52 protein-coding genes and 1 other RNA gene (2 of these 53 only partly in view) are annotated in these 57,671 nt (G+C 36.8%); 25 read left to right on the top strand and 28 right to left on the bottom strand.

Annotated features, from left to right (window positions below; all coding sequences use genetic code 11):
• From EZ449_RS13280 to EZ449_RS13265, 4 genes are all read right to left on the bottom strand, one after another.
• Positions 1 to 314: the 5' portion of an RNA polymerase sigma factor gene (locus tag EZ449_RS13280; protein WP_131559536.1), read on the bottom strand. It extends 190 nt beyond the left edge of the window; 314 of the gene's 504 nt are visible here — the first part of the coding sequence; the start codon lies at positions 312 to 314; its stop codon lies beyond the left edge, outside the window.
• A 166-nt stretch (positions 315 to 480) separates the two neighbouring features.
• Positions 481 to 951 carry a pantetheine-phosphate adenylyltransferase gene (coaD, locus tag EZ449_RS13275; RefSeq protein WP_131559534.1) on the bottom strand — a complete coding sequence of 157 codons (471 nt, stop codon included), beginning with the start codon at positions 949 to 951 and terminating at the stop codon, positions 481 to 483.
• Positions 952 to 1,142: 191 nt separating this feature from the next.
• Positions 1,143 to 1,679: an RsmD family RNA methyltransferase gene (locus tag EZ449_RS13270; RefSeq protein ID WP_131559532.1), complete on the bottom strand. Its 537-nt coding sequence runs from the start codon at positions 1,677 to 1,679 to the stop codon at positions 1,143 to 1,145.
• Positions 1,670 to 2,476 carry a DUF3822 family protein gene (locus EZ449_RS13265; RefSeq protein WP_131559530.1) on the bottom strand — a complete coding sequence of 269 codons (807 nt, stop codon included), beginning with the start codon at positions 2,474 to 2,476 and terminating at the stop codon, positions 1,670 to 1,672. The genes EZ449_RS13270 and EZ449_RS13265 overlap by 10 nt, the downstream gene beginning before the upstream one ends.
• Positions 2,477 to 2,733: 257 nt before the next feature.
• Between EZ449_RS13265 and EZ449_RS13260 the strand changes: the two genes are divergently transcribed.
• The 3 genes from EZ449_RS13260 to EZ449_RS13250 all read left to right on the top strand — a co-directional run bounded on the left by EZ449_RS13260 (position 2,734) and on the right by EZ449_RS13250 (position 6,536).
• On the top strand, positions 2,734 to 3,873 hold the full coding sequence (locus tag EZ449_RS13260) for a putative sensor domain DACNV-containing protein (RefSeq protein WP_131559528.1): 1,140 nt from the start codon (positions 2,734 to 2,736) through the stop codon (positions 3,871 to 3,873).
• A 362-nt stretch (positions 3,874 to 4,235) separates the two neighbouring features.
• Entirely contained in the window at positions 4,236 to 5,669 is a 1,434-nt protein-coding gene (locus tag EZ449_RS13255; RefSeq protein ID WP_131559526.1) for an ATP-dependent DNA helicase, read from the top strand.
• Positions 5,670 to 5,870: 201 nt separating this feature from the next.
• Positions 5,871 to 6,536 (top strand): MCP four helix bundle domain-containing protein, encoded by a 666-nt coding sequence (locus EZ449_RS13250; RefSeq protein WP_131559524.1) that lies wholly within the window; start codon positions 5,871 to 5,873, stop codon positions 6,534 to 6,536.
• 128 nt (positions 6,537 to 6,664) lie between these two features.
• On the opposite strand, the gene EZ449_RS13245 is transcribed toward EZ449_RS13250, so the two are convergent.
• Complete coding sequence (locus tag EZ449_RS13245) at positions 6,665 to 7,510, bottom strand: CvfB family protein (protein WP_131559522.1); 846 nt, start codon at positions 7,508 to 7,510, stop codon at positions 6,665 to 6,667.
• A gap of 530 nt (positions 7,511 to 8,040) precedes the next feature.
• Here EZ449_RS13245 and EZ449_RS13240 point away from each other — a divergent pair.
• The 3 genes from EZ449_RS13240 (at position 8,041) to EZ449_RS13230 (ending at position 12,632) form a co-directional block, all read left to right on the top strand.
• The gene (locus tag EZ449_RS13240; RefSeq protein ID WP_131559520.1) at positions 8,041 to 9,777 is read left to right on the top strand and encodes an ABC transporter ATP-binding protein; all 1,737 of its coding nucleotides are present in this window, start codon (positions 8,041 to 8,043) and stop codon (positions 9,775 to 9,777) included.
• Positions 9,761 to 11,521, top strand: a complete 1,761-nt coding sequence (locus tag EZ449_RS13235; protein WP_131559518.1) for an ABC transporter ATP-binding protein — start codon at positions 9,761 to 9,763, stop codon at positions 11,519 to 11,521. Before EZ449_RS13240 ends, EZ449_RS13235 begins: the two co-directional genes overlap by 17 nt.
• A 223-nt stretch (positions 11,522 to 11,744) precedes the next feature.
• On the top strand, positions 11,745 to 12,632 hold the full coding sequence (locus EZ449_RS13230; RefSeq protein ID WP_131559516.1) for an SMP-30/gluconolactonase/LRE family protein: 888 nt from the start codon (positions 11,745 to 11,747) through the stop codon (positions 12,630 to 12,632).
• Between the two features lies 1 nt (position 12,633).
• Here EZ449_RS13230 and EZ449_RS13225 read toward each other — a convergent pair whose 3' ends face one another.
• Complete coding sequence (locus EZ449_RS13225; RefSeq protein ID WP_131559514.1) at positions 12,634 to 14,685, bottom strand: tetratricopeptide repeat-containing sensor histidine kinase; 2,052 nt, start codon at positions 14,683 to 14,685, stop codon at positions 12,634 to 12,636.
• 167 nt (positions 14,686 to 14,852) lie between these two features.
• Between EZ449_RS13225 and EZ449_RS13220 the strand changes: the two genes are divergently transcribed.
• From EZ449_RS13220 to EZ449_RS13200, 5 genes are all read left to right on the top strand, one after another.
• Positions 14,853 to 15,758: an SRPBCC family protein gene (locus EZ449_RS13220; RefSeq protein WP_131559512.1), complete on the top strand. Its 906-nt coding sequence runs from the start codon at positions 14,853 to 14,855 to the stop codon at positions 15,756 to 15,758.
• Positions 15,758 to 16,210, top strand: a complete 453-nt coding sequence (locus tag EZ449_RS13215; protein WP_225872312.1) for a luciferase domain-containing protein — start codon at positions 15,758 to 15,760, stop codon at positions 16,208 to 16,210. The genes EZ449_RS13220 and EZ449_RS13215 overlap by 1 nt, the downstream gene beginning before the upstream one ends.
• An 8-nt stretch (positions 16,211 to 16,218) precedes the next feature.
• Positions 16,219 to 16,998 (top strand): NIPSNAP family protein, encoded by a 780-nt coding sequence (locus EZ449_RS13210; protein ID WP_131559508.1) that lies wholly within the window; start codon positions 16,219 to 16,221, stop codon positions 16,996 to 16,998.
• Positions 16,999 to 17,195: 197 nt separating this feature from the next.
• Complete coding sequence (locus EZ449_RS13205; RefSeq protein WP_131559506.1) at positions 17,196 to 17,384, top strand: hypothetical protein; 189 nt, start codon at positions 17,196 to 17,198, stop codon at positions 17,382 to 17,384.
• 107 nt (positions 17,385 to 17,491) lie between these two features.
• Entirely contained in the window at positions 17,492 to 18,340 is an 849-nt protein-coding gene (locus EZ449_RS13200) for a sialidase family protein (protein ID WP_131559504.1), read from the top strand.
• A gap of 35 nt (positions 18,341 to 18,375) precedes the next feature.
• Here the strand turns inward: EZ449_RS13200 and EZ449_RS13195 are convergent, their stop codons facing one another.
• A complete protein-coding gene (locus tag EZ449_RS13195) occupies positions 18,376 to 18,777 on the bottom strand; it encodes a GlcG/HbpS family heme-binding protein (protein WP_131559502.1) in 402 nt (133 codons plus the stop codon).
• Positions 18,778 to 19,013: 236 nt separating this feature from the next.
• Here EZ449_RS13195 and EZ449_RS13190 point away from each other — a divergent pair, with 236 nt between their 5' ends.
• From EZ449_RS13190 to egtD, 5 genes are read left to right on the top strand one after another with little or no spacing between them, the layout of a single operon-like run.
• Positions 19,014 to 20,399: a mercuric reductase gene (locus EZ449_RS13190; RefSeq protein WP_131559500.1), complete on the top strand. Its 1,386-nt coding sequence runs from the start codon at positions 19,014 to 19,016 to the stop codon at positions 20,397 to 20,399.
• A 6-nt stretch (positions 20,400 to 20,405) separates the two neighbouring features.
• Positions 20,406 to 21,368 (top strand): ABC transporter ATP-binding protein, encoded by a 963-nt coding sequence (locus EZ449_RS13185; RefSeq protein WP_131559498.1) that lies wholly within the window; start codon positions 20,406 to 20,408, stop codon positions 21,366 to 21,368.
• Complete coding sequence (locus EZ449_RS13180; RefSeq protein ID WP_131559496.1) at positions 21,361 to 22,932, top strand: ABC transporter permease/substrate-binding protein; 1,572 nt, start codon at positions 21,361 to 21,363, stop codon at positions 22,930 to 22,932. The genes EZ449_RS13185 and EZ449_RS13180 overlap by 8 nt, the downstream gene beginning before the upstream one ends.
• Positions 22,932 to 24,080, top strand: coding sequence for an ergothioneine biosynthesis protein EgtB (gene egtB, locus EZ449_RS13175; protein ID WP_131559494.1), 1,149 nt, complete (start codon positions 22,932 to 22,934; stop codon positions 24,078 to 24,080). The genes EZ449_RS13180 and egtB overlap by 1 nt, the downstream gene beginning before the upstream one ends.
• A gap of 6 nt (positions 24,081 to 24,086) precedes the next feature.
• Positions 24,087 to 25,061 carry an L-histidine N(alpha)-methyltransferase gene (egtD, locus tag EZ449_RS13170; RefSeq protein ID WP_131559492.1) on the top strand — a complete coding sequence of 325 codons (975 nt, stop codon included), beginning with the start codon at positions 24,087 to 24,089 and terminating at the stop codon, positions 25,059 to 25,061.
• A gap of 1 nt (position 25,062) precedes the next feature.
• On the opposite strand, the gene EZ449_RS13165 is transcribed toward egtD, so the two are convergent.
• On the bottom strand, positions 25,063 to 26,139 hold the full coding sequence (locus tag EZ449_RS13165) for an aminotransferase class V-fold PLP-dependent enzyme (RefSeq protein WP_131559490.1): 1,077 nt from the start codon (positions 26,137 to 26,139) through the stop codon (positions 25,063 to 25,065).
• A 105-nt stretch (positions 26,140 to 26,244) separates the two neighbouring features.
• Here EZ449_RS13165 and EZ449_RS13160 point away from each other — a divergent pair, with 105 nt between their 5' ends.
• From EZ449_RS13160 to EZ449_RS13150, 3 genes are all read left to right on the top strand, one after another.
• A complete protein-coding gene (locus EZ449_RS13160; protein ID WP_131559488.1) occupies positions 26,245 to 26,715 on the top strand; it encodes a DinB family protein in 471 nt (156 codons plus the stop codon).
• 110 nt (positions 26,716 to 26,825) lie between these two features.
• Complete coding sequence (locus tag EZ449_RS13155; protein WP_131559486.1) at positions 26,826 to 27,203, top strand: VOC family protein; 378 nt, start codon at positions 26,826 to 26,828, stop codon at positions 27,201 to 27,203.
• A 137-nt stretch (positions 27,204 to 27,340) separates the two neighbouring features.
• Positions 27,341 to 27,625, top strand: coding sequence for a hypothetical protein (locus EZ449_RS13150; RefSeq protein ID WP_131559484.1), 285 nt, complete (start codon positions 27,341 to 27,343; stop codon positions 27,623 to 27,625).
• Positions 27,626 to 27,737: 112 nt separating this feature from the next.
• On the opposite strand, the gene EZ449_RS13145 is transcribed toward EZ449_RS13150, so the two are convergent.
• From EZ449_RS13145 to EZ449_RS13130, 4 genes are all read right to left on the bottom strand, one after another.
• The gene (locus EZ449_RS13145; protein ID WP_225872311.1) at positions 27,738 to 28,880 is read right to left on the bottom strand and encodes a glycoside hydrolase family 1 protein; all 1,143 of its coding nucleotides are present in this window, start codon (positions 28,878 to 28,880) and stop codon (positions 27,738 to 27,740) included.
• A gap of 32 nt (positions 28,881 to 28,912) precedes the next feature.
• Entirely contained in the window at positions 28,913 to 30,058 is a 1,146-nt protein-coding gene (locus EZ449_RS13140; RefSeq protein ID WP_131559480.1) for a glycosyltransferase family 1 protein, read from the bottom strand.
• 19 nt (positions 30,059 to 30,077) lie between these two features.
• A complete protein-coding gene (gene glf, locus EZ449_RS13135; protein ID WP_131559478.1) occupies positions 30,078 to 31,202 on the bottom strand; it encodes a UDP-galactopyranose mutase in 1,125 nt (374 codons plus the stop codon).
• Positions 31,203 to 31,320: 118 nt separating this feature from the next.
• Positions 31,321 to 31,914: a YciE/YciF ferroxidase family protein gene (locus EZ449_RS13130; RefSeq protein WP_131559476.1), complete on the bottom strand. Its 594-nt coding sequence runs from the start codon at positions 31,912 to 31,914 to the stop codon at positions 31,321 to 31,323.
• Between the two features lie 206 nt (positions 31,915 to 32,120).
• Here EZ449_RS13130 and EZ449_RS13125 point away from each other — a divergent pair, with 206 nt between their 5' ends.
• The 3 genes from EZ449_RS13125 (at position 32,121) to EZ449_RS13115 (ending at position 34,647) form a co-directional block, all read left to right on the top strand.
• Entirely contained in the window at positions 32,121 to 32,723 is a 603-nt protein-coding gene (locus EZ449_RS13125; protein ID WP_131559474.1) for a hypothetical protein, read from the top strand.
• Between the two features lie 167 nt (positions 32,724 to 32,890).
• Entirely contained in the window at positions 32,891 to 33,832 is a 942-nt protein-coding gene (locus EZ449_RS13120; protein WP_131559472.1) for a manganese catalase family protein, read from the top strand.
• Between the two features lie 167 nt (positions 33,833 to 33,999).
• On the top strand, positions 34,000 to 34,647 hold the full coding sequence (locus EZ449_RS13115; protein WP_131559470.1) for a response regulator transcription factor: 648 nt from the start codon (positions 34,000 to 34,002) through the stop codon (positions 34,645 to 34,647).
• A 109-nt stretch (positions 34,648 to 34,756) separates the two neighbouring features.
• Here the strand turns inward: EZ449_RS13115 and ssrA are convergent.
• The 3 genes from ssrA to EZ449_RS13100 all read right to left on the bottom strand — a co-directional run bounded on the left by ssrA (position 34,757) and on the right by EZ449_RS13100 (position 36,950).
• Positions 34,757 to 35,122: a transfer-messenger RNA gene (gene ssrA / locus EZ449_RS13110) on the bottom strand.
• A 174-nt stretch (positions 35,123 to 35,296) separates the two neighbouring features.
• Positions 35,297 to 36,490, bottom strand: a complete 1,194-nt coding sequence (locus EZ449_RS13105) for a pyridoxal phosphate-dependent aminotransferase (protein ID WP_131559468.1) — start codon at positions 36,488 to 36,490, stop codon at positions 35,297 to 35,299.
• Positions 36,491 to 36,551: 61 nt separating this feature from the next.
• On the bottom strand, positions 36,552 to 36,950 hold the full coding sequence (locus EZ449_RS13100; protein ID WP_131559466.1) for a DUF1573 domain-containing protein: 399 nt from the start codon (positions 36,948 to 36,950) through the stop codon (positions 36,552 to 36,554).
• 168 nt (positions 36,951 to 37,118) lie between these two features.
• Between EZ449_RS13100 and EZ449_RS13095 the strand changes: the two genes are divergently transcribed.
• Entirely contained in the window at positions 37,119 to 39,542 is a 2,424-nt protein-coding gene (locus EZ449_RS13095; RefSeq protein WP_131559464.1) for an alpha-ketoacid dehydrogenase subunit alpha/beta, read from the top strand.
• Positions 39,543 to 39,771: 229 nt separating this feature from the next.
• Positions 39,772 to 42,090 (top strand): tetratricopeptide repeat-containing sensor histidine kinase, encoded by a 2,319-nt coding sequence (locus tag EZ449_RS13090; RefSeq protein WP_131559462.1) that lies wholly within the window; start codon positions 39,772 to 39,774, stop codon positions 42,088 to 42,090.
• Here EZ449_RS13090 and EZ449_RS13085 read toward each other — a convergent pair whose 3' ends face one another.
• From EZ449_RS13085 to EZ449_RS13045, 9 genes are all read right to left on the bottom strand, one after another.
• Positions 42,091 to 42,846, bottom strand: a complete 756-nt coding sequence (locus EZ449_RS13085) for a LytR/AlgR family response regulator transcription factor (RefSeq protein WP_131559460.1) — start codon at positions 42,844 to 42,846, stop codon at positions 42,091 to 42,093.
• 127 nt (positions 42,847 to 42,973) lie between these two features.
• Positions 42,974 to 43,582, bottom strand: a complete 609-nt coding sequence (locus EZ449_RS13080) for a DUF1684 domain-containing protein (RefSeq protein WP_131559458.1) — start codon at positions 43,580 to 43,582, stop codon at positions 42,974 to 42,976.
• A 171-nt stretch (positions 43,583 to 43,753) separates the two neighbouring features.
• Complete coding sequence (aroC, locus tag EZ449_RS13075) at positions 43,754 to 44,851, bottom strand: chorismate synthase (protein WP_131559456.1); 1,098 nt, start codon at positions 44,849 to 44,851, stop codon at positions 43,754 to 43,756.
• A 74-nt stretch (positions 44,852 to 44,925) separates the two neighbouring features.
• The gene (gene aroA, locus EZ449_RS13070) at positions 44,926 to 46,194 is read right to left on the bottom strand and encodes a 3-phosphoshikimate 1-carboxyvinyltransferase (protein ID WP_131559454.1); all 1,269 of its coding nucleotides are present in this window, start codon (positions 46,192 to 46,194) and stop codon (positions 44,926 to 44,928) included.
• Positions 46,195 to 46,357: 163 nt separating this feature from the next.
• Entirely contained in the window at positions 46,358 to 47,497 is a 1,140-nt protein-coding gene (locus EZ449_RS13065; RefSeq protein WP_131559451.1) for a chorismate mutase, read from the bottom strand.
• Between the two features lie 105 nt (positions 47,498 to 47,602).
• The gene (locus EZ449_RS13060; protein ID WP_131559449.1) at positions 47,603 to 48,436 is read right to left on the bottom strand and encodes a prephenate dehydratase; all 834 of its coding nucleotides are present in this window, start codon (positions 48,434 to 48,436) and stop codon (positions 47,603 to 47,605) included.
• A 1,154-nt stretch (positions 48,437 to 49,590) separates the two neighbouring features.
• Positions 49,591 to 50,556 (bottom strand): sterol desaturase family protein, encoded by a 966-nt coding sequence (locus EZ449_RS13055; protein ID WP_131559447.1) that lies wholly within the window; start codon positions 50,554 to 50,556, stop codon positions 49,591 to 49,593.
• A gap of 1 nt (position 50,557) precedes the next feature.
• Complete coding sequence (gene aroB / locus EZ449_RS13050; RefSeq protein ID WP_131559445.1) at positions 50,558 to 51,616, bottom strand: 3-dehydroquinate synthase; 1,059 nt, start codon at positions 51,614 to 51,616, stop codon at positions 50,558 to 50,560.
• Positions 51,616 to 51,822: an RNA-binding S4 domain-containing protein gene (locus EZ449_RS13045; RefSeq protein ID WP_131559443.1), complete on the bottom strand. Its 207-nt coding sequence runs from the start codon at positions 51,820 to 51,822 to the stop codon at positions 51,616 to 51,618. The genes aroB and EZ449_RS13045 overlap by 1 nt, the downstream gene beginning before the upstream one ends.
• 92 nt (positions 51,823 to 51,914) lie before the next feature.
• Between EZ449_RS13045 and EZ449_RS13040 the strand changes: the two genes are divergently transcribed.
• Positions 51,915 to 53,102 carry a proline dehydrogenase family protein gene (locus EZ449_RS13040; protein WP_131559441.1) on the top strand — a complete coding sequence of 396 codons (1,188 nt, stop codon included), beginning with the start codon at positions 51,915 to 51,917 and terminating at the stop codon, positions 53,100 to 53,102.
• Between the two features lie 188 nt (positions 53,103 to 53,290).
• Here the strand turns inward: EZ449_RS13040 and EZ449_RS13035 are convergent, their stop codons facing one another.
• The 4 genes from EZ449_RS13035 to EZ449_RS13020 all read right to left on the bottom strand — a co-directional run.
• Entirely contained in the window at positions 53,291 to 53,620 is a 330-nt protein-coding gene (locus tag EZ449_RS13035) for a DUF962 domain-containing protein (RefSeq protein ID WP_131559439.1), read from the bottom strand.
• 8 nt (positions 53,621 to 53,628) lie between these two features.
• The gene (locus tag EZ449_RS13030) at positions 53,629 to 54,264 is read right to left on the bottom strand and encodes an HAD family hydrolase (protein WP_131559437.1); all 636 of its coding nucleotides are present in this window, start codon (positions 54,262 to 54,264) and stop codon (positions 53,629 to 53,631) included.
• A 110-nt stretch (positions 54,265 to 54,374) separates the two neighbouring features.
• On the bottom strand, positions 54,375 to 57,083 hold the full coding sequence (locus tag EZ449_RS13025; protein ID WP_131559435.1) for a PQQ-dependent sugar dehydrogenase: 2,709 nt from the start codon (positions 57,081 to 57,083) through the stop codon (positions 54,375 to 54,377).
• An 87-nt stretch (positions 57,084 to 57,170) separates the two neighbouring features.
• A protein-coding gene (locus EZ449_RS13020; protein ID WP_165499757.1) for a PQQ-dependent sugar dehydrogenase crosses the window boundary here: on the bottom strand, positions 57,171 to 57,671 show its 3' portion. The gene runs 918 nt beyond the window's last position; the window shows 501 of its 1,419 coding nt (coding positions 919-1,419); the start codon falls outside the window, past its right edge — the gene reads right to left on this strand; the stop codon is at positions 57,171 to 57,173.

Genomic DNA, 57,671 nt, shown 5'->3' with positions numbered 1-57,671 from the left:
GCGAGTTTTTCTTCTTTTGATTCATTTTCGTTAACATCAATCACATCGATGTTTTCATCAAGCGGTGTTTTGTCAATTTTTCGATTATCCTTTTTGAAGTAAACCAAAGCAGTATTTAGGGCTACCCGATACATCCAGGTAGAGAATTTGCTGTTACCCTTAAAAGTTGGGTAGGCTTTCCAAAGCTGCATCACGATTTCCTGAAACAAATCCCGCTGTTGCTCAGCATCATCCATATACATCTTCGAAACTTTATGTATAATCGCTTTGTGCTGATTTATCAGGGAGAGAAATATGGCTTCAGTTTCTTTCATTTAAGGCTTTTGGATTGGCTAAATGAATAGAATTAGTTGAAAATGTAACAGGGTTTTCTAAAAATCTTACATGTTTGAGTTTTCATAATTTAATTTATTTACTCAATTGGTATTCGATTTTTAAAAACGTTACATCATTTCAGAAAAGATTTTTTTGAGTTGAATTTTATGGTTTGTACAAAAAACCCAAAGCTTCTTTAGGTACAAACGGACTCACATCACCATGATTTCTTAAAATATCGCGAACGATGGTTGAACTGATGGCCGAATACTCGGGTTTGCTTAAAAGTAGAATGGTTTCTACTTCGGGCATCATGGTTTGGTTAATTTGAGCGATGGCTCTTTCGTACTCAAAATCTGATGCAGAGCGAATACCACGAACCATGTAAGTAGCATTTATTTTACGACAAAAATCGACAGTTAAACCCTCGTAGGTTTGGATTTCGATATTTTGATAGCCCGCAAAAACTGTTTCTAATATTTGAAGTCGCTGTTCTGCTGTAAGAAAATTTTGCTTGGAACTATTTAACCCGATGCCAATAACAATCTTATCGAAAAGTGGCGTAGCACGCTGTAGGATGTTTACGTGAGCAATTGTTATCGGGTCGAATGAACCTGGAAATAGCGCTATCTTCATAATTCAAATATAGATTTTTAAGCGGAAAGGAGAAAGGTTAAAGTGCTATGCTTCGCACCTCGTCATTGCGAGGTACGAAGCAATCTTAATGCATTCGCTTTAAAACTAAAGTTGTAGGATTGCTTCGTGCCTCGCAATGACGACCGTTTATGTAAAGAGTTAAGGATTTGCGCAGTTAGCGCTCTTTGGGGTTAACCAAACTCAAAAAAGCTAAAAGAAGAATTGCCGTATTTTCTGGTTTCGGTGTAGCCAGGTTGGCTATTCAGTTTCATGTTGCTTTGGTGCTCCACAACCAATAATCCATCAGGTTTAAGTAATTGGTGCTCCTTTACCATTAATGGAATCAATGGAATATTTGGCATGTTGTATGGCGGGTCGGCAAAAATTAAATCGTAAGAACCTGTCATCTGTTTTAACAATTTAAAAACATCGCCCTTGCGAACTTCAATCTGGTTAAATTCGTGATTTTTAGCCGTTGTTTTAACCCAGTTCACACAACCATAATCTAAATCTACAGCTAAAATACTTTCAGCACCACGAGAGGCAAATTCGAAAGTCAGGTTTCCAGTTCCGCAGAACAAATCTAAAACGGAGCAGGTTTCAAAATCGAATTTGTTGTTTAATATGTTGAAAAGCGCCTCTTTGGCCATATCCGTAGTGGGTCGCACAGGTAAATTTGCAGGCGGCTGCAAGCGAATTCCTTTTAATCTGCCTCCTATTATTCGCATAAATCTAAAGCAAGCAATCCGCTGAAATAATGTTTAGGCATATCGGCCAATAATTCACTGTTTTGTTTTCCTGCGGGAAGAAAAAAATAAAGGTTATTGAAATATTTTAAAAGTGTGTTGTAGTAATCGTCATCCTCGTTAATAATACCTTGCAAGTAAACTGCCATTGATTCTGTTAAATCCAACTGCTCAATAATCAACAATAAAAAGTAATTGAATTCTTCAGCTGTTTCTGCCTCATAATGGTTTTGAAAATTGATTTTATCATCCTTAACAAACAGCACATTAAATGAGGATGCCGTAAAATCAATTAGCAAAGCATCGCCAGATAAATGACTAAACAAAGCCAATAATGGCGAAGATTGAGGGTAAAGAACTGTGTCTGCAGGAAGTATTTCTTCTGCCTTTTCATTTAATGAGAAAAGCGTATTGAAGCCCAATTCATCATGATGTTTGGTGTAAACTTTACCATCTGAACTTAAAAATTTGGAATAAACCGAAAGGTTATCTGCATCAAACCATTCATCAGGAATGAAAATGAAATTTGAAGTATGAACAGCTGCTTTTATTGCACCATATTTTTGAGATAAGTAAGCATCAGTTTCGAAAGCAGATTTCAAATCTTGCTCTACATCGCTACAGCCTTGCTTATCGAAAATCACATTAATCTCGTCTGAATCTTTATTAATTACCGCATAAGAAAAGCTATCATTGGTTATTTTTAATAATAAATGGCAGTTTACTGATGCATCAGCTTTAAAATTCGGGTCGACTAATAAAAGGCTGTTTTTACTCATTGAAACAAAAATAGAGTTTTTTAGAGATTAACCGCAAAGGGTGCAAAGTTTTTTCGCAAAGGACGCAATTTGGGCGCTTCAAATTTCCTCATATGTATTAAATGGTGAAAAAATCTGCAATTAACTTCGTGTTCTTTGCGCCTTAGTGGTTAAGTAAATGCTCTGCGTTCTTTGCGGTTAAATCAAACTAAATCTTTTTACCAAAATCAAACCTTTCCCTTATCTAATATTCGAAATATTCAGCTTAAATTCGAAACATGAGTTACAAGCCTACTTATAAAGCTGCAAACACCATTTCAGCTAAAATTGAGCAACATTTTATAAAGCTACATGAAAATGCAGTGGCGCAGGGTGAGGTAGATTTGGCAACACAGCCGGATAAGAAAATCATTGAAGCTTTAATTGATGTAGCTTTTTGGAGTAGCTTGCGGAAAGAAGAGGGCCATTCGCCTCGTATTTCGATTGCTTTTTTACCGCCGTCGCAAACCTCAAAACCGTTGAAATTCGCCAAGCCTTTGCCTCTAAATGCCAACACGCTTACTAAAATTGCGCCCGGAATTGAGCGTTCGGGCATACATTTGGGCGTTTGGGAAGAAGATGGCGAGCTTTTTATTTGGGGTACGACTTTAAACATTCCCAACTTTTGTTTTGTGGTCGATGTTTCTGAACCTGGACTTATCGTGATTAAACACCGCCGAATTTATGGCATCGGGAAATTTACGAATGTTGCTGTTTTAAAAGGCGAGCAGATTAGAATTGTAGATGATACCTCATGCACAAACCGCGATTGTCCGCCGATTTTAAAAGCTTTGCTTGATTTAACTGTACTCGCCAGTTGGAACGACCCGATAAATATTTTAATTCAGTTTTCTGTTTCTATGCGTAGTCATGGGAGAGGTGGAGCATTGCTTATCGTTCCGAAAGGGGATACAAAATGGGAAGAATCCATCATTCATCCTATACAGTATTTAGTGGAGCCGCCTTTCTGCGGATTGTCGAATCTGGCTAAACAAAGTGGCAACCAGAGTGAGATTTTTTCTCAAGGTGCTTTACGTCGCGAGGTGGAACATTTGGCTGGTTTAACGGCTGTTGATGGTGCTACAATTATTAATGAGCAATTCGATTTGATTGCTTTTGGTACTAAAATCGGTCGGGCAAAAGGTAAACCAACCGTAGAACAAATTGCTTTTTCGGAACCAATTGTTGGCGGCGAAGATAAAATCTTATATCCTGGACAGTTGGGTGGAACAAGGCATTTTTCTGTAGCGCAATTTGTTAATGACCAGCCGCAGGCTATTGGTTTGGTTGCTTCGCAAGATGGGCATTTTACCATTTTTAGTTGGAGCAAACAGCAGAATATGGTAATGGCGCATCGGATTGAAACATTGTTGTTGTAACGCAAATTGTTTTATTGTTGAATTGCTTTATTGTTGGAATGCGTTGCTGCAAATTTGTGGCGTTTATGCATTTCGCAGGAACTAACATTAAAAGAAGCTTCTATATTTGCCGCCTAAACCGTATTGTAGCGGCATCTTTTTAAATTTGCAGCTCCTTTGAACATGCTGTCATGCTGAGGTACGAAGCATCTGCAAACGATGAAACAGATGCTTCGTGCCTCAGCATGACAGAGGTTTTAAAAAATACAGCGGAAAGACGGACTATCGCAACTAATCAGCATTGCAATTGATTTCCATAAACTAAAATTGTGGCTATTAAAAACAATTTAACAATAGAGCCATTTAACAATTAAACATCATCCATGTACATCGATAAAAGTCAACTCATTGCACAAGCTTATCCACACACGCCAACGAAAGAGCAACTGCTTTTTTGCGAGCGCATGTCCAAGTTTTTGCAGGAGAATGATGAGTACAAGTGTTTTGTGCTGAAAGGTTATGCAGGCACGGGTAAAACGACTTCGGTGGCCGCGTTGGTAAAAGTATTGGCACAGTTCAATTTGAGGAGCGAATTATTAGCGCCAACCGGGCGGGCGGCCAAAGTGATGAGCCAATATTCTTATCGGAAAGCCTTAACCATTCATAAAAGAATTTACAGGAAACGCTCGGCGACATCGCCCGAAATGCAGTTCCAGCTGGCGCCAAATTTATCAGAAAATACACTTTTTATTATTGATGAGGCCTCGATGATTGCCGATGAATTTAATGAAACAGGTTCATCTATTTTGAGGGATTTGCTGGAGTTTGTGTACAACACGAAAAACTGTTTTCTGCTTTTTGTGGGCGATACAGCACAATTGCCGCCAGTTGGAAGTTTGGACAGTCCTGCTTTGAATGAGCAGTATTTGAAAGATAAGTTCGCTTTAACGATAACTTCTGTCGAATTGAAAGAAGTTGTTCGGCAGGAAAAGAAATCGGGTATTTTGGCTAATGCAACGATGCTTAGAAATCAGATTTCTAAAAATCCTGAGAATCCATTACCTAAATTCCTCACTAAAAATTACAAAGATATTTACAATATGGCCGGCGCTCGTTTGGTTGAGGGTTTAGAGTACGCTTACCGAAAATTCGGCATGGAAAATACGTTGGTGGTTTGTCGCTCAAATAAATCGGCGAATATTTACAACCAGCAAATCAGGGCGAGGTTGCTGTATCGCGAAGAAGAATTAACTGGTGGCGACCAGATTATGGTGGTTCGGAATAACTATTTTTGGCTCCCCGAAAATGATGAAACGGCGTTTATTGCCAATGGTGATATGGCCAAAGTGATTCGCGTTCGTGGCGAGGAAGAACGTTATGGTTTTCGCTTTGCGGATGCTACATTGGAATTTATGGATTTCCCGGCTGCAGGACAAATCAGCTGTAAAGTGATGTTGGATACCTTGAACTTGGAATCGGCTAACTTGCCTTATGAACAAAATAAAAAGCTTTTTGACGGCTTGAACGAAGATTACGAACACATCGCAAATAAGCGCCAAAGAATGCTTGCCATAAAACAAGACCCTTTTTATAATGCTTTGCAAATCAAATTCGCATACGCAGTTACTTGCCACAAAGCACAAGGCGGACAGTGGGATGCTGTTTTTGCCGACCAAGGCTACTTGACCGAAGAAATGATTGATTTGGATTTCTTGAGGTGGTTGTACACGGCTGTTACCCGAGCCAAAAAGGAGTTGTATTTGGTTAATTTTGCGCCACAGCTTTTCGCTAAGACGGCGCAAGAGGACTATTTTTAGAAGATGATTACACAGATTAGGATGATAATTTCACAGATTGAGAGATTATACTGATTTTAGATGGCAAGCAGATTCCAAATACATAATGGCTCAAATGTTCTTAAATGTCTTATATAGTTCAAAATTCTTTGAATATTAATCTGCGAATCTGCGGCTAACCACACATAAATTCTTAACTTGAATTGCTAACCAATTCGTATTATGAAATTCGCCTTTAGTCTTAAAAACAAGTTGAAAATTGCTTTCTTGCTGTTCTGCATTATGTGTTGCACCTTGCTAATTCGTTTCTTGGAAGATAAAAGTGTAACCAAAATAAATGAATCATTCATTTCGATGTATAACGACAGACTAGTTCCTGCAACGGATTTATTTTTCATTGCCGAGAACCTCTATCATAAAAATGCGATTCTGCAGGATGCTTTTTCGAGTGAAATTCATCCATCGAGCAGCATTTCGAAAATTAATAGACACAACCGAAAAATCGATTCGGTTATCAATAAATACGAATTAACTTTACTTGTAAAACAAGAAAAAACCTTTCTTAACGATTTTAAAAATGCCCTGAATGTTCAACAACAATTGGAAAATAAGATGTTGGGTTTAGCAAGTAATGAGGGAAAAGAAATCTACGAATCAATTGGAAGAAGTGCTTCAGCGAGAACCCTTGAGAAACTTTCTGCGCTGATTAAAATTCAATCAAAAGTTGGAGATGAGCTGATTAAGGATTCTAAAATCTTTGTTTCAGGAACGAAAATCTACTCTACTTTTCAAGGTATTTTAGCCGTTATTATAGGAATTATGATTGTGTCGATTATCTCGGCATCAAACATGGTGAAAATTCAGAACGATAAGTTTAATTTGAATTAGTTATGTAGCGGTTAATAATTAACCATATAAGACATATAAGAACATATTAGCTTAAATGTTCTTATATGTCTTATATGGTTCAAAATTCTTCGAGTAATAATCTGCGAATCAGAGGCAAAATAGGTTAATTATTCTGCGTCATCATCAGTCAATAACCGAATCGAATCATCAGAAAGCACAATTAATCGCTCTTTATAAAGTGAGCCAATCGTCTTCTTAAAAGCACTTTTGCTAATTTGGAAGCGATGATAAATTTCATCAGGAGAACTTTTATCGCCCAATTCAATTACACCGCCGCTCTTTTTCAATTCAGCCAGAATCATCTCTTTCGAGTCTAAAATATGGCCATAACCACTTGGCTGCAAAGTCAAATCAATCTTGCCCTCTACACGGATTTTTTTAATCCATCCTTTACGCTGTTCGCCGACTTGGATATTATCAAAAACCTCGTTGTGGTACAGCAAACCGATATAAGTGTTATTGATAATCGCGTTGAAACCTAAATCGGTTTCTTCTGTAATTAACAAACTAACCTCATCGCCCTCTTCAAAATCGAAGTCTTCCTCTTCAACAAAATCGTACAATTTCGATGATGCCAAAAGGCGTTCGCTATTTTCATCCAGGTACAAATAAACCACGTATTTGTAACCTTTTTGCATCGGTCTTTTTTGTTCTTTGGTCGGCACATAAACATCTTTATCGATGCCTAAATCTATATAAGTACCGTCATCACCATCTGCAACCACTTTTAAGAAAGCAAAATCCCCGACTTCGGCATAAGCTTTTTGGGTAGTTCCAGTTAGACGTCCATCTTTTTGGATGTAAACAAAAACGCTTAAATTATCGCCAATTTCCAAACCTTTTGGTACATATTGGTAAGGCAAAATGACTAATTTATCGCCATCTGTTAAGTTTAAACCAGCCTCAGTTTTGCTTAGAACTCTTAATTCGTTGTATTTTCCTATTTCAATCATAATATGGGAACCATTTTCTTCAATGGTTGCTGCAAAGGTAGCAATGTTTGAGTGGATTATGTTTTTTAATTATTTGGAAAGGTGCTGTTGTGTTTCTTCGGATTGGTCCAGTCGGGCTGTTCGCTAAATCCCCGATGAAAAATCGGGGTATATCGCTGCCATCCCGTTTAGGAATAAAGGATTTCGCAAAAGCAAGAAACACCCCGCCTTTCAGGCACCCTCCGAATATATCGGAGCAGGCACTCTGAAAGAGGGGAATTACCCCTCAAAGGTTTTATGCAATTAGTTTAAGCGTTTTGCATTCCCCTCTTTTAGAGTGGTGTCCGCAGGACGGGGTGTTTATTTAAAATTCCGTTGGTTGAAACCAACGGCAATGAAATCGAGCGCAAGCCTAATTTCATGACATGAGAATCAATCTGTGTTTATCTGTGGTTAATAACAGTAAACAACATCATCAAAAATTAAAATAACATACCATCTATTCAGATAATTGGGTTAAATTTGATGTTTACAAAAGTTCATCTCACAACATGGCAAAACCCAAAGAAGCTAGAAAACCAAGCGTTTTTAGTTTACTTGCATCATATAAAGGCTTAATTTTCCTGCTGATTTTATTCGCTTTATTAAGTAATGGAATCAATTTATTGCTGCCGAAAATCATAGCCCACGGAATCGATTCGTATACCAATAAAACCTTTGATAAAAATTCCATTTTATTCCAGTTTGCGCTGGCGATTATATTGGTTTTTATCTTTACCTACCTGCAAAGCATCGTGCAGACTTATGCGTCAGAACGTGTGGCCAGAGATTTGCGCACCAAACTGTCAGACCAGATTTCGCGGCAGAGCCATGCTTATATTATCCAGGCGAACCCCTCAAAACTTTTAACAAACCTCACTTCCGATGCCGATTCGATAAAAATGTTCGTTTCGCAAGCCATAGTTTCATTGGCATCGTCTATATTTTTAATTGTTGGGGCCAGTATTTTGCTGCTGATGATAAACTGGAAACTGGCGCTTTGTGTAATCGCCATTGTACCCATTATTGGAGGGGCATTTTTCTTCGTTTTGAAAAAAGTAAGGGTGCTGTTTATTAAAAGTCGTGAAGTTATCGATTGGTTAAATAAAGTAATCAGCGAAAGCATTTTAGGTTCTGCGCTTATTCGTGTAATCAATTCGCAACAACTCGAATACAACAAATTTCTCGATGCCAACTCGAAAGCCAGAGATTTAGGATTGTCAATTCTCCGCCTTTTTGCGGGCTTGATTCCAATTATCGTTTTCGTTGCTAACCTTTCTGGATTAACCATTTTAGTACTCGGTGGTCATTTTGTGATTAACAACAGCATGAGTTTGGGAGAATTTGCCGCTTTCAACAGTTATTTGGCACTTATTATTTTTCCGATTTTGGTTATCGGTTTCATGAGTAATGTGATTGCACAGGCAACCGCCTCTTACCAAAGGATAGAAAGTGTTTTAAATGCACCCGAAATCAAACACCCTGGAACTTTGACAGATAAATTAGTCGGCGATGTTGAAGCAAAAAACGTAACGCTAACCATCGGACAGAAACCAATTTTAAAAGACATCTCATTCGCTGCCAAAGCTGGTTCAAAAACCGCAATTATTGGTCCTACAGCTGCGGGAAAAACGCAATTATTGTACATTCTTACGGGTTTAATCAATCCAAATGCTGGCGAAATTCTTTTCGATGAAAAAGAAATTAACCAATATAATCAGGAGAATTTCCACAAGCAGGTAGGTTTCGTTTTTCAGGATAGCATCATGTTTAACATGAGCATTCGTGAAAATATTGCATTCAGCGATACCGTTACCGATGAATCCTTGGAAAAAGCAATTCAAACTGCGGAATTGAAAGATTTCGTAGATAATTTGCCGGATAAATTAAATACCATTGTTTCTGAACGTGGAAACAGCCTTTCTGGCGGACAAAAACAACGAATAATGTTGGCAAGAGCGCTGGCTGTAAATCCGAAAATTTTATTGCTCGATGATTTTACGGCAAGAGTTGATACGAACACCGAACAAAGGATTCTGGAGAATATTCAACAAAATTATCCTGGTTTAACGTTATTATCGGTTACCCAAAAAATAGCGTCTGTTGAAAATTACGACAAAGTTATCTTGCTGATGCAGGGCGAAATCATTGCAGAGGGAACGCATCAGGAATTACTAAAAAGCAGCCCTGAATACGTTCAAATTTACAATTCACAACAGAGCACCAGCAATTATGAACTACAATCTTAACCAGCTTACGCAAAAGCAGGAAAAGCAATCTACATACCAAGCGCTTAAAAGATTGCTGAAACTCATATCCGACGAAAGAAAAAATCTTTGGCTGGCTCTGATTGCAATTTTAGTAAATTCTGGGTTATTGCTTTTGGGGCCGCTTTTGGTCGGCCATACCATTGATAAATACATCCGAACCAAACAATTTCATGGCGTTTTAATGTTCGGTGGAATACTTTTAGTAATGTACTTGATTGCCATGGTTACAGGTTATTTGCAAACCAAATTAATGGGTAGTATCGGACAAAGAATGCTTTATACGCTTCGGAATGCCATTTTTAATAAGCTACAGGAATTACCTGTTTCATTCTTCAATCAAAACAAGGCAGGCGATTTAATCTCTCGGGTAAATAACGATACGGATAAATTGAACCAGTTTTTTTCGCAATCGCTGATGCAGTTTATCGGTAGTATTGTAACCATGATTGGTGCTGGTTTTTTTCTGTTAACCATCAATTTCGAACTTGGAGCTGCAGCGCTTTCTCCAGCGGTTGTAATTGTGTTTTTTACTGTGATTTTATCCCCATGGGTTAAAAGAAAGAATGCAAAAAATCTGAAAAGCGTCGGCGGAATGAGTGCCGAAATTCAGGAAAGCCTGAATAATTTTAAGGTTATAATTGCTTTTAACCGTCGCGATTATTTTAGAAAGCGTTTTGATGAGGCGAACAAAGAAAATTATAAAACGGCAATCGGCGCAGGTTTAGCCAACAATATTTTTGTTCCCGTTTATGGTTTACTTTCAAGTGCCGCACAATTAATTGTACTGCTTTTCGGTATTTATTTAATTTCCATTGGAAACTTTTCATTAGGATTGTTAGTGAGTTACATTTCCTATTGTACCAACTTTTACAATCCATTGAGGCAATTGGCTGCTTTGTGGACAAGTTTTCAAGTAGCCATGGCGGGTTGGGACAGGATTTCTCAAATCCTTTTGCTGGAAACAAATCTTACTCAAGTTGAGGGCGATAAATCGGTTACTTCTGATGCCTTGCTGGAATTTAAAAACGTTCATTTCTCTTATGACGATTCGAAAGAGATTCTGCATAACATTAATTTGAAGTTCGAAAAAGGCAAAACTTATGCCTTGATTGGTCCAACGGGTGGCGGTAAAACAACAACGGCGTCTTTAATTTCTCGCTTGTACGATGCCACAAAAGGGTCTGTTTTATTGAACGGAAAGGATATTCGCTCTTTCAGTGCCGAGGAACGTACACAGAAAATCGGTTTTATTCTACAAGAGCCGTTTTTATTTACAGGAACCGTAAAAGACAATATTCTTTACGGCAACAGTCAGTATAAAGATGTGAGTGACGATGAGTTGAATAAGATTATTGAAGATGCGAACTTGAATGCGCTTTTGGCCATTTTTGATGAGGGATTGAACACACAAATTACATCAGGTGCTGATAGCATCAGTTTGGGGCAAAAACAGTTAATTGCTTTCATGAGAGCCGTTTTACGTAACCCTGAATTATTGATTTTAGATGAAGCAACGGCAAATATCGATACCATTACAGAGCAATTGTTGAGCAGTATTTTGAATAAGTTATCGAAAGAAACAACATTAGTAGTTATCGCACACCGTTTAAATACCATCGAAAACGCCGATGAAATTTACTTTGTAAATGAGGGCGAAGTGCAAAAGGCAGGAACACTAAACGATGCGCTTGATATGTTATTGAAAGGGAAGAGGGTAAGTTAAATACGTTATTACCTCGCCATTTGTTTTGTCTTTCTCTTTTCTCCGTCATTGCGAAATCGATTTTTCATCGATTGAAGCAATCTCACTAGTGGAATTGTTTAAACAATGAGATTGCCACGAAACTATGAAGAATAGTTTCTCGCAATGACGACACAGTTTAACACAACATTTTTACTTGCACCGCAAAAGATTAATCCCCACTTTGCCAACCAAATATCAACCCATGAAAAAGTATTTCTTTCTTTCTATTCTAATTTCGATTACTTCATTTTCTTTTGCGCAATTAACAAATCCAATCTTCGTTCAGGATAGTTTGAAACTCATTTCTTCCCAATTCAAATTTACTGAGGGAGCTTCTGTTGATAAGCAAGGAAATGTATTTTTTACCGACCAGCCAAACGATAAAATCTGGAAATATGATATCAATGGAAAACTGAGTTTGTACCTGGATAAATCGGGGAGGGCAAACGGAACTTATTTCGATGAAAAAGGAAACTTAATTGTTTGTGCCGATGAAAACAATCAAATCTGGTCTATCGATAAAAATAAAAAGATAACGGTTTTATTCTCCGATTTTGAGGGAAAGAAAGTTAACGGTCCGAATGATATGTGGTTGGATGCGAAAGGCGGTATTTACTTTACCGACCCGTATTACCAACGCGATTACTGGACCAGACAGAAACCTGAAATAGAAAGACAACGTGTTTATTATCTCGCTAAAGGAAAGAAAACTGCCATAATTGTAGCCGATGATGTGATTAAACCAAACGGCATTGTTGGTACACCTGATGGTAAATTCCTGTACGTTGCGGATATGAGTTCCAATAAAACTTATCGTTATCAAATTAATACTGATGCAAGTTTAATCAATAGAGAAACCATTCTCAATCAACATTCTGATGGAATGACTTTGGATAACAACGGCAATATTTACGTAACCGGCAAAGGCGTAAATATTTACAAAGCAACAGGCGAACAAATTGGCCACATTGATGTGCCTGAAGAATGGTGTGGTAATATCTGTTTTGGCGGAAAGAACAGAAATATTTTATTTATTACAGCATCAAAATCACTTTATATCATCCCTACAAGCGCAAAAGGGGTGGAGTAATTTACGCAATAGGAAGTTTGATAAAAAACGTTGTTCCCTTTGAAGTTGTACTTTCAAACCACAACGAGCCGCCATGTGCCTCCACAATCTGTTTAGAAATTACTAAGCCCATACCGTAAGATTTCTCGCCATTCGTTCCGCTTCTTTTGGCCTCTTTGGTAATATTGAAAATACTATCATTCATTTCTGCTGGAATCCCAATTCCCTGATCTTTTACCGATATAATGATATGATCTGAAAAAATATTAGTCTCCACCAAGATATTGGTTTTAGGTGGACTAAACTTGATGGCATTCGTTATCAAATTACTGATTACCCTCCAAATCTTCTCTCGATTGATATTAAAAGTAATGGCTTCACTTTTCAGGATAATTTTCTGCTGCTTTTCGGAGGCTTTGTATTGCAAAAGGTTGGTACAGTAATTTAGGAGCGCATTCAAATCAACAGATTCTTTCTCTAATTCCTCACTTGCAGATTCCCAGTTCAACAAATCATCTACAAATTTTAAAGAATCTGCACCAGAAATTTTGATCAGGCCAATTAAATGTTGTTCCTCTTCTTTTAATTTTTGATTACTTAACATAAATCCCGCTAGGCTAACAATGGCGCCGATCGGACTACGTAAATCGTGGGCTACAACTTTCATTACGCGTTTGTTCTCATCCTGACTTTGTTCAAGCGCACTTAACGCTTTTTGAAGATGAAGATTCTGTTCTGTTACCTGCTTATTCAACAGCTTAAGCTTATCGTTGGTAATTTTTGATGTTTTTCCATTTCGCCACAGTTGATAAAGAATAAACATCGACATTACCGAAAAACCTACAGCAATAATCAGGTATAAAATGTTGAGCTGATTTTCTTTTTTGAGTAGAGTGAGCTCATAATCTTTCTGCAAGTTGTAGAATTCAGTTCGAGCATTAACACTGTTTAATTTTTGAAGCTTTAGATCTTGTTTTGCTGCCAATTGCAGGTAATTAGGAATATATGTTTTAGCTTCCTCATACTTCCCAGTTAAATTTAAATAGTCAATTCGCAATTTTTGCCAATCTACTTCTGTCTTTGGGCTCGGTAAAGAATCCAATGATGATCTAGCGAAAGCCATGATTGAGCTAAAATCATTATAACGACCTGTGTTTAGGTAAAGGCGAGCCAATTTCACTTCAGCAATTTGTGCATTTCTTTTTTCGGTACCGAAAGTTCCGTTAGAAGCAATTGCTTTCTTTAAATATTCCTCAGCCTTTTCGTTATTGCCACTATCCAGGTATACATCGCCTATGTAATGGTAATTTACACCTTTGGCAACTCGAGTAAATGTTTTCTTGTAAGGAAAAAGATGCTCGTTGCTTTCTAAAAACTTTAATGATTTTTTAAAGCAGATCATCGCACTATCAGTCATTTTGATGTGGTTATAGCTTAATCCCGCATTATCTAAGGCGCCTTGTATTGCTGCATATTTCTCATAATCAAGCTTACAGGCTAAGTTGTTTTTATAAGCCTGCAAAAAAAGTGATGCGGCTTGCCTGTATTTATTCTGGACGTAGTTTAAGAAAGCAAATCGACTATTAAAATCCGCTTGATCGCATGTGCTTCCAGATTCGTCTGCCAAAAGCTTTCCTTTATTAAAGAACAGATAAGATTGTTCATATTTTTCTTGCTCTAAAAGGACGTCGCCTTTTAAAAAATTAGCAATGCTTAGCTCCCTCTTGTATTTTACCTCTGCCTTATTTGTAGCAATAAGCGCAAGCATACTATCTGCATAAATAAATGCTTTTTCGAGTTCTATAGAATCTTTATTCAGTCTTGCAAAAATAAAATTTTGCGATTGCTTAAAGTAGAATTTTTTCCATAAATCGCCAATCCCAGGGTTTTCAATTTGCTTAAAGCATGAATCTAGGTATCGATTAGCCTGTTCTCTTTTCTTTAAATCGCCTAAATGAGATGCGCTATCGATTATTTTATCTACCAATACAGGATGATCTATCTTATTATTAGATAATTTGCAAGAGTATATAAGGACAATCAATAATAAAAATAGCGCTTTATTAAATGGCATATTGGCTAGTAAGTCTAAATTCGGTGCTTGAATTTACATAAATTAAGCAATAACGGCCTAGTAATGTAGATAATTGTCAAATTATTTCCATTTGATTATATTTTTATTTTCAGTAAATTTTGAAAGTTTAATAATTAATTTTATGTTTGATTAACAATTTAAACACTATGAAGATATTTGAGAATAAAATATTTTTAGGATTTTTAATACCGAATGCCATTCTGCTCTCCATTATTGGAATCAATAGATTCTTGAATGTTGGGAGTGCAGGAGTAATAGTTTTTTCGGAATTTGTAATCTTACCAATGCTCATCGGAATAATGAGCGCCTGGTTTTGGAAAGACTTTAAGTTATCAAGCAAAATGTTAATATGGAATTCCATTTTAAACGGCTTCATTGCCATATTACTTAGCTTTTTATTTCTGGGTGAAGGCACTATCTGCTTAATCATTGTATCTCCATTAATATTTGCATTTGTTATAACTGGAGCATTTATTGGCAAGGTAATGTTCAAAAAAAATAATCAAACACTTAATACAAGTTTTATTTCTTTATTGATGTTAATTTTTATTGCCGATTCTCTAGCAGATCACCGCTATGAAAATATGGTTTCGGATGAGGTGATAATTAAGGCAACGCCAGAAAAAATTTGGAAAAATGTTGTTGCTTTTGATAAAATTAAGCAGCCAAATACTTATTGGTTATTTAATATTGGTATGCCTAGCCCAATGCAAACAACTGTTACCGCTTATAAAAAAGGTGCGGGAAGAAAATGTATTTTTAGTAATGGATATGTTTTCGATGAGCAAATCGTAACTTTTGATAAGAATAAAAATTTAACTTTTGATATTGTTAACCAACCAAAAGACCCAGAAATTATGGGCCACATCGATATTAATAGGGGACAGTTTTTATTGCAAGACAATGGAAATGGAACCACAACATTAATCGGAAATAGTTGGTATAAGTTACATGTTTTTCCCACATGGTACTATGACCTTTGGGCAGAAAGCATTACTAGAAATGTGCATTTAAGGGTTATGGATCACATTAAAGTTTTAAGTGAGAAATAATGTTTGGCTTTATCGTAAAATATTTAAATTTTTTAAAGAGGATACCATTATTCGCACTGATATATGATAGTTGTTTAAAATTACTCTTGTTTTTAACTGAGCCTATGAAATTAACTTGGTTTGATGAGATTGAAAACGAAGTGCTTAATTGGGAACATACAAGTATAAGTTTGCATAAATTCGGCGGTACCCAATTTAATTATCGTAAAACAGAAATAGGACATTTACACAGCAATGGTATTCTTGATATTCTTTTTACTAAAAAAACTAAGCAAAGGTTATTAGATGAACAGAAAGCAACCTCTCATCATGTTTTTGAAAAATCTGGATGGATTAGTTTTTATGTACGAAACGAAAAAGATGTAGAAAACGCAATAGCATTATTAAAACTTTGTTATGATTTAAAACTTAAAGCTTATTCGCAAAATGATATTATATTAGCTAGAGTTTAATCATCGCCATGAAACTGAATCTTATTTATTTAAAATTACTTTGTTGCCTAGCAATAATCTTCTTTCTTCAAAGCCACTCATTTGCTGCAAAGCCTGGGTATTACTATCAAATAAAAATTTACCACGTAAAGGGAGAGGCACAAGAACGAACTGTCGATTCTTATTTAAAAAATGCTTACTTGCCAGCGTTGCATCGCTTCGGTGTTCAGAATATTGGAGTTTTTAAGCCTGTAAAAAAAGATTCTTTGGAGCAATTGATTTATGTTTTTATTCCATTTAAAAAGATAGATAATTATTTGAATCTAGATCAGGCTTTGACAAAAGATCAGGCTTATTTGGCAGCGGGCAAAAGCTATTTAGATGCCAGTTTCGACAATTCGCCATTTCTACGGATAGAATCCATTTTACTTAAAGCTTTCGATGCAATGCCATCACCAGCAATGCCTAATTTATCTTCGCTCAAAGCCGAAAGAATTTACGAACTGAGGAGTTACGAGGCAAGTACAGAAAAACTATCACTCAACAAAATTGGTATGTTCAACGATGCGGAAATCAGCATTTTTACCAAGCTGAACTTTAATGCCGTGTTTTATGGCCAGGTAATTTCTGGTAGCAAAATGCCCAATTTGATGTATTTAACCACCTTTAATAATAAGGAAGATCGAGAAAAACATTGGTCGGCATTTGGCCCTGAATATAAAAAGATTAGTGGCTTGCCTCAATATCAAAATAATGTTTCAAAAAATGTAACCTTATTTCTTTATCCAACAGATTATTCAGATTTTTAACTTGTTCGTTGGTAACTTAAAATTTGAATGGAAATATTTTCTGTTCAGTTTATTCAGACTCCAAAAATATTAAAGTCATTATATAATTTTGTTCTTCCTACTTATATAGGGATAGACGACTATAAAAAAGCCCTTTCAGGATTGAAGGGCTTTTTTACTTTCATGGCTTTGTTCTTCGTAACAGCTATCTTTAATTAATGAAAAGAAAAATAACTTGTTTGCTTTTTGTGGTCGTTGCCCAATTTACGCTCCTAAAAACCCATTCTACTGCACAAAATAAATCCTTTAATATCCGTTGGGATCAATCTACGCTGAATCAAGTAACACCTATCAATGAACCTTACGCGAATTACGGACGCATCATTCAAACTAAAACAGCAACCTAATTTGTATTTATGAGAGCAAAAATGGTATCGAATGCGTCAAAAGCATTGATTTAGGTAACACTTGGGCTGATGCTGTTTTAATCGCAGAAAATATAGCTGGGATAAACATGGCGGTTCCAGAAATTATCGAATTAAAAGATCATTCGCTTTTGGCTTCATACAATCCACGACCAAAAAGCGGAAATGCAGATACTGCAAAACGTTTTGGTATCCGCACAAAAAAGAGCCATAACGATGGAAAAACCTGGGAAGATGAAAGGTTAGTTTACGAAGCCAGTTATAAGTTTGAGGATGGCTGTTGGGAGCCCGCTCAAATTCAGTTGCCATCAGGAGAAATTCAATTATTCTTTTCTGATGAAAAAATATATACTGAATCTGGTGAGCAGAATATTTCTATCTTTAGATCAAAGGATGCTGGCATAACATGGACTAAAAGACCAGAAATTGTTTCCTTTACCGCAAATCATAGAGATGGAATGCCTGTTCCAATCATTTTACATGGATCATATGAGATCTTATTTTCTATTGAGGATAACGCTCGAGGACAGTTTAAGCCAACAATAATTCGCAATACGCTTAAAGAGAATTGGAAAGAAGTTGTTGGCAGAAAGGATAAAAATAGGAACGACGCTTTCATACCAAACTTGCCTGATAGTGTTTACGCAGGAGCTCCATATTTGAGGCAATTAAAAAGTGGCGAAACGATATTATCTTTTCAAAGCACGCTAAATAGAAATAAAAATTGGGAGTTAGCCTTTATGCAAGTTGCTATCGGGGATAAAAGTGGCCGAAACTTTAAGTTGGTCGATAATCCTTTTAATATTCCCTTAAATAAACATGGTTTATGGAATTCCATTTGTATTTTAAATGATGATACCATAATTGCTGTAACCTCAACAAATGTCTTTGGAAGAAATTCTGTGTGGATGATTAAAGGCAAATTGGTTAGGGAATAAGGTTAGGGAACGGGTTTAAGCGTTCCCTAAATAAATTATGCCAATGCTGCTGCTCCAGCTGATGCTACTTCGTGGTCTTGCTCTACAGAACCACCAGATACGCCAATTGCGCCAACAATTGTTCCCGAGCCATCTTTAAGTACAACGCCACCAGGAAAAGTAATTAAGCCTCCGTTAGAATGTTCGATGTTATAAAGTGGTTGACCAGGTTGCGAAAGTTTGCCAATTTCTCCGGAGTTCATATCAAAAAAACGAGCTGTTTTGGCCTTTTTTACTGAAATATCGATCGATCCTAGCCAAGCATTATCCATGCGATGAAACGATTTTAAGTTTGCGCCCTCATCCACAATGGCGATATTCATTGGAACGCCAATTTCTTTTGCTTTTGCCTTTGCTGCTTCCGACAGTTTTTCTGCCTGCTCTAATGTTAAGCCCATAGTTTTATATTTTAAGTTAAATGCCTAGTTGATATTGATTTAAAGTTCAACATAAGCAAATACTTTAACATATAGCAAATGATAATGTTCTGTTGGCCTAATTATTTAATCAAAACTGTAAAGAATATTGCAGCTGAAGATCATCTATTCTTACAAACCTTTAATGTACTTGTTGGTTGTATAAACTGACCACTATTCCTTAATTTTAAAACCAAGCGCAAATTAATCCTTAAAACATGAAACACTTCGATGCCATTATTATAGGCTCCGGTCAGGCGGGAACTCCCTTAGCAAAAAAGCTTGCTCAAGCAGGAAAAAAAACCTTAATTATTGAGAAAGGCTTAGTTGGTGGCACTTGTATAAATGTGGGTTGTACGCCTACAAAAGCGATGATCGCCTCTGCAAAAGCGGTTTATCAGGCTAGGAAAGCTAGTGAACTCGGAATAGATATCGGAGAAATTAAGGTTAACCTAAAAAAAATTGTTAAACGCAAAGATGAAATCGTAGAAATGTTTCGGGGCTCTTCAGAGAAAGGCTTAGGATCCACAAAAGGTTTGACACTTGTTCACGGTGAAGCCATTTTTACTGGTGATAAGGAACTTTCGGTGAAGTTAAATGATGGAGGTGAAGCACATTTCACCGCTGATTGGATATTCATCAACACTGGAGCAAAAACAGTGATTCCGAAAATAGATGGTTTGGAAGATGTCGATTATTTAACTTCAACTTCGATTTTAGATCTTGAGGAAATTCCTGAACATTTGGTGGTCATTGGAGGAAATTATATCGGCTTAGAGTTCGGACAAATGTTTAGTCGATTTGGAAGCAAGGTTACTATTTTAGAGAAATCTGAAAGGTTAATGAGCAGGGAAGACGAAGATGTTTCTGAAGAAGTTACCAAAATTTTAGCGGCTGAAGATATTAAAATATTAACCAATACAGCTATAGAGAAGATTGATAAACAGCAAGATAACAAACTGATTATCCATTTTAAAGCAGATAATAAAAACAAGAAAATTACTTGTAGTCATGTTTTAATCGCGACTGGCAGGGCACCTCAAACGGATAGACTAGGATTGGAGAAATGCGGTTTAAAAACTGATGACAAAGGTTATATCGTTGTCAACCACAAATTGGAAACCAACATTAAGGGCATTTATGCTTTGGGCGATGTAAAAGGCGGACCAGCATTTACGCACATTGCGTACAACGATTATACAATTGTTTATCGTAACTTAATGGAGAAAACAAACTATACCATTTCTAACCGACCTATACCTTATTGTATGTTTACCGATCCTCAATTGGGCAGGGTTGGGATATCAGAAAATGAAGCTAAGGCACAGAAATTAAATTATTTAATAGCCAAAATTCCGATGACACAAGTAGCGAGAGGCATTGAAACCAATGAAACCTTAGGTTTTATGAAAGCGATCGTTGATGCGAAGACAAAGAAAATTTTAGGTGCTTCCATCTTGGCGGCAGAAGGTGGTGAAATTGTATCGGTGCTGGAAATGGCAATGGAGGGCGGCATTACTGCTGATCAGATTAGGTACTGCGTTTTTGCGCATCCAACCTATTCAGAATCGCTGAATAATTTGTTTATGAAGCTAGAAGATTAATAGATTATGATTAAACTCCAAAGTGTAAGTAAGCGTTTCGGCAATACTAAAGCCGTTAAAAATATTTCTTTTGAGGTAAATAATCAAGAGAATTTGGTTTTGCTTGGCACTAGTGGTTGTGGTAAAACGACTACCTTAAAAATGATCAATCTTTTAATTCAGCCCGGTAACGGAGAAATCCTAATCAACGATAAAGATATTACTTCAGGAAATCCGGAAGAGCTGCGACGAGGGATTGGTTATGTGATGCAAAACATTGGATTATTCCCTCACTATACGGTTGCCGAAAATATTGCTGTGGTTCCCAACCTTTTAAAATGGGATAAGCAGAAAACCAATCAACGTACTTCCGAGCTTATTCATAAACTTCATCTTCCAGAAAGCTGCTTAAAAATGTTTCCGCATGAGTTAAGTGGAGGTCAGCAGCAGCGTGTTGGCCTTGCTCGGGCCTTGGTTACAGATCCTCCAATTTTATTGATGGATGAACCTTTTGGCGCTTTGGATAATGTGACTAGATCTAGTATTCAACAAGAATTTAAGGCCTTAGAAGAGCTGAAAAGAAAAACAATTGTAATGGTAACGCATGATGTATTGGAGGCTTTTGAACTTGCAGATCGGATTTGCCTCATGGATAAGGGAGAGATTATTCAAATCGGAACGCCAAAGGATTTACTTTACAATCCAATCAACGATTTTGCGAAAAGCTTTTTAGATGGACAAAGATTGGCGCTCGAATTTAAGGTGATTAAGCTGAAAGATATTTGGAATCATTTACCAGCATCAGAAAGCAAAGCTGATAAAAAAGAGTTGAATCATGAGCTTAATATTTGGGATACATTGGAAATTTTGCGGTCAGAAGTTATTGCAGAAAATTTCGTTTCTGATGGAAATGGGCATTTTAAAACGATCGATTTTGCGATAGTAACCGAGGCTTTTAATCAATATAGATACACGGCGCACCATGATTGAGCAACAGCAAAGTTTATGGAGTTTCATGTCAGAGCAATCTGATAAACTGTTAAACCAAACCTTGCAACACGTAGGTTTAACTTTTATATCGCTGCTTTTAGCTATCGCAATTGGTTTGCCCTTAGGCGTCTTCATTGCCCGAAAACGTAAATTATCGGGTGGTGTTTTAGGTTTGGCTGGCGTACTGCAAACCATTCCTAGTATTGCCTTACTCGGTTTTATGATTCCCTTTTTAGGCATTGGTGCAAAGCCAGCAATTGTGGCCTTGCTCATTTATGCGTTATTGCCAATCATCAGGAACACTTATACGGGTATCATCGGGATTGATAAGCATATTATCGAGGCTGCAAAAGCCTTGGGCATGAGTAAAACTCAAATTCTTTTTAGAGTAGAATTGCCATTGGCGATGCCTGTTATTCTTGCTGGAATCCGTACCGCTACGGTAATTAATGTGGGCGTAGCAACCTTGGCGTCTTACATCGCTGCCGGCGGACTAGGAGAATTCATTTTCGGTGGTATCTCCCTCAACAATACCAATATGATTCTGGCCGGCGCAATTCCAGCAGCGCTTTTGGCCATCATTTTAGATTTTTTACTTTCGCTTATCCAAAAATTAGATTTTAAGAAACTGAGGAAAGTCCTATACGTTTTCCCTGTCGCAATTCTGGTGTTAAGTGGTTTCTATATTTTATCATCAGCCTACGGATCGGTACTTACGGCTGGTTTTACACCAGAATTTATGGGCAGACAAGATGGAGATTTAGGGCTGAAGTCTGTTTACGGACTAAAAATCCACACTATAGTGATCAGCGATGCGGTGATGTATAAAGCAGCGTATGCCAAAGAACTGGATGTAATTAGCGGCTATTCTACCGATGGAAGATTGAAAGCTTTCGATTTGAGGATTTTAAAGGATGATAAAGGAATATTTCCACCCTATTATGCTGCACCAATTGTTCGTGAAATTGCCCTTAAAAAGTTCCCTGATCTAGAAAATGTTTTAAATCTACTCGCTGGAAAGATTACAGATTCCATCATGACGGATTTAAACTACAAAACCGATTACCTCCATCAAACACCAGAAAGAGTGGCAAAAGATTTTCTTGTTAAAATGGGCTTGTACAAAGAATCTAGAAATGGCAATGCTGGCTTAATCCGTATTGGATCGAAGATTTTTGGTGAACAATACGTTCTAGCAGAAATGTATAGCATGTTGATTAAAGGCAATACAGATTACAATGTGACGACCAAAACGGGTTTAGGCGGAACAAAGATTTGTTTCGATGCCTTAATGAATGATCAGATAGATTTTTACCCTGAATACACAGGGACGGGACTTTTGGTTTTACTGCAACCTGATCCTAAATTATCAAAGGAGATTGCCCATGATAAGGATCGTACCTACGATTATGTAAGCTCGGAATTTCAAAAAAAGTTTAAGATTAAATGGTTAAAACCCATAGGTTTTAATAATTCTTACGCTTTAATGATGCGACAAAAACAATCAGCAAAACTTCATGTTAATACCATCACAGACCTTAAAAACTACTTAGATAAAAACTAATGAATCTTGTAGAACAATATAAACAGATCAGGAAGCACTCCGAAAAAATCTGCGAACCCCTAGAAACTGAAGATTACGTAGTGCAACCTGTCGAGGATGTAAGTCCGCCGAAATGGCATTTGGGGCACACTACTTGGTTTTTTGAGACCTTTATTTTAATTCCCAATGCGGCTGAATATCAAGTTTTTAGTGAGAACTATAATTATGTGTTTAATAGTTATTATGAAACCATTGGCAATCGTGTAATCCGTACCGATAGGGGAAATTTGAGCAGACCGAGCGTTAACGATGTTTATCAATATCGTGCTTATGTAGATGAGGCAATGGAGCGTTTTCTTCAGACAACAATCAGCGATGAGCTATTGGAACTGCTCATTTTAGGCTTTAACCACGAGCAGCAACATCAAGAACTTTTACTTACTGATATTAAATACATTTTAGGGAATAATCCGTTATTTCCGCCTTATTCTGCAGATTGGAAAGAGGAAAGCTATTTGGCAACGGAAGCCAAATTGATCACCATTAACGAAGGCGTTTACGAAATTGGCTATGATGGAGGCGATTTCTGTTTTGACAATGAGCTTAATCGGCACAAGGTTTATCTCCAAGAATTCGAAGTTTCTTCTGAATTGGTTACCAACGGTGAATACCTTGATTTTATAAAAGATGGAGGTTATACGAATTTCAATTTTTGGCATGCCGAGGGTTGGGACTGGGTACTGCGAAACCAAATTAAAGCGCCAATGTACTGGCATTTAATTGATGGAGAATGGTGTAATTATACGTTAAATGGAATTTCTTTAATAGATGCAAAACAATCTGTTACTCACATCAGTTATTACGAAGCTTACGCTTTTGCAAGTTGGAAAGGCATGCGCTTGCCAACAGAATTTGAGTGGGAAGTAGCAGCAAAACAACTTAATTGGGGCAAAAGATGGGAGTGGACCGAAAGTGCGTATTTGCCTTATCCTGGATTTAATAAAGCACCAGGCGCAATTGGCGAGTATAATGGAAAATTCATGGTTAACCAAAAAGTGCTTCGTGGCGCTTCGGTGGCTACGCCAGAAAACCACAGTAGAATTACGTATAGAAATTTTTTTCATCCACATTTAAGATGGCAGTTTACAGGAATTCGCCTTGCTAAATAGTATTTTATGAACACCGTTACCACCGAAACAACAACAAATAAGGTTCAGTTTTTAGCAGATACTTTAGCCGGTTTGCAGGCCGAGCCAAAGCGTATGCATTCGAAATATTTTTATGATGAGGTTGGAGATCATATCTTCCAACAGATTATGGATATGGAGGAATATTACCTTACGGATGCCGAGATGGATATACTTTCTCATCAAACGGAAGAACTTGCCAATGTGATTTCTGCTCAGGAAAGTCCTTTTGATTTAATTGAGCTAGGTGCTGGTGATGCAACGAAATCCATCCACTTACTTCAAGAACTATTAGATAAAAAATTGGAATTTTATTATTTCCCAATTGATATCTCTGATCATGTAATTAGTTACTTGGAAGAAACGTTGCCCGAAAAACTGCCAAATTTGCAGATGAAAGGTCTAAATGGCGATTATTTCGAAATGTTGAAAAGGGCAACTGAAATATCAGACAGGCGAAAAGTAGTCTTATTTATGGGCGCCAACATTGGCAATATGAATGTTGCGGAAGCTGCAGATTTTTGCAAAGCCCTAAAAGAATTATTATCAAATGGCGATATCTTGATCATCGGCTTCGACCTGAAGAAAAACCCACAGCAAATTTTATCAGCTTACAATGATAGTCAAGGAATTACGCGTTCGTTTAACCTTAATTTATTGCAACGCATCAACAGAGAATTGGATGGCGATTTTCAATTGGAAAACTTCGAGCATTATGCCAATTACGATCCTGAAACAGGTGCATGCAAAAGTTATTTGATCAGTTTAAAAGATCAGCATGTAAATATCGGCGATTCGCAAACGATTCATTTTAAGGAAAACGAATATATCTTCATGGAAATCTCCCAAAAATATTCGCTTCAAGATATAGATGAATTAGCGCAATCAGCGGGTTTTAAGCCTGTTCAGAATTTCTTCGATGAAAACCAATATTTTGTAGATGCAGTTTGGAAAGTAGGCTAAATTACTTTTGATCTAAAACGGCTAGCATTTTATCCAAATCATCCATCGCATTGTAGAAATGGAAAGAAAATCTGGTTCCTGCACCACGAGCAGAACATAGAATTTTAGCACTCTCTAATTTAGCAACCATTTCCTTTTCTAGTGGCAGACTGATAATATTGGATTGCACCTTTCTATTCAGCATTTCATCGCTAATCAAACCTCTATCGTGAAAAGCTGTTCTTGCCTTTTGACTTATCGCTTGGATGGTTTCTTCGATAAAATCTAACCCTAAAGATTGTAGATAAATCAAGCTTTGGTTCATCGAACCGAAATTTAGAGTATCTAAATGTCCTGGTTCAAAGCAAAGCGAAAGGTAATCTCTGCCTGTTAAAAATGTTGCGGTTGGCAAGTTATTTTGCTTTCTATCTTTATAAAATTCTGCTTTTATTTGATCAGAAAGAAAAGCATAACCATTGCCATAACCTGATAAGAGCCATTTATATCCACTTCCTAAAACGGCATCAAATCCTGATGAAGCAAAATCAAACTCACCTGTACCCATAAATTGCGTTGCATCGCCAATTAGAAGTAAATCGGGGTAGGTTTCCTTAATCTTCTTGATAAATTGCGGATCGATTTTAATACCGCTGATGTATTGCACCATGCTAAATGCAAAAACCGTAGGCTTAAATTCTGCTATTGCTTTTAAAATATTCTCTTCCAAATGTTCGTTAATCCCTATTTCAAAATGCTTAAAGCCGCCGCTGGTGATGGGATAATTTACCGATGGATAATCTTCAGTAAGTAAAAGAAAACGGTGATTTTTATCGAATCCATTGAGAATTATATTAAACCCAACAGAAAAATTCTGGACGAGGTAGGTATTTTCAAACTTTGCACCGAACAGCTGTGAAACATTCTTGCGGAGATCGTTGATGATCTTTCCATTCTCAAACCTAAAAACACTTCCATTTTCTGCGAAATCTTGATCGTGGGTATTTCTCCAAGCCACTAAATCATTAGAAAGCATACCAGAATTGGCCGTATTTAAATAAGTGTAATTATTAAGGATCGGAAATTGAGATGGAAAGTTCATGCCCAAATTTAAAATAAATCATCGAAATGAATGGCTGTTTTATCTTAATCCTTAAAAACCTAACAGTAAGATGATTGTTAGATTGGTAGTGTTAATTTAAAAACTATGGAACAAGATATTTTAATCTCAGAATTAAAAAATTTGCTGAATGGCGGCACTGCACATGTTGGTTTTAAGGATGCTGTAGCGGATTTGCCGTTTAGTTTGTTGGGCGAGCGACCGCATGGATTGCCTTATAGCATTTGGCAGTTGGTTTCTCATATTAAGATTGCCCAATGGGATATGCTTGAGTTTAGTAAGGATGCCAATCACAAATCGCCAAAATGGCCTGATGAATATTGGCCAGAAGCCACAGCTCCAAAGGATGAAGCCGTATGGAATGAAACCTTAAAACAGATAAATGAAAACCTAAGCGAATTTATTTTATTGGTGGAGGATAAGAATCTCTTTGAAACTATTCCGCATGGTGATGGCCAAACTATATTAAGAGAAGCGCTTCAGATAGCAGATCATAATGCCTACCACATTGCCGAAATAATTGTTTTAAGGCGATTATTAGGCGCCTGGAAAAGCTAAATCATTGTCTTGTTTGATCCGTGAAGTTGTCTCATATTACCTGATCAATCTATTATTATATCAATAACTTTATAAACGCCCCCAATTAATTTCACTAAAATATAATGATCATGTTAAAAGATTCAAGAGTTTTTAGTTCCTTTTCAGTAGATGATTTGGACAAAGCAAAAGCATTTTACCAAGAAATTTTAGAATTGGAAGTGGTTGATAATCCAATGGGATTAATAGAAATTCATTTTCCTAATAATAATAACATTATGGTTTATCCAAAGCCCAATCATATTCCTGCAACTTTCACGATACTTAATTTTAATATTACCAATATTGAAAGTATTGTCGAGGGACTTACCGCAAGGGGTGTCGTTTTTGAAAAATATGATGAAGAATACATCAAGACTGATGAAAAGGGTATATCTCATGGTAATGGCCCAACTGTAGCATGGTTTAAAGATCCTGCGGGCAATATTTTTGCTGTAATGGAAGAATAGAATTACGAAAAATTGTTTTCTCCACATTTTTTTAATCTGAATTTTAGTTTAGTGTAAAATTCTTGTTCCTTAGGGATTCTTTACTCTTAAAAGGGATAAATTTTGGTACATTTAAATGGATTAAAACTTTATCATATATGGAAAATATTGAAGAATATGTAAAGATTCCTAGCTTCCTTAATCGAATCAAGTCCGAATGGCCAGGAAAAATTGAAAGATTTGAGTTCAAAACGCCCACGGTTATTTATGTCCATCTCAAAGAAGGTATTTCTAGCATAGATTTTCTTGGAAGTTTGTCCTTAAAGATAGAGCGATTTATAGATTTTAGTATTCCAATTATTTTATATCACGTAGAGCGGGATGGGCTGAATCTTCGTTCACATCCAATTAATTGGTATTCAACTTTAGATAGTGCCTCATAACGAACCAGATTTTTTGTTGAGGACATGCATATTTAGTTATTGGAAATATTAGTAGTATGATGAATATTAACATGGTGTTTGTATTCATATACTGATTAATGCAAAATCTAAATTACAGTTGAGTAAGCTTATCAGTATAACTCATGGCTATGCTTAAGCTTTTCATAGCCATTTTAATGCCCTCCGCATAAGGTGTATATATTTTTCGCTGACGTGGACTATCGGCATCTGCATCCCATAGGCCAGAATGGTGCCAATAATGTAAATGATCCCAATCTGGCCTATCGATAATTGGATAGAGGCAAATTCCCTCAAGCGGAATTCCCATTATTACAGCTTTAATACATTCTTTAGCAATCAATTCTATCCAGTTAGGCCGATGTTCGCCTGGGTGGCTTGTTTCGGCAAGTACAATCGGCTTGCCATAGCGTTCATAAGCTTCAAAAAACAATGTTGAAAGTCCTTTCCATCTTGGATCTGGTTCTAGGTTTGCCCATGGTAAACCCGAAAAATCGCTAGCCACCCATTGATTGTTATAGTAGAAATTGAATCCCATGTAATCTACAAGCTCTAACGAGCCACCAAGTTCTGGACACATCTTACCTGTAAGCATATCTGTAGCCTGAAATTGCACTTCATGTTGTTCGGCCGCCTGCATTACCATTTCAATATCTGCATCAAGTGCAGGTACAATGTTTACGATGGGCTCAGTAGTCATGATTAAGATGGTTGGATTAATTTGTTTCATTGCCTTAATGGCATTAATGTACGCCCTCACCAAACAATACTTTACATCCCAACCCATACCTCTGGCATAAGGCGTAGTGCTGGCATGATCTCCGCCTAGCCAGGAGATAAAGCCAACTTCATTAATTGGCGTAACAATCAATTGCTGATCTGGGCAATGCGTTTTGTGGAAATTTGCAAAGGCACTGCAAATTGCCACAAAACGATTTTGAAAATGTGGATGAAGAGGTGTAAGGTCATCAGGATATCCAAAATGGCAGATATCCCAAATTTGCTGAATACCTGTCGACTTTGCTGCGGCCATCATTTTTTCTACTACTGAAAAATCATAAACGTATGGTGTTTTTTCTACTTGGCTCCATCTAATACCCTCTCTTACAGTTGAAATTCCAAAGTCTGTTAATAATTTATAATCACTAACTAGGTTGTCTAAATGACCCGTAATGGTTAGTAAATCCACACGGTTTCCATAGTGGTTTAGCTGATCTGAGCATTCGAAGCCAGCCATCCAAAACGATTGGAACGGAGATTTATGTCCCATTAGCTCGCCAACAGTTTATTTATTTCCTGAAGTGACCATATCATGTTCTTTTTCATATCCTCGAAAGTATTGTCCCACGATTTATCTTTTAAAAACAAATCGACATTTTTTAACCAAGTGATGTTATCTTTTGCTGAAAGATATTTTTCAATAGCAATAATAAATTCATCAGCATTAGCTGCAATTTCGACCAATCTTTCTATTCCATAGGGCTTGATAACGTCATTAATAGGAGTGGAGACTACTCGAAGACCAGCCGCTAAATATTCTGGCGTTTTGGTAGGACTAATAAATCGAGTAGAATTATTAATTGCAAAGGGTATTAATGCTATATTCCAGCCCGATAAATAGGATGGAAGTGTATCGTAAGACTTTTGTCCTAAATAATGAAGATTCGGCCCACTTGGCAGTGAATCTACAGAAATCTTAACAATTGGTCCTAGTAAAATTAGCTGCCATTCAGGGCGCATTTCTGCTACCTGCCTAATCAATTCAGCATTAAATCGTTCATCAATTACGCCAATAAAACCCAATTTAATTCCGCTTATATTTTTCTGATCTTCGGGTTCGTTATTTAGTGTTCTTGCTAAACTAAAATGTTCCTTATCAATACTACTTGGAAATACGTGAATATTATCATGAAGATGACGTTTTACTTCATGTAGTGAATGGCCGCCCGTGAAAACAATATCTGCAGTTTTTAATAAAGACATTTCCAATGCTACAAGATCCTTGGGTGCAAAATCGAATGCAGAAAGTTCGTCCATACAGTCAAAAACGGTCAACCCTGCAGAGAAATGATCTGAAAAACGGAGCGACATTGGAGTGTAATACCAAAAAATCCAATCTTTTAGGTTAGCTCCATCCAGAAAATGACTAAGAAGCGATCGCATGATTGAAGTCTCATCCTCATGTTGCATTTCGGCAGGAAGGTGGGGAATTAAAATGGTGAGATTGTCATTCTTCTTGTGAGCCGAAATTGTTGGTAATGCTGGTGAATCATAAACGGGTTCTTCTAAGAAAAACACATTAATTTCCTTTGCAAAACGGCTCATGAGATGTTGTGGACGTTGAAAAACAAAATCCCATCGCAGGTGTGAGAAACACAATAAATTATTGGGTAAACCAAATTGTTCTATTTTCATATATGATTTAGGGTAAATGTTAAACTTGTACTGCCTCTTTAAAATGTTTTCTAACGGTTGTTAAAGCCGATGCGATGATTTGATGCATATCATAATATTTGTAAGTTGCCAATCTACCTCCAAATATTACACGCTCCTCCTTTTCGCATAACGCTTTATACTGGCTAAACAGCTGGTCGTTATGCTGATCATTTATTGGGTAATATGCTTCTTTTCCTGGCTTCCATTCTTCAGGAAACTCCTTTGTTACAACCGTTTTGTCTTGATTTCCGAATTCGAAATGCTTATGTTCTATGCTTCTTGTATATGGAATTTCCCGTTCAGTATAATTAACTACAGCGTTTCCCTGATGATTGTACTCGTCATAAACCTGATGTTCGAATCTCAAACTGCGGTATTCAAGCTTTCCGTATCTAAAATCGTAAAACTGATCTATATTTCCTGTGAATACGATATGCTCTGCCATTGATGACCATTTATCTCGATCGACAAAAAAATCGGTATCAAGTTTAACTTCAATATTATGCAAAAGCGCATCTATCAGTTTATTATATCCGCCAATTGGAATGCCTTGGTACTTATCATTAAAATAATTATTATCGTAAGTATATCGTACCGGTAGTCTTTTGATGATGAATGCAGGCAAATCCTTAGCCGATCTGCCCCATTGTTTTTCAGTATATCCTTTAATCAACTTTTCATAAATATCCTTTCCCACTAAAGATAGAGCTTGCTCTTCTACGTTTGTGGCTAAACCACTAACAGCGTTAATTTGAGCGCTAATTTTTGCTTTTGCTTCCGCTGGAGTTCTTACACCCCAGAGCTGATAGAAAGTATTCATGTTAAAAGGTAAATTGAATATTTCCCCTTTATAATTGGCAATTGGACTATTGGTATATCTATTAAATTCTACAAATGAATTAACATAATCCCAAATGTGCTTATCGTTTGTATGAAAAATATGTGCACCGTACTGATGTACATTTATACCTTCGATATTTTTGCAATATACATTGCCACCTGCATGATTTCTCTTATCGATTACCAAACATTTCTTGCCCAATTTAGTCGCCTCATGCGCAAAAACGGCTCCGAATAAACCACTTCCAATTATTAAATAATCATATTCCTTTTGCTTTTCCATGAGATTTTTTGGGTATTTTAGATCAGAAGCCGTACTTATATCACATTCTTCAGATAAGATCATTATACGAAAAGGCCCAGTTTTTGGGCCTTTTCGTAGAGATATTGATATCGTATTCTTACTCGTTTGTAGCAGCTTGATTTACAAAGCTTACCGCACATTCTGTAAGTGCAACGTCTGTAGCTTTTTCGTTTTCAAGTGTTTGAGCCAATAGTTCAGCTACATCAGAGCGATCCATGTTCTCTGCGAAAACTCTCAAAGTACCGTAGGTAGCGATTTCGTAGTGTTCTACTTTTTGCGCTGCAAGAATTAATCCCGCATCACGGATCATTGTTCCTGCATCTGTATCTTCAATGATGCCGTTTGCTTCTTCCAATAAGCCAGCCATAGCATCACATTTTTTTGCAGCAGGTTTTTCATCTAACAGACCGAAAACCTGTTCTAAAGTTTCAATGTGTTGCTGTGTTTCCTGTGTGTGTTTTTCAAAAGCTGCAGCAAGCTCTGGACTAGTCGCTGCCTTTTTCATTTTCGGAAGCGCTTTAACCAAATGTTTTTCAGCCCAGTAAATATCTTTTAACTCATCTACAAAGAATTCATGAAATTCTGATGGTTCTATTTTGGCATTTGTTACCGTTGCTGTTTTTTTTGCTGATGTTTTTGTCGAAGTTGCTTTGCTAGCTGGTTTACTAGCCGTTTTTGTTGTAGTTGCCATATCTTACTTTTTTTAGTTTTTGTTTTTTAATTGATATGCTAAAAACTTACACGCGGTACAAATGGTTTTCAGTTTAATTGAAACGGGTAGTTTACCATTTTTTGGCAGGTATTTAGCGCAGAAAGTGTTCGATACGTGAATTGAGCCTATTACAAGAATATTAAAACAATTCTTCAACGCCTATGATTTTAGATCATATAAATCAAATGGAAAAGGAAGACTTAATACCCAGCCAGCAGATTGGTAAGCAAACCGATGCAGAACAAGAAAAATTGTTTTCTTCCCCAAAAGCTGCTGGTGAAGCATATCACCTAGCCATGGTAAAACTACTAGATGTAAATGCTTGGCATAAAATCTCAGGTATTGATACAACCTACTTCGAATTATTCGATCGAAATGGAAATTCACATCATCACACCGCCAAGGAAAGCGACTATATACGTATTGATGTTTCTGGAGCGGTTGCGAGCGAGGGCAAATGCTATTGGGTTTGTATAGAGCACATGGAATGTTATTCTCAACATGAAACTGATGTAGAATTTACACTTTTTGTTGCTCGGCCCTGTAAGGTTCCGGGTGAGATCGGTGGGAGTGTAGCCCACTTTTTTACAAATCGGGCGACTTCCACGTTTATGGTTTTTAGGCGAGGAAATGTATTAACCGCTGGAATATATGGACGTAATGAAGTCGCTAATACAGTTCCAGATGGGATGTTAGATAAATCTCGAAATGTGGTCTATAAAAATGGCAGTGCGGATGGAATGTCGTTTGCGCAGTGGCAACTGGTGCTTGCTGGTATTCTGGCTTAAAGTTTAAATAACACTAAAATATAGGTAATTGATGTAGTTGGTTACGTGCTTAAATTTAAAATACCTGTTTTTTTTATAATGAAAACCAATCAATCTTTTTTCATGTGTTTATGCTGAAGATTACAAATAATCTTCATCATCCTAATTACTAACAAAACAAAAAGCTTATGTTTCATCATTCAAAAGATTTACAGTTTAACGCAAGGGTTTCCAGGCCAGATCCAGTATTCGCAAACATTCTTTTAGAACAGTTTGGCGGAGAAAATGGCGAGCTCGCAGCAGCCATGCAATACTTTACACAGGCATTTGGTGCCAAGCAGCCGCATCCAGATAAATATGATATGTTAATGGATATCGCTACGGAAGAGTTTAGCCACCTTGAAATTATTGGCGCAACCATACAGATGCTATTAAAGGGCGTTAATGGAGAATTAAAAGATGCAGCCGATGCATCGGAAATTATGCAGGTGCTTGATGGTAAGGCTGCAAAGGAAAATATTATTCATGCTGCATTATCTGCAAATCCTCACTTTGTAATGTTGAGCAGTGGTGGGCCAAGACTTGCAAATAGTCAGGGTATTCCATGGTGTGCATCTTATATTCATTCCAATGGCGATCTTACAGTAGATTTACGCAGTAATTTGGCTTCAGAATCAAGGGCAAAGTTAGTTTATGAGCACCTGATGAAGTTTACAGATGATCCTTATGTGAAAGAAACACTTTCTTTTCTAATGACCCGAGAAGTTGCCCATTACAAAATGTTTGAAGCAGCTTTAGATACCATTAGCCCCAACTTTCCTCCTGGCGTATTGCAAGCAGATCCAAGATTTACCCAGCAATACTTTAATATGTCTCCAGAAAATCCATTTACTGGTCCATGGAACCAAGGCGAAATGCCAGGTATGGGCAAAAACTGGGATTTTGTGGAAGATCCTATAGCTTTTGTTAAGGAAACAGCTGGACTGACCGATCTCCCAGACCGAAAAGCTGAGGAGTTAGAAGAAACTGAGGCTTTGAATGTAAAAATGAGTGAAGAGAAAAGTGCAGAAGTAAAGGCTGCAGAACCCGATGGGATAGCTCAATGGAGCGATTATGAGGAGAAAAATTAGGTTTCTAAATGTTACACACCGGGCAAAAAGCCGTGCCCGGTTGTGTATTAATACTCGAAAATTGCTTCCATAAATATAAACAAAACTTTCCGTAATCGGGAATGTTCTGACTGTGCCTGACTCTCTCGAGAAACAAACCAAACTTGCCTTGATCACGCCTAATCAAAATGAAAAATATTTTTATAGCTGACGATCATAAGGTCATTAGGAGCGGACTTAAAATGCTTCTTGAATCTACCAATCACTACAAGGTTATTTCGGATGCTGGAAATGGCCAAGAGGTAATTACTGCAATAGAAAATGGAATACAGATAGATTTAATAATTTCAGATATTACCATGCCAGTTATGGATGGGATAACGATGTTGAGAACCCTAAGGGAAAAACAATGCCGCATACCAGTATTAATTATGTCCATGCTAGATGATCAAGCGCATTTATATCAGGCCATTTCCGCAGGTGCCAGTGGTTTTCTTACCAAATCTGTCGATTCCAATGAACTCTTTTTTGCTGTATCTAAATTACTTGCTGGGGAGCGCTATGTATGTTCATTTTTGGCACTAAAAATTATTGATCAAGTTGTTGAAACAGAAAATTCTCAACTTTTTAAAGTTAATATGCCAGAGTTTTCTACCCGTGAGGTCGAAATTCTTCAACTCATAGGGCAAGGACTTACAAATGCGGAAATGGCTGATAAACTGTTTATATCCCGCCGCACTGTGGAAGGGCATCGCCAAAGTCTTATCGATAAAACAGGCGCTAGAAATACTGCTGTCTTAATGCGTTTTGCCTATACAAAAGGCATCATCAACTGATAAAATCATTTTTTTGATGAGTGGGTGCAATAAATTTTGAGATAAAAGGAGATTCGCCATGAAAAAAAATCCGCGAGATTATTGAAATTTCGCGGATTCTTTTAAGGATCTGTGGAGCCGAAGGGAGTCGAACCCTTGTCCAGTTGTGAGATAAATTATACCTTCTACATGCTTATTTTTCAATTGATTTTCGGGAAATAAACGGGCTGAAAACCGACCTTATTTAAATCCTTAGATACTTTATCTCACTCAAAGTCATATCTCCTTTAAGCCAGCTTCGTTGTTTCGATGCCCCGGATTCTAACCCAACAATGCAGCAGTTAGAGGGACAAAAGCTAGTTAGTTCTAAACTAAGCAGCTAAGGCGTAAGTATTTTCGCCAACTAAAATGTGATCGTTCACTTTAAGTGCTCTCCGAACAACGCACTGCATGCTAACATAACTTTCGCCACCCCGTCAAATCCAAGAACGGCCCCAATTTTCAGTTTGCAATTATCAATTATCAATTATCAATTATCAATTATCAATTATCAATTATCAATTGCAAAATAGAACAGCAAATATACAAAAAAAATGGTTAATTGTTTAAATCGGTTAACTGTCCATGTACTTAAAGCAATTAACCAATTTAAACAGTTTAACACTTAACCTTATTTGCCGGGATATTGCTGTAAAGCTATTTCTAGGCAATCCATCGATGCATTTAAATCATCTGTATTTAAAACATAAGCCATCCGGACTTCGTTTTTCCCCGATCCCGGGGTAGAATAGAAGCCAGTTGCTGGCGCCATCATTACCGTTTGGTTATTATGGCTAAAATCTTCCAACATCCATTGGCAAAATTTATCAGCATCATCTATCGGGAACTTAGCCACCACATAAAATGCACCACCAGGATTAGGACAAAAAACGCCATCAATATTATTTAGACGGCTCACCAATGTATCTCTACGCAACGTATATTCCTTATTTACTTTTTCGAAGTAGCTATCTGGCGTATCTACTGCTGCGGCACCAGCAATTTGTTCAACCATTCCTGGGCTTAATCTAGCTTGTGCAAACTTTAAACCTGAAGCAATAACCTCCTTATTTTTAGTGATTAAACAGCCTAAACGAGCACCACAAGCACTATAACGTTTTGAAACTGTATCCATAATCACCACGTTTTCATCTAATCCATCTAAGAACATTGGAGAAATAAATTCCCTGCCATCGTAACAGAATTCACGGTAGGCCTCATCAGAGAATAAGAATAAATCGTATTTCAAGCATAACGTTTTTAACGCTTCAAGCTCTTCTTTCGAATATAAATAACCTGTCGGATTGTTAGGGTTGCAAATAATGATGGCTTTGGTTTTATCGGTAATCAATTTCTCAAACTCAGCAATAGGAGGCAAGGCAAAACCATTTTCTATGTAGGATAGAATTGGCTTAACCACAACGTTGCTCATACAAGCAAAGCCGTTGTAATTTGCATAAAATGGCTCTGGAATAATTATTTCATCACCCTCATTTACACAGGTTTGCATAGCAATTGTAATGGCTTCAGAACCACCGACAGTTACCAATATATTTTCTGGTTTAATATTGTATCCCAGTTTATTGTAGTATTCTGTCAGCTTTAAACGGTAAGCAAGGGTTCCTTCAGATGGCGTGTATGCCCAAACATCAAAATCGATATTTTTGATCGCATTTAACATGCCCTCTGGAGTTTCAATATCAGGTTGACCTATATTTAAATGGAAAACCTTTTTACCATCTTGTTTAGCTTTATCTGCAAATGGCGTTAACTTTCTGATTGGCGAAGCAGGCATCTGCAAGCCTTTTTGTGAAATTTTTGGCATGGTACAAAAATAAAAAAGTCCCGATGAAAATCGGGACTTTTTTAATATTATCGTTTAAAAATTATTTTGATACTGCTGCAACAGTTTCACCCTTAATGTAAAGCACTTTAATTGGTGTTTTAGCATTTGATGTAATGGTTACTGCTTTCGAGAAAGTCGATGGACCAGCCGCCGCATTAAATGTTACTGAAATTACACCAGTTTCACCTTTTTTCAATGGAGTAGAAGTGTATTTTGGAACTGTACATCCGCAACTTGCCTCAGCCTTGGTAATAATTAAAGGCTCTTCACCAATATTGGTGTATTTAAAATCGAAAGTTACTGGTTTGTTTAAAACAATTTTACCGAAATCGTGTGTTTCAGATTCAAATTTAAACTCTGCAGGTTTAGCTGCGGTTTGTGCATTAGCAACAATACCGAAGCCTAAAACAAAAGCGAATAATACTAAGATCTTTTTCATGTTATGTGATTGTATTTATTTTTTAAAATTTCTAAAACAAATTTAATGTTTTCATTCTAAAACAAAAACTATTCCACTTATATTTTATTAACCCATATATAATTTTACATAAGAGGATAAAGGCAAACTTTTAATTTTGTATATATTTGCCACAACCAATATTTGATTATGACGCAGAATGAAAAATTTATAACCAACTCTATTGATGCTTCTGAATTAAGTTTCAACGATTTTAAATCTATCGTTATAAACGACTACAAAATTGCCTTTGAAAGTAGGCAGGCCAGTGTTTTAGGCCGTAGGGAGGTATTAACAGGTAAGGCTAAATTTGGCATTTTTGGAGATGGTAAAGAGGTTCCTCAGGTTGCAATGGCCAAAGCATTTAAGAATGGAGATTGGCGCTCGGGTTATTATCGAGATCAAACCTTTGCTTTTGCCACAGGTATTTCTACAATTAAGGAATTTTTTGCCCAATTATACGCAAATCCCTCAAATGGGGCAGATCCATTTTCTGGCGGGCGACAAATGAATTGCCATTTTGCTACAAAATCTATTAACGAGGATGGAAGTTGGAATGATTTAACACAAATAAAAAATTGCTCATCAGATATTTCCCCAACTGGTGGACAAATGGCTCGTTTGGTAGGGTTGGCTTATGCCTCTAAATTGTTTAGGGAAAATAAGGAACTGTCATATTTAAAGAATTTTTCTGTTAATGGTAACGAAGTTGCTTTTGGTACAATTGGCAATGCATCAACATCAGAAGGGGTGTTTTTCGAAGCAATAAATGCTGCCGGCGTTTTGCAAATTCCAATGGCGGTTTCCATTTGGGATGATGCTTATGGGATTTCTGTGCCAGCGAAATATCAAACCACAAAGGAAGATATTTCTGAAGTTTTGAAAGGTTTCCAACGCGATGAAAAAAATGCCGGCTACGAAATTTATAAGGTTAAAGGTTGGGATTATCCCGCTTTGTGCGAAGTTTATGAAAAAGCAATAAATGTTTGCAGAGATGAACATGTTCCCGTTCTAATTCATGTTATTGAGCTCACTCAGCCACAAGGTCATTCTACGTCAGGTTCTCACGAACGATATAAATCTAAAGATCGTTTAGCCTGGGAAACTGAACACGATTGCATTTTAAAAATGCGGGAGTGGATGCTAGAATCGGCAATTGCAACGGAAGATGAGATTTTAGAAATTGAAAAAAAAGCAAAAATATTTGTTCGTAATGCACAAAAAGAAGCTTGGAACGAATTTTTGGATGATATAAAACCCGAGCAAAAAGAGATTATCGATCTAATTAATGGAGTCGCAAAACATCAACCAGAAATAGCGAAAATTTCTGCGAGCCTCTCTTCTACAGCAGATGCCCAACGTAGAGAAGTGTTTACTGCTGCCCGCAAAGCCATACGTTTATCGGTTAATTTTGATTCTCCAGAACGCAATGCATTGTTGGCTTGGTATAAAAAAAACAGGGAGCTTAATCACGATAGGTACAATTCGAAACTGCATACTGGTGGCGTTGAAAGCCCTAATATGATCCCTGTAGTTGATGCGGCTTACGATGATCTATCGAAAATGGTTGATGGTAGAGAAGTTCTTAATGCTTGTTTCAACGAAAACTTTGCTCGCGATCAGCGCTTGGTCGCATTTGGCGAAGATTTAGGAAATATTGGCGATGTTAATCAAGGTTTTGCGGGCTTACAGGCGAAATATGGGGAACTTAGAATTACCGATACCGGTATTCGCGAGATGACTATAATGGGGCAGGGTATTGGTTTAGCCATGCGTGGATTGAAACCAATTGCCGAAATTCAATACCTTGATTATTTAATTTTTGCATTAAATGTTTTGAGTGATGATTTGGCCTCACTTTCATATCGTACAAAAGGAATTCAAAAAGCACCAGTAATTGTTCGTACACGTGGACACAGGCTTGAGGGTATTTGGCATTCGGGTTCGCCAATCAGCATGTTGTTGGGCTCTTTAAGGGGATTACATTTGTGTGTGCCTCGAAACATGACCCAAGCTGCAGGCATGTACAATACACTTTTTAGGGCAGATGAACCCGCTGTTGTAATCGAGTGTCTTAATGGATATCGCCTAAAAGAAAAATTACCTACAAATGTTGGTGAGTTTACGGTTCAATTGGGTAGGGCTGAAGTTTTGGAAGAAGGTACTGATATTACAGTTGTTTCTTACGGATCATCATTAAGAATTGTTCAAGAAGCAGCGGAAGAGTTAGCCTTATTAGGAATTTCTGTTGAGATTGTTGATCCACAGACCCTTTTACCTTTCGACATTACAAAAGTTTGTTCAGCATCTCTAGCAAAAACCAATAAACTTTTGGTTGTGGATGAGGATGTTCCAGGAGGTGCATCGGCATACATCCTCCAAAAAATAATAGAAGAACAAAAAGGATATTTTTATTTAGATGGTCAGCCAAGAACACTCTCGGCAAAAGCACACAGACCACCATTTGGCTCAGATGGCGATTATTTCAGCAAGCCATCTGTAGATGATGTAATTGAGACGATTTATCAAATGATGCATGATGCAAATCCTGTAAAATTCCCACCCATTTATTAATGGCTACAGGGCGATAAGTATTCAAAATATTTACAAGACATTAAAAAAAATAAAGAATTTACATAAGGGTAAAAATACGGTTACATAGTAATCGAATTTTTATATACATTTATACATTATCCCTATTAGTGTGTCTTATGCCTCAATTTATGTCCCATGTGAAACATTACGTTTCACGAAAAATTATATTGTCATTCTTTTTTGATTTACAAAAATCATTAATTGATTAATGGTGAGGTTATTTGCCTTTGGACCTAGTTCACATTGCCATTTATCCTTTTTAAGGACATGGGTGTTAATTCTTTTTACCACAATTTCAATATCGCCCTGTTTTAGTCAGTATGTATCCTCTCAAAAAAAATTGGATAGTGTTTTGGTACTCAACCGAAATTATTTAAAACAGGACTCGGTCAAAATTAAAATTTTAGAGCAAGTTTATCGCCAATATTTAGGGCAAAGAAAGATTGATTTAGCTGAAGAATACATAGGAAAAACGATTCAGCTAGCACATGAAAAAAACCTTAAGAAATTTTCTGCGTTTGCTTATTATCGAAAAGCATTAGTTTATCATGGAAGAGGTAATTACATCAAAGCCGAAGAAAATTATCTTCAGGCCGTAATCGATTTTTCTGCTGTCGGAAACCTTGATATGATTGCTGGTACATATTTAAATATGGGAGCCTTATATAGCAGCATTCCCGATTATGTAAAATCTTTGGAGGTTAACCAAAAAGCAATATTGATTTATGAGCGGTTGGATAATGAAGTTGACATGGCGAGCTGTTATACCAATGTTTCAACCATTTATCAAAATTTAGGAAACCAGAGCCAGGCGTTGGTTTATATGAATATGGCCTTAAAAATATTCTTAAAAGATGGTGAAAATACAAGAGGTGTTGCTGTAGTTTATAGCTTAATTGGTTCTAATTATTTCGAGGCATCTGATAAAGAGCTTGCGGAAATGAATGTGCTGCCAAGTCAGAAGAAAAATTTGGCATTAATGTATTTCAATAAATCGCTTAAAATAGCTGAAACCATTGGCGATATAGGTTTAATTGTGAGCAATAAGCGAGATTTAGGAAATCTTTACAGCTCCATCGGACAAAAGGATGCTGCCTTAAAATCTTATCAAAAATCGGTAGAAATGAGTAAAGATAGGGAAGATCAAGATTCTTATGCATCGAGCCTTTACGCACTAGGAAATTTTTATCAAAAAGAAAATAATTTAAACAACGCTATAGATTTATTGAATAGCAGTTTGAAAATTACCCAAGAAAATAAGTTGTTAGAAACAGAGAAACAAGCTGCTTTAAGTTTAAGTAAAGCTTATGAAAAGCAGGGGGATTATAATAAATCCTTAAATTATTATAGGCAATACATCACTGCAAGAGATAAAATTTTTGATCAGGAAAAGGAAAGGGAAATTACCAGAAAACAGATGCAATTGGATTTCAGTATAAAGGAGCGAGATTATTTATTGAAGCAGAAAATTACTCAGAGCGAGCTAACTAGGCAAGAACAGGAACTTGTTTTACGAAGCCAGCAATTAAAATTAATTGATAAGGAGAAAAAACTAGATCAACTTACTTTTGAAAAGGCTAAACTCGATCTTGATTTACAACGATTGGCACAGGAGAGCAATTTTCAGAATCAAAATACATTGGCAAAACTGGAAGCTTCTGAAAAGGATAAGCAGATATCGAAACAAGACCAGCAAATTAAGTTCGATTGGCGGGTGAAGCTATTCTTAACCACTGCTACAATATTAGTTTTGGTAATAGCGATAGTAATTTTTTTTAATCAGCGAAAAACAACTCGATTAAATAGGATTATTAGCAATCAAAAACGTGAATTAGAACAACTCGGTAGGGTAAAGGATCGAATTTTTAGTGTGGTTAGTCACGATATGAGAACGCCTGTAAACTCTTTAATCTCGTTTATACAGTTGCTTGAAGGTGGCGACATCGATCAGGAAAAGCTCGGTCGTTATGCAGCATCCCTAAAAAATAACCTTACTTATACCTCCACAATGATGGAGAATTTACTCAATTGGGCTGCGAGCCAAATGCAGGGCTTTAATCCATATTTAGAATCGCTTAATGCTCATGATTTGGTGTCTGATGTAGTTAATTCGATACAAGATATTGCAGATCAAAAAGATATTACTATCTCTAATGCAATACCTAAAACTACCATGTGCAAGGCAGATGCTAATATGCTTACCCTCGTGGTTCGTAATTTGGTTAATAATGCAATAAAATTCACTCCTTTAGGCGGTAAAATAGCAATTGAAGCCTCAGATTTAAAGCAATGTGTTGAAATTAAAATTGCAGATACTGGATTAGGTTTAACGCCAACTCAAATTGCACACTTTAATAAGCCTGGGTATCTTGGAGCTGGGGTAAGCACGCCAGGAACAAATAAAGAAAAAGGTACTGGACTAGGTTTATTGCTCTGTAGAACTTTTATTGGCCTAATGGATGGGAAAATATCTGCTAATCTTAATGATAAGGTTGGAAGTCATTTTAAGATTTTGTTGAAGAAATAGCTACTTTAAAAACCTAGAAAGTATTTTCTTATCTATAGATTTTTCTAGTAATTCTTGTCTATTGGCGGCACTTATTGGTACCACAAACTTATGATTTAAATGAACCTCGTGATTAGTTAAGGTAGCGATATGATTAACGTTTATAATATATTGCTTGTGCACCCTTTTGAAAATTTTAGAGGGCAATTGTTTTTCTAAATTCTTTAAACTTACTAAAATAACATGTTTATCGTTACTTGTAAATAGTTTAGAAAAGTCGCCCATACTTTCTATGTAGATTACATCATCATATTTTAATTTTGTAATGCCCTTGGTTTCTCTAAAGAAAAAGTAGTCATCCTTTATTTCATTATCGAACGTTAAATCTTCAAGTGGTAATTTTTCTACCCTTTTTTTTAACTCGATATATTCCATTGCTTTATTAGTTGCTTTTAAAATGCGTTCGAAAGTTGCTGGTTTTACTATGAAATCTATAGCATCGAGATTAAAGCTCTCTGCAGCATATTCACTAAAAGATGTTATGAAAATAAATTGAGTTTGATTTTTTAATGTTTTTAACAATTCCATACCCGATAACTCAGGCATGTCGATATCCGAAAAAACAATATCAATACTTGTGGTTGAAAGGATTTGAGCGGCCTCTATACCGTTGGTGCAAACAGCTATAATATTTAATGAGGGAATCTTTTTCAGATGCATTGTTATCGCATCTCTTTCAATTTCGTTATCATCAACGATTAAACAGCTGTAAGTCATTTAGGGATAGAATTTATTTAGAGTAAGAAACAAGTATTTATAATTAATGTTTCGAACTTTATTGCAAAATACGCATTTTAAGACAACACTTAGTATTTACCTTATAATTTCTGTCTTTGATATACTACTACTGATGTTTTTTTTGACCACTAAATATTAGTTCCCCAGATTTAATTTCTAACGTCAAATCATTTTCTTCTGGTGGAACTGGGCAACGATAACCATCACTATATGCACAATACGGATTGTAAGCTTTGTTGAAATCAACTTCAATCTTATTATCCACGATTTCTTTTGAACTTAAATCAATATACCTACCCCCGCCGTAGGTTTCCACACTATTAGTTTCATCAGTAAAGGGCAAAAATAAGTGATCTTTGTAAACAGGATTTGCAGACAGAGATACACTTTTATAGAGCGTCATAATGAGCACTTTATCTTTTAATTTGAACTTGATTTTTGCAAATCTAAAATAATCGCTACTTGTACCTGCATAGGTTGGCATTTTGAAGATCTTTTCATTTTTTAAAATTTCGACTTCAGCCAAAACTCTATATGTGCTGTCAGCATTGTAGAAATGAAGATGTTTTAAGTCATCTGCCTTTAAAGGTGAATTAGATTCCTTGATAAAATCCTGTTTGTAGCTTTCGCGATGTTTAGCAATTTGCTCGGAGTAGGATTGAGCAAAAGAATTTAAGCTGATAAAGAGGAATAGGATAGGGAGTAGTTTTTTCATGATTTTTATTTTGCTATCGTCATTTCGACTGGAGTGTAGCGGGAATGGAGAAACCTTTAAAATTGTTAAATATAATTCAAAGATTTCTCGACTTCGCTCGAAATGACGGTTAAAAATATTTCACCCTGAGCTTCTCGACTTTCATCGGGAAGTTTGGAGTGAAATACTGCCTTATACCATACTCACTTTATTTCTTAGAAACTGGTCGGCTAAAACTAAAGCTGCCATTGCCTCTACAATTACAACTGCTCTTGGTACCACACATGGGTCGTGCCTGCCTTTGCCTTTAATTTCTGAGGCCTCGCCCGCTGCATTAATCGTTTGCTGATTATGCATAATCGTAGCAACAGGTTTAAAAGCCACTTTAAAAGTAATGTCCATTCCATTGGAAATGCCTCCTAAAATACCTCCAGCAAAATTTGTTGTGGTTTTAAAAACTTTAGCATCTGCTGCTTTTGGTTGAGGAATATCATTATGTTGAGAGCCTCTTAATTCACTACCTGCAAAACCAGAACCATATTCAAAACCGTGAACTGCGTTTATGCTTAACATCGCTTTACCTAAATCTGCATGTAATTTATCAAAAACAGGTTCACCTAAACCCGCCGGACAACCTTTAATTACACAGCCGATTTTACCACCAACGGTATCGCCATCTTTTCTTACAGAATCTATAAATTCAATCATTTCATGCGCAGTTGCTGGGTCAGCACAACGAACAATATTTTCTTCCCTGATATCAAGCAAAGCTGATAAATCGTTACTTTCTAAGTTTGGCGCTTCAATGGTTCCAACTGAAGTTACATGAGCAAAAATCTCAATGCCTTGTTGCTTTAAAAATAGTTTCGCAATTGCACCTGCAGCCACACGAGCAGCGGTTTCGCGGGCCGATGAACGGCCGCCACCTCGATGGTCGCGGATGCCATATTTTGCATCATAAACGTAATCGGCATGGCTCGGGCGGTAAACATCCACATTGTGTCCGTAATCTTTAGAACGTTGGTCTTCGTTAGGAATTAACAAGGCAATCGGCGTTCCTGTACTTTTGCCCTCGAAAACACCCGATAAAATTTGAACGGTATCGCTTTCTTTTCTCTGGGTAGTAATTTTCGATTGACCAGGTTTGCGTTTATCCAATTCTGATTGAATAAAATCCATGTCGATATCCAATTGCGCCGGACAGCCATCAATAATTACCCCAATGGCCACGCCATGAGATTCCCCAAAAGTGGTGATGCGAAATAGTTGTCCGAATGAGTTGCCTGCCATGTTTTAATTATTGAATGATTGAATTTTGAATGAGTGAATGGATTTCAATGCCCAGTCTTGATACTTGATTCTCGTTACTTGATACTAATGTCAAACCCCGCTTTTTTCAAATCCTCCCAAAAATAAGGATAAGATTTCTCTACAACTTGCATTTCTTCGATTTCCACTTCGTTGATTAATAACGCAAGCGGAGCAAAGGCCATAGCCATGCGATGGTCTTCGTAAGTGGCAATGGTAATTTTCTCCGGGAAATGAAGCTCATCAGTATTCAAAGTGTAAACCAAATTATCTTCAATTAAATTAACACCGATTTTAGCGAGCTCATTTTGTAAGGCTGCAATGCGGTTGGTTTCCTTAATTTTTAAAGTTTCTAAACCTGTGAAAGACATGTTTTTACCTAGTGCCGCTGCAATAACCACAATGGTTTGTGCCAAATCAGGACAAGTTTTTAAATCCAGAATCTGATTAGTTTCCAATGATAAACCTAGGTTGCTGATTGAAATTCCTTTTTCAGTTTTTTCTGTCGCAATCCCGAAAATTTTCATGATTTTTTGGATTTGGCTATCGCCTTGCAAGCTTTTTTCTTTCAATGCAGGCAAACTGATCTCAGCTTCATCAGCCAAAGCCGCAATGCTATACCAATAAGATGCAGCACTCCAGTCAGGTTCAACAACCAATGTTCCTGCTTTAAAAGTTTGTGGCTTAATGGAAATCGAATTGCCATTCCACGAATGTTCAATACCCACTTCCGCTAGCATATCCAAAGTCATATCTACATACGGCTTTGAAGTCAGCTCACCCTCAATTTCTAATGTTAAACCTTGAGGCAGGATAGGGGCAATCATCAGCAATGCTGAAATATACTGACTACTTACATCACCTTTAATTTTAACCTCAGCAGTTTTCTGGTTTAATGGACCTACAATATTTAACGGTGGAAAGCCATCGTTTTCTGCATAAGAAATATCTGCACCAATAGTTTTCAGCGCTTCCGCCAAAATACCTATCGGGCGTTGTTTCATACGCTCGGTTCCGGTTAACAAGAAGTTGCCGTTTTTTGCAGAAAGGTAAGCTGAAAGAAAACGCATCGCCGTTCCTGCAGGGCCAACATCAACCGTTTTCGATTCTTCAATCTCTACTTCTAATTCTTCCTCCAAATTATTTAAAATTCCGTTCAATGTTACCGTATCAGCAGCATTTGATAAGTTTTCTACTTTAACCAATTTATTGCTTAAAGCGCTAATGATTAAGGCTCTATTGCATTCGCTTTTTGAGCCGGTTAACTGGATTTCCGTATTAATGTTCTTGGTTCCTTTAAAAGAAACTAAGGCGTTTTTTGACATTGTATTCTCGTTTTATTCTCAAAATACAATTGTCAGATGTTGCCATCTGACAATGTATATAATCTTTTAAGATGCTGAAATAAATTCAGCATGACGACCGTTTTTTAGTAAATGGGGCTTGCTTTAGACTTTGCTTTTCACTTTGGTCTTTTCGCTTTAGTCTTTAAGCTTTTATCTCGCTATGTTGTTCAGCAGCAATTCCTTGTTCGGCTTTACCAGCATTCATAATTTCAGTTTGCTTACGAATAGATTCGCCGTGCATCAATTCTAAGAATTTCTCTGTGAAGTTTAAATCTAACTTTAAGGCTTTTGCAAAAGCATGACCCTTTTTAATGATGGCATCCCAACGGTTAACCTGTAAAATAGTAACTTGATTATCGCGTTTGAATTCGCCGATTTTCTCAACGATAGACATACGTTCCGCCAATTTCTGTAATAAGATATCGTCGATTTTATCGATTGATGAACGTAAATCAGCTAATTTATCAACGAAAGCTTCGTTTGTAGATTCTGGTTCACGAACTGTTAAACGGTCAACTAATTCAGCTAAATCCGCTGGTGTAACTTGTTGTTTGGCATCTGTCCATGCAACTGACGGGTCAACATGAGATTCAATCATTAAACCTTGCATATCTAAATCCAAAGCTTTTTGAGAGATGTAAGGGATTAATTCACGGTTACCGCAAATGTGACTTGGGTCGTTGATGATAGGCAACTCAGGACATAAAGTTTTCAACTGAATCGCCAGCTCCCACATTGGTTCGTTACGGAAAGAACTTTTCTCGAAAGAAGAGAAACCACGGTGAATAGCGCCAATTTTAGTGATTCCTGCACCGTTGATACGCTCAATAGCACCAATCCATAACTGTAAATCAGGGTTTACAGGGTTTTTAATTAATACCGGAACATCAACACCTCTTAAAGCATCAGCAATTTCCTGAACTGTAAATGGGTTTACTGTAGAACGTGCGCCAATCCAAAGGATATCAACACCTGCAGCTAGAGCCTCTTCAACATGTTTTGCATTTGCAACCTCAACAGCTGTTGGTAAACCGGTTTCTGCTTTAGCACGTTTTAACCACTCTAAACCAATACTTCCTATACCCTCAAATTCTCCTGGACGAGTACGCGGTTTCCAAATACCGGCTCTTAAAACTGATACTTTACCTGTAGCAGCCAATAAATGAGCTGTAGTTAATAATTGCTCTTCAGTTTCTGCACTGCAAGGACCAGAGATGATTAATGGTTCGTTATTAACGTTTAACCAAGTGTTTAAGGGTTGGATGTTTAAATTAAGTTTCATGATATTGGGTTGTTTTTAGTTCGAAAGTCCGAGGTCGGAAGTCCGATTTATATTTTGATTTTAATTATTTGCGTTTTAATGTTTGTCATCGGACTTCCGACTTATTTATACTTTATCGTTTTTTAAATATTCTCCGAGGATGTTAAAATTTGAAGTGTATTTTAATGCTTTTCTAACGGCCTTATCGTACTTTTCGGTACTTGGCCATTCTAAATCAACGTAAAAGTAATACTCATTTCTTTTTCCTAACACCGGCATTGATTGTATTTTTGTTAAGCTTACCTCTTGCTCGGCGAAGATATTTAATACGGTTGCCAAAGAACCTGCTTTGTGGCCAACCTGAAAACAGATTGATGCTTTATTGATTTTCTTGCCCTCATCCGTTTTGTCTTTCTTAAGGATAAGAAAACGGGTATAGTTCTTCTTGTTCGATTCTACACGGCGCTCTAAAATGTTTAAGCCGTAAAGTTCTGCAGCTAAACTATTTGCGATAGCCATGGTATCTGTTAATTTTTCTTCTTGGATACGTTTAGCACAAGCAGCAGTATCATTACTTTCTACGATTTTGATGTGTGGGTAATCGTAAAAGAAATCGATACATTGACGGATAGCGATAGGGTGTGAGGTTACAATTTTAATATCCTCGAATTTCACGCCAGGTAAAGCCATTAAGTGTAATTGGATTGGAAGATAAACCTCGCCAACTACCGAGAAACCATAATCGCGGATTAAAGTGTAATTTGGTAATAAGCTGCCCGCGATAGAGTTTTCGATGGCCATTACTACAAAGTCAGCTTCATTTTTCTCCAGCTTATCGCATGTTTCTTTAAATGAATTGCACTCTACAGTCTCGATGTTTTTACCAAAGAATTTGTAGGCCGCCTCTTCATGAAAAGATGCTTTAATACCCTGAATTGCTACTCGTTTTGTCGTTTCCATTTTTGCGTAAAACAAAAAAGTCCCGGCTGTTTGCCGGGACTTTTTTATACATTTTAATATTGTTATATATCTTTTTGCATATTAGCCCCGGCTCTTACTAAAATAGTAAAAGTAACCAAAGTAATATGTGTTGAATAATTTCATTTTTCTTTTTGAATGAGCCAAATGTAATAACAAAATTTAATTTGTCAATAGGAAAATGAAAATAATTTTAATAAAATTTAATTTTGTTTGGTTTAGCCTGTTTTGAGGATGGGGCTTTTCTTTAATGAATTTTGATAAAAAACAGATTTTTATATTGATTAGGCCTGGTTTAAAGTAAATAATATTTTTTAATTGGAAATGTGCATCTGTGCAGGTGATTTACAACCCTACATTAACGGTCGTCACTCTGAACTTGATTCAGAGTCTTGATTGTATGGCGGCTTAGCATGAAAGATGCTGAAATAAATTCAGCATGACGAGCGCCTAAAAACAAATGCTCAAAGCGTTTAACTTAAATCGTTAACTAATGATAAGTGTTTCTTTTTTAATTGTTTTGCTTTTTGATGAAAGTAGGGGAATAAATAATTTTGATTCCCTCTTTCAAATATCGCTTAACCATAAAGGTGCAATTTTTCCGGTTTTAATATCCTTTGCCTCTTTTAAACCTTGCTTAATTCCATCAAGCAATTTGCTTTTTGGAACTTTGTATAACTTTTGCATCGATTCTTTTCAGCACTTCCAAAAGAAATTGAGTGTCGTTATCTTTAACTTGGATGGAAATGTTGTCATAATTAAAATCGACTTTAATCAACATAACGAATTAAATTATTGAATTAGAGCGTTGAAATTTTTTCCTAAGAAGTATATTTTTTGTTTCGTAAACCTGATAGGAATGGGAATACTTTTAAAATTGTAGCTACCCTGAATATGCTGTCATTCTGAGGCACGAAGAATCTGCCAACGATGAAACAGATTCTTCGTGCCTCAGAATGACAGAAGTTTTTAAAAGATTGTAATGGATAGCAGGGCTGGATTAGCCAATAGCGCAGAACCAACCATTTCCTAAATTCTCTTAAACAAAAAACGGCCTATGAAATACAGACCGTGATTATGATTAACTTATTGTCACATAACCAACGATTTCAATCGTGGGAAACATGACTAAACGCCTATCCTGTCGAACTTAACGTTCGTTGTTGCTCATTTATATCTTTAATCTTATTGTTTTCTTTATTTTGCTTTTCCAATTCTTCAGCATCATGCAATTCCTTTTGCATAATCTTTGCAATTTTTGTGCTGCCATCGTGGCTCCAACCTGGTGGATTAAATAAATATTTTACCTTATCCATAAAAGTTGGTGCCTTTTTCACATCAGCTTTTAAAGCAATAAATTCGTGGAAAATTATATTTACCGGACCAATATCTTTTGGTTGTGTTGTTAAGCCGTATTTAATTTCATCTTCAGGTAATTCTGCCTGGAAAGTACCAAACCATCTGTCCCAAAGAATTAAAACCATACCCATGTTTTTATCCAAATAACGCACATTACTGGCGTGATGAACACGGTGATGCGATGGCGTTACGAAAATATATTCATACCATTTTGGGAAATTAATTTTGTACTGCGTATGGACCAGATTGCCATAAATTTGAGTTACCAGATAAGCAAAAAGAATATCCATTGCAGTGAAACCCATAAACGCTAAAGGCAAATAGAAGAACACACGATACAAAGGTTCAAAAACAGTTGAACGAAAACCCGTAGTTAAATTGAAATGTTCTGATGAATGATGCGTAACATGCATCGCCCAGAAAAAGCGAACATAATGGCCAACCGTATGCAAAAACCAATATAAGAAATCTTGTGCCAGAATTAAAACCGTCCAGTAAATCCAAATATTAGAAATTTGGAATAAACGGAATTGGTAGCAATATTCTAACAAAAAGAATGTCGCCGTTTTCATGCCCAAGTTAATTACAATTGCCGAAACCATTAAATAAATATTGGTCCAGGTGTCTCGTTTCGTATATAATTTTCTGTCGTGGGCGTAGCTGAAATACATTTCAACCAAGGTTAAGACGATGACAAAGCCAAACAATGTGCCTACAGAAATATCACTTCCGGTGTACTTCATTTTATAAACTGTTATAATAATCTAAACTGCTCAAAATATCAGCTATGCTCACACGGCAGTTAAACGTGCATTTGCCAGTTGTTTCCAGTAAAGAGAATAAAATGTTGCCATCCTCATTCTTTTTATCGCTTTTCATTAGCTCTAAAAGCGTATCGAAACTTTCTTTTTTAATATCATATTTGGGATATAACGACAAAATATATACGGTAATATCTTTCAATTCTTCTTTAGTCAGTCCACTGTTTTTGATGGATAAAGCTGCCTCACAAACAAAACCAATGGCAATTGCCTCGCCATGAGTCAGTGGATTTTCATCATTTGCTAAGGAATAACTTTCTACCGCATGACCAATGGTATGACCGAAATTCAAAATCTTACGCAGATTTTTTTCATGTGGGTCGATGGTTACCACTTCGTTTTTAATCTCAACAGAACGATAAATATCTTCAGCTGATGGGGTTAAATAAGTGCTAGCCTTAAGCTTTTCGTAATAAGTTTTATCATAAATCAAGCCATGTTTTATCATTTCGGCAAAGCCGGATAAAAGCTCTCTTTCGGGTAATGTTTTCAAGAATTCTGTCTCAATAAAAACCATTTGCGGCAAGGTAAAAGTACCTACCATGTTCTTCACATTATCGATGTCAATTCCTGTTTTGCCACCTACTGAAGCATCAACTTGAGAAAGTAGGGTAGTTGGAACGTTAATGAAATCGATGCCGCGTTTATAGGTTGAGGCAATAAAACCACCCATATCGGTAATTACACCGCCACCTAAATTTATCATTAAACTCTTGCGGTCGGCCTCAAAATCCAAAAGGGTTTTCCAAATACCGATGCAGAAATCGATGTTTTTATTTTCTTCACCCGCAGAGGTTTCAATCAAATCAAATTCGGCATAATCATCCATCAGCGATTGAAAAACAGGCAAACAGATTTCGCTTGTATGCTCATCGGCAAGGATAAACACTTTGCTGTATTTATTGCTTTCTAAAAGGATTTTTAATTCTGCTAATCCACTTTCGAAATAAAGCGAATGGCCTGCGCTAGTTAATGGCTCCATTATATTACTTCGATTTTATCAGTTCCAAATATGATGATATCGCCAATTCTAACCTTGTAGCGTTTACGAAACTCAACTTCACCGTTGCATTTTACTAAGCCATCCATTACAGCAGCCTGAGCATCACCGCCGGTACCGACTAATCCGGTCACTTTTAAAAGCTGAATTAATGGAATAAATTCGCCCTCTATTTTGAATTGTATCATTTTGCTGCAAAAATACGATTATTTCGAGGTTTTACGTTCGTAGAATGGATGCTTTTTATAATTTTGCATCCATCTGACTTATTATACATCAAATGATTGATTCAATACCCAATAAACAACCCAATTTCGATAATACTGAAGTCGCTTTCCGTCAAAAAACCAATGCCGAATTAAAAAAGGCTTTTTGGCTTTTTAAGATGATTGGAAGCAACTTCTTAACTAAGGTTGGCCCTGCTATTACCAATTTCTTTCTAAAAATTGGCATGCCCATTCAAGGAGCAATTAAGGCAACCATTTTTCAACAATTTTGTGGTGGCGAAACCATTGCAGAATGCGATAAAGCAGTTGCACAGCTTGCAAAAGGTGGCGTTGGAACCATTTTAGATTATTCGGTTGAGGGCGAAGAAGAAGAAGTTGTATTTGATGAAACTTGTCAGGAGATTATCCGCACCATTCTTCGTGCCGATGGCGATGTTAATATTCCCATTACGGTTTTCAAAATTACGGGTATTGGCCGTTTTGCTTTATTAGAGAAGTTAGATGCGAAACAAACTTTAACAGCTGATGAACAAGCAGAGTTTGAAAAAGTAAAATTACGTTGTGAAATGATTTGCCGCACCGCTTTTGAAAAGGGCGTGCCGATTATGATTGATGCCGAAGAAACCTGGATTCAGGATACAATTGATGAACTGGCTGTGGATATGATGCGTAAATTTAATCAGCAACGCATCATCATTTACAATACTTATCAAATGTATCGCCACGATAAATTGGCCGATATGAAAGCCGACCACCTCATTGCAAAAGCCGCAGGTTTTATTTTGGGTGTCAAAATGGTTCGCGGTGCGTACATGGAAAAAGAGCGTAAACGTGCTGCAGAAATGGGTTATCCATCTCCAATTCAGCCCGATAAAGAATCGTCTGACAGAGATTACAATGAGTCGTTGCGTTATTGTGTTGATCATATTGAGGAAATTGCCATCGTTTGTGGAACACACAATGAAGATAGTAGTCGCTTGTTAACTTACCTTTTGGATGAGAAAAAAGTGGTTCATAATCACCCACATGTGTATTTCGCACAGCTTTTAGGCATGAGCGATAACTTGAGCTTTAACCTTGCTGATGCAGATTATAATGTGGCGAAATATGTTCCTTATGGCCCGATTAAAGCGGTGATGCCATATTTGTTTAGAAGAGCACAGGAGAATACTTCAGTTGCAGGGCAAACAGGACGAGAATTAGGATTGATTGAAAGGGAATTGAAGAGAAGAAAGCTTTAGTTTTTCTGTCATTCTGAGGCACGAAGAATCTGTTTCATAGGTTGCAGATTCTTCGTGCCTCAGAATGACAGCATGAATAGATTGTTGCTATCAAAATACAAGTTTCATACGATTGAAATCGTGGGTTATATTTTAGGCACCCACATTTAACATGCTAAACAATGCAATTAATAACATAACCCACGATTTCAATCGTGGGCATCATCAACCACAAAACCTTGTTTACCCGTTAGCAAATCATAGAACAAAATAAAATCACTCGCCAAGCTATAACCTGGATATTGAAAAGTTGCAGGTTTATTTTTCTCAAAGAAGAAATGCCCAACCCATGCAAAGCCATAACCTAAAATGGGCATCGCTAAGAAAAAGTGCCAGTTGTGGAAGAGAAAACCAGTAAAGAATGTTAGCGCTACTAAACCAGTTCCTATAAAATGTAGTATACGAGAAGTGGTATTCGTGTGCTCGCTTAAATAATATGGATAGAATTCTTTAAGCGATTTAAACCTTTTTTCTGCCATAACCTAATTTACAAAATTCCATTCGCTTTCAAAAAATCTCCAAGCTGTGCTGGCTTTTCAGTCATTAAAAGCGTATTCAGTCCCACTTTTTTAGCGCCCTCAATGTGTTGCGGACTATCATCAATAAACAACGTTTCGGATGGATTGAGGTTATTTTCTTTTATAACCTGCTCAAAAATATTGATGTTTGGTTTACGCAATTTCATGTGTTGAGAGAAATAAGCTTTCTCAAAATATTCATCGTAATTGTTAATTTGAAAGGTTGTTTTCAAGTAATTAATAATCCAATCGTAATGAATTTCGTTGTTATTGCTCAACAAAAAAGTGCGATATTTCTCCTTAACCTTTAAGAGCAATTCATGGTTTTCTTGGATAGTGCCAATCAGCAAACTATTCCAGGCCTCATCAATTTGTGCATCTGTAAGCTCGGGTTTATTGGCAGCTTTTCTAATCCCAACTCTAAATTCTGCCGGAGAAATTGCACCAGTTTCAAAATCATCAAATAATTGATTATGTGCCTTGTGTGCAAAGAAATTTTCTATATCTGTAATGCCAAGCTTTTGAAATGAGGCTTGAGCTATTTTAAAATCTATGTCGAAAATTACGTTTCCGTAATCAAAAATGATGTTTTTAATATTTTGCATGGAGGAATATTTATCCCGCAAAGATATTAACCTAAATGAATAGATGGCATGGGCGAAACTGTTTTTTAAATAAAAAATCCCGAATGAGTTATTCGGGATCTCTACTTGTTTTATTTTGAATCTACTATTATCGATTTGATAATTACACGACTCTTATCTGTTCCAGCCTTGACCTTAAAAATAAAATAGAGGGAATGCATTTTTCCATCGCTAATCAAATTTATTGGTGTTCCGTTTCTAAAAGTAGATTTCCCAATTATGATACCATCTTCTCCGTCCATCCTTATTTCTATTTCGCCATCAGCTCCCGTCTCTAAATTTGCAAATGAAAAATTAAAATTAGAAATCCCAGTTAGGTCGATGTTTTTTAGTGCAATCCATGCCGACTGCTCAGTTAGCATAAGCTTATCGCCACCATAAATATCTTTTTTCTCAAAACCTTTAAAATCCTTTATTTCACTCGCTTCAATTTCATTGCTCTGAAGATTGATGAGGTTGGTTGTAGTTAGCGGTTTTAGAATTGCAGATCCAGCATCAGTATAACTTGCTTTTAAAGTCAACACAGATTTCTTTTTATCAACTGCTGGCGGAGGAATGATCTTACCTGTGGTAGGCAAAGAAGCCGCTATCGTTTCTTTGTTGCCCAAAGTCATAATCCAATCGGTAATTTTTTTCACGTCAGCCTCTTTCATGGCTGTATGTGCTGGCATTGGCACTTCACCCCAAACACCATGACTTCCGTTTATCACTTTCGAAGCAAGATAATCAACCGCTTTACTGTCGTTTTTATATTTTACTGCAATTTTATCGAAAGCTGGGCCAATAGAAACTTCAGATTCTTTGTGGCAGGTGCTGCAATCAGATTTTAACATGAGTGTTTTCCCAATAACCGTTTGTGCAGCTTGTTGATGACCCAATTGTGCGCCAGCTAAATCAGTTCCTTCAGTGTAAGTATTTGAGATGTAAATATTGGCATTATTTACTTTAGCGCCCTTATCGCTTACCAAAACCTTATAATCAACTGGTTTATTGGGGAAATAAAAACTCTTATTTCCCGCCAATGCAATGCTAACATTTGGGTGTTCATTTCCAGCAAAGACTGGTACAATCAAACTTTTTGCCGATGCCTTATTTTTATCCATCACCGTAACACTGATTGGATATTCGCCCGCTTTTGTAAAAGTATACTGCAGGGTTGGCGTTGTAGTAGTTTTAACAACTCCTTTTCCTAAGTTCCACACGTAAGTAAGTGCATCGCCATCAGGATCTTTAGCATAAACTTTAGCAGTCATTTTATATGGAAGTAAGCCACTGGTTTTTGTAATATCCAAGCTTTTTACCGCTGGAGGTCTGTTTCCTTTTAAGTAATCGATTCTTACAATTCCTGCATCAGGATTTTTCGAAAACCACCCCTTGCCATACTCTAAAATGTATAATTTTCCATCAGGACCTTGTTCCATATCTATCGGTGCTGCCAAAGAAATATTCGAAATAAATGGTTCCATGCTCACATAATCTCCCTGGGCATTCATGGTAACGGCCTTTACCCAACCGCGAACCCATTCGTAAATAATTAATTTCCCGTTGTAATAAGCAGGATAAGGCGAAGCATTTAGTTTGGTATAATAAACTGGGCCAGCCATTGCTGTTCTACCTCCAGAACCCACCTGAGGAAATTCTGCAGATTCGCCATAAGGATACCAAATAAAGGCAGGTTGGGCAGCTGGAACTTTATCTAATCCAGTATTATTTGGAGAATTATTTATTGCTCCCGATGGCTCGAAAGGTGCTCCGTTTTTGCCATCAGTATAATCGTAAGCTTTGTAAGGATAGTTATTTCCTATGAAATATGGCCAACCAAAATTGCCCGCTTTTTTAGCTTGATTTACTTCGTCGTAACCTCTGGGGCCACGCAGAGCATCATCATTGCTGGCGTCAGGACCAACTTCTCCCCAATATAAATAACCAGTCTTTTGATCAACAGAGATTCTGTATGGGTTTCTATTCCCCATTACAAAAATTTCTGGTCGCGTTTTTGGCATATCTTTTGGAAACAAATTTCCCTCAGGAATGGAATAAGTTCCATCATCATTCAGTTTTATACGAAGAATTTTTCCTCTTAAATCGTTGGTATTTCCTGCCGATCTTCGAGCATCATATTGTTGCAAACCTTGGCGGTTATCCAAAGGAGCATAACCTTTATTTACGAATTGCTGTTTTGGAACATCAAAAGGAGTGGAGTTATCTCCGGTAGAAACATAAAGCAGATTATCCGGTCCGAATGCTATTGAACCTCCTGTATGGCAGCAAATTTCTCTTTGAGAATAAAATTCTAAAATAATTTTCTCTGACTCTTTTACGATTTTATCGTTCACTAACTTAAACCGAGAAAGGCGATTTACAGATTTATCAAACGGACTATAGAAAAGATAAACGTAATGATTAACTGCAAATTTCGGATCTGCGGCCATTCCCAGCAAACCTTCCTCTGCATTTACATCAGGCGTATTGGTTTTGAAATAAACATCGAGCTTTCCCGCTTCAGTAACTTTCTTAGTTTGATTTTTATAAATCATCACCTCGCCTCGTCTTTGAGCAACCAGAATATCAAAATTTGGCAAAACAGTAAGTTCTGTAGGTTCGGTAAACTCTCCATGAACGAGATCAACTTTTACAAAACGATCTTGATCGGGCGTATCTATTTTGGCAAGTGCTAGAAGACTTAGCTCCTTGCTTTCGAAAGATTTTTTACTAAGTGTTGTGGCGCAAATGAGTACGAATGCAATTGCGGATAGTAAAAACGTAAAGGTAGTTTTCATTTATTTGGTTATGTATGTTGGCCTTAAATATAAACCATTGTTTAATAGCTTGTTGAATTGTATCAGAATTTATGCTTAACAGATCAACTATTTTGTGTTAAGTAAAACATAATCGGCCAAGCTTTCTATATCTTTTTTGCTGATGGCGCCATTCCAAGCAGGCATTCCTTTATCTACAATACCATTTGTAATATTGTTGACAATCGATTTTTTGTCGCCACCATGCTTAAATTTTCCGCCAACTAAGCTGTAAACTGATGTTGAGCCCTGAAGTTTATCGCCATGGCATGAGGCACAAAGTTGATTAAACATATTTGCTGGAGATGATTGAACGATATCACCTTTATTATTCGATATAATTTGTTGAGCTATAATTTGATTTCCTTTTTCTGTTGATGGACTTAGCCTTAAAATCATATCATAAGGTCTTTCCCCCTTGCTTTCTGGTAAATCAAAATTGGATGTAGAGATGTAAATAAATCCGTCAGGACCAACCACTATAGAACGAATTCTTCCATACTGCTTTTTAAGTAAAACCTCTTGTTTAACCACTTTACCTTGATCTAATTGTATTCTTAAGATCGATTC

The organism is Pedobacter frigidisoli (assembly GCF_004331675.1).
In the GTDB taxonomy this organism is placed as follows: Bacteria; Bacteroidota; Bacteroidia; order Sphingobacteriales; family Sphingobacteriaceae; genus Pedobacter; species Pedobacter frigidisoli.
Note: the sequence above shows the minus strand (reverse complement) of the source record. Positions and strands in the feature narration are given on the sequence as shown.

Bases quoted from the DNA above. Each gene is read 5' to 3' on its own strand.
- EZ449_RS13035 (WP_131559439.1), bottom strand. From the start codon at position 53,620: ATGGCAGAAAAAAGGTTTAAATCGCTTAAAGAATTCTATCCATATTAT.
- EZ449_RS13155 (WP_131559486.1), top strand. From the start codon at position 26,826: ATGTTAAAAGATTCAAGAGTTTTTAGTTCCTTTTCAGTAGATGATTTG.
- EZ449_RS13270 (WP_131559532.1), bottom strand. From the start codon at position 1,679: ATGCGAATAATAGGAGGCAGATTAAAAGGAATTCGCTTGCAGCCGCCT.
- EZ449_RS13245 (WP_131559522.1), bottom strand. From the start codon at position 7,510: ATGATTGAAATAGGAAAATACAACGAATTAAGAGTTCTAAGCAAAACT.
- EZ449_RS13115 (WP_131559470.1), top strand. From the start codon at position 34,000: ATGAAAAATATTTTTATAGCTGACGATCATAAGGTCATTAGGAGCGGA.
- EZ449_RS13125 (WP_131559474.1), top strand. From the start codon at position 32,121: ATGGAAAAGGAAGACTTAATACCCAGCCAGCAGATTGGTAAGCAAACC.
- egtB (WP_131559494.1), top strand. From the start codon at position 22,932: ATGAATCTTGTAGAACAATATAAACAGATCAGGAAGCACTCCGAAAAA.
- EZ449_RS13165 (WP_131559490.1), bottom strand. From the start codon at position 26,139: ATGAACTTTCCATCTCAATTTCCGATCCTTAATAATTACACTTATTTA.
- EZ449_RS13205 (WP_131559506.1), top strand. From the start codon at position 17,196: ATGAAAAGAAAAATAACTTGTTTGCTTTTTGTGGTCGTTGCCCAATTT.
- EZ449_RS13190 (WP_131559500.1), top strand. From the start codon at position 19,014: ATGAAACACTTCGATGCCATTATTATAGGCTCCGGTCAGGCGGGAACT.
- EZ449_RS13250 (WP_131559524.1), top strand. From the start codon at position 5,871: ATGAAATTCGCCTTTAGTCTTAAAAACAAGTTGAAAATTGCTTTCTTG.
- EZ449_RS13140 (WP_131559480.1), bottom strand. From the start codon at position 30,058: ATGAAAATAGAACAATTTGGTTTACCCAATAATTTATTGTGTTTCTCA.
- EZ449_RS13085 (WP_131559460.1), bottom strand. From the start codon at position 42,846: ATGACTTACAGCTGTTTAATCGTTGATGATAACGAAATTGAAAGAGAT.
- EZ449_RS13230 (WP_131559516.1), top strand. From the start codon at position 11,745: ATGAAAAAGTATTTCTTTCTTTCTATTCTAATTTCGATTACTTCATTT.
- EZ449_RS13180 (WP_131559496.1), top strand. From the start codon at position 21,361: ATGATTGAGCAACAGCAAAGTTTATGGAGTTTCATGTCAGAGCAATCT.
- EZ449_RS13145 (WP_225872311.1), bottom strand. From the start codon at position 28,880: ATGGCTGGCTTCGAATGCTCAGATCAGCTAAACCACTATGGAAACCGT.
- EZ449_RS13185 (WP_131559498.1), top strand. From the start codon at position 20,406: ATGATTAAACTCCAAAGTGTAAGTAAGCGTTTCGGCAATACTAAAGCC.
- EZ449_RS13080 (WP_131559458.1), bottom strand. From the start codon at position 43,582: ATGAAAAAACTACTCCCTATCCTATTCCTCTTTATCAGCTTAAATTCT.
- EZ449_RS13160 (WP_131559488.1), top strand. From the start codon at position 26,245: ATGGAACAAGATATTTTAATCTCAGAATTAAAAAATTTGCTGAATGGC.
- aroC (WP_131559456.1), bottom strand. From the start codon at position 44,851: ATGGCAGGCAACTCATTCGGACAACTATTTCGCATCACCACTTTTGGG.
- EZ449_RS13060 (WP_131559449.1), bottom strand. From the start codon at position 48,436: ATGGAAACGACAAAACGAGTAGCAATTCAGGGTATTAAAGCATCTTTT.
- EZ449_RS13210 (WP_131559508.1), top strand. From the start codon at position 16,219: ATGAAACTGAATCTTATTTATTTAAAATTACTTTGTTGCCTAGCAATA.
- aroB (WP_131559445.1), bottom strand. From the start codon at position 51,616: ATGGAGCCATTAACTAGCGCAGGCCATTCGCTTTATTTCGAAAGTGGA.
- EZ449_RS13235 (WP_131559518.1), top strand. From the start codon at position 9,761: ATGAACTACAATCTTAACCAGCTTACGCAAAAGCAGGAAAAGCAATCT.
- EZ449_RS13030 (WP_131559437.1), bottom strand. From the start codon at position 54,264: ATGCAAAATATTAAAAACATCATTTTTGATTACGGAAACGTAATTTTC.
- EZ449_RS13150 (WP_131559484.1), top strand. From the start codon at position 27,341: ATGGAAAATATTGAAGAATATGTAAAGATTCCTAGCTTCCTTAATCGA.
- EZ449_RS13100 (WP_131559466.1), bottom strand. From the start codon at position 36,950: ATGAAAAAGATCTTAGTATTATTCGCTTTTGTTTTAGGCTTCGGTATT.
- EZ449_RS13195 (WP_131559502.1), bottom strand. From the start codon at position 18,777: ATGGGCTTAACATTAGAGCAGGCAGAAAAACTGTCGGAAGCAGCAAAG.
- EZ449_RS13200 (WP_131559504.1), top strand. From the start codon at position 17,492: ATGGCGGTTCCAGAAATTATCGAATTAAAAGATCATTCGCTTTTGGCT.
- EZ449_RS13130 (WP_131559476.1), bottom strand. From the start codon at position 31,914: ATGGCAACTACAACAAAAACGGCTAGTAAACCAGCTAGCAAAGCAACT.
- EZ449_RS13105 (WP_131559468.1), bottom strand. From the start codon at position 36,490: ATGCCAAAAATTTCACAAAAAGGCTTGCAGATGCCTGCTTCGCCAATC.
- coaD (WP_131559534.1), bottom strand. From the start codon at position 951: ATGAAGATAGCGCTATTTCCAGGTTCATTCGACCCGATAACAATTGCT.
- EZ449_RS13120 (WP_131559472.1), top strand. From the start codon at position 32,891: ATGTTTCATCATTCAAAAGATTTACAGTTTAACGCAAGGGTTTCCAGG.
- egtD (WP_131559492.1), top strand. From the start codon at position 24,087: ATGAACACCGTTACCACCGAAACAACAACAAATAAGGTTCAGTTTTTA.
- EZ449_RS13225 (WP_131559514.1), bottom strand. From the start codon at position 14,685: ATGCCATTTAATAAAGCGCTATTTTTATTATTGATTGTCCTTATATAC.
- EZ449_RS13095 (WP_131559464.1), top strand. From the start codon at position 37,119: ATGACGCAGAATGAAAAATTTATAACCAACTCTATTGATGCTTCTGAA.
- EZ449_RS13265 (WP_131559530.1), bottom strand. From the start codon at position 2,476: ATGAGTAAAAACAGCCTTTTATTAGTCGACCCGAATTTTAAAGCTGAT.
- EZ449_RS13065 (WP_131559451.1), bottom strand. From the start codon at position 47,497: ATGAAACTTAATTTAAACATCCAACCCTTAAACACTTGGTTAAACGTT.
- EZ449_RS13040 (WP_131559441.1), top strand. From the start codon at position 51,915: ATGATTGATTCAATACCCAATAAACAACCCAATTTCGATAATACTGAA.
- EZ449_RS13240 (WP_131559520.1), top strand. From the start codon at position 8,041: ATGGCAAAACCCAAAGAAGCTAGAAAACCAAGCGTTTTTAGTTTACTT.
- EZ449_RS13045 (WP_131559443.1), bottom strand. From the start codon at position 51,822: ATGATACAATTCAAAATAGAGGGCGAATTTATTCCATTAATTCAGCTT.
- EZ449_RS13215 (WP_225872312.1), top strand. From the start codon at position 15,758: ATGTTTGGCTTTATCGTAAAATATTTAAATTTTTTAAAGAGGATACCA.
- EZ449_RS13255 (WP_131559526.1), top strand. From the start codon at position 4,236: ATGTACATCGATAAAAGTCAACTCATTGCACAAGCTTATCCACACACG.
- EZ449_RS13220 (WP_131559512.1), top strand. From the start codon at position 14,853: ATGAAGATATTTGAGAATAAAATATTTTTAGGATTTTTAATACCGAAT.
- EZ449_RS13260 (WP_131559528.1), top strand. From the start codon at position 2,734: ATGAGTTACAAGCCTACTTATAAAGCTGCAAACACCATTTCAGCTAAA.
- EZ449_RS13025 (WP_131559435.1), bottom strand. From the start codon at position 57,083: ATGAAAACTACCTTTACGTTTTTACTATCCGCAATTGCATTCGTACTC.
- aroA (WP_131559454.1), bottom strand. From the start codon at position 46,194: ATGTCAAAAAACGCCTTAGTTTCTTTTAAAGGAACCAAGAACATTAAT.
- glf (WP_131559478.1), bottom strand. From the start codon at position 31,202: ATGGAAAAGCAAAAGGAATATGATTATTTAATAATTGGAAGTGGTTTA.
- EZ449_RS13055 (WP_131559447.1), bottom strand. From the start codon at position 50,556: ATGAAGTACACCGGAAGTGATATTTCTGTAGGCACATTGTTTGGCTTT.
- EZ449_RS13090 (WP_131559462.1), top strand. From the start codon at position 39,772: ATGGTGAGGTTATTTGCCTTTGGACCTAGTTCACATTGCCATTTATCC.